This is a genomic window from Pedobacter sp. ISL-64, from assembly GCF_018613605.1.
GTDB lineage: Bacteria > Bacteroidota > Bacteroidia > Sphingobacteriales > Sphingobacteriaceae > Pedobacter.
In genome coordinates this window covers 403,701-454,459 of record NZ_JAGGPU010000002.1, presented here as the reverse complement: position 1 = coordinate 454,459, position 50,759 = coordinate 403,701, and the positions used below count along the sequence as shown (strand labels likewise).

Below are 50,759 nucleotides of genomic sequence, written 5' to 3'. Positions count from 1 at the left end.
TCGGGTTTTCCTGCCCCCCCAGCCGTTTAAAACTTCGGATGACCCTGCGAAATAAACCCGATAGCAGCGGGCATCCCGATTTTTCATCGGGATAAAGCGGATAGCGGGAACAAACCTACATAGTAGCAAGAACCTGCCTTTCCTAAAAACAAAAGCAATCTTATATAGTATAGCATAACCTGCGTGGCCTGAATAGACTTCCGACGTTTTCCAACGCCTATGCCTATTGAAACTTCAGAAGACTCGTGTGCAATTGGCAGGCATCGTATCGAATTTTTAAACAATAATTAATACTTTTATGGCTTTATTAAACCATCCAATAAATGAAGTTGATGCTCAAACTATACTTTTCTCTGCTATTTATCTGCATAGCAGAAATCGGTTATGCGCAAAATTATAAAAATGAGCTTGTTGTTATATCTGAGAACGATGCTTACATTGACATTACCAGCGACCGTTATTATACAAACGGCGCTTTTATTAAATATAGGCATGCCCTGAACGGGGAGAACTTAAAAGCAGGAAGAAGTAAAGAAATTATCGGTTTTGAATTTGGCCAAAAAATATACAATCCGTATTACAGCTTTGTACCAAACCCCGCCCTACACGACCGCCCTTTTACGGCATACCTTTATGGCGAAGCAAATTATAGTCGGTTTTACGTAAATAAACAGATGCTTAAGGTTTCTGCGCAGATTGGACTTACGGGAAAAGATGCTTTGGGTGAAGAGTTTCAAAAAGCATTTCATAAGCTGGTTGGTCAAAATCAGATTGAAGGATGGGAATACGGTTTAAATAGCGAACCAACATTAAACCTAGGTGTAGAATACAACGAGCTTTTAATGAGCACAAACAATAAAATATTCGATATTACAGGAACAACTTCGGCAGCAGTTGGTAATGTGATTACAAAAGCCAATCTCGGCGCAATGTTACGCCTGGGCAGATTTAACGATATGGATGGTTCATCGGCTTTTAACAGCTTGGTAAGCAATAACCATCCGAACAAAGCGCAACGCAAGTACGAACTTTTCCTTTCTGTTAGTCCTCAGTTACATGCCATTGCTTTCGATTCGAGTTTGCAGGGCGGATTATTTTTGAATGATAAAGGGCCGATCACCTTTAAACCCAAACCTGTTGTTTTTACCACACAGGTAGGCTTAACCTTCGCCATTGCACGCTGGACAGCCAATTATACTGCTACTTTTACTTCGAACGAAGTTAAAAATAGTGCCACTGGCTACCGTTATGCCTTTTATAGTCTTGCTTACCGTTTTAGTAAAAGCTAATGAAAAAACAACTACTCTCTTTTATTCTCGTTATTACAGGCAGCGCATTTGCTAAGGCTCAAATTGCTCCTGAAAATCATTCGATTATTATTAAGCCCATATTCGGTACACATATAAATAATGATCAGGCGCATCTGTTTCAGGATCAGATTACGGGATTTGACGCTGCATATTTTAAAGACATCAGTCAGAACAGCGATAAATGGATTGGATTTGGTGGCGCGCAATCTTACGGGATCGGATTTGTTTTTAGAGATCTGAGCAAGCTGAAAGGCACAAAAGATACTTCGGCCAATGCTTTTGGGCAGGTATATGGCTTAGTGGCACAAATGGATTTTCAGTTATTCAAAGTCGGAAAAGCTAAATTTAATTTTACGCCAGGCGTTGGCTTGGGTTATACAAACAAGTATTACTTTAACAATACCAAAAACCGTTTTTTGGGAAGCCCGATTAATGAAACCATTAAAGCAGATTTAGGAATGGAGCTGCCAATGAGTAAATATGCGGATCTCTTAGTAGGTTTCGGTTTTTTACACGTATCGAATGGTGGAGCTACTGTACCCAATGGGGGTTTGAACACCGGAAATGTTTACATCGGACTTAAATTAAACAATCCGAAAACATTAACTGCTGAACGAAAAAGTACCTACACCACTTTACAGCGTAATTCAATTGAGCTTAGTGCGGGTTTAGGCGCAAGGGGGGTATTTGGCGATAGAACAAAAAGTTTATACAAAAGCGGGTTATATGCAGGTTACAATTTTTACCTGAATGATGTGATGTCGCTTAAGGCCGGTGCGGATGCCGTTTATTATTATACCGTGTTTGACCCGGATAATTATGGAGCAACCTTTCAGAACTATGGCACTTCGTATGATAAATGGCGTACTGGGATTAGTGTTGGTGCTGACATCAACTTATGGCGCATAACCGTTGCGGCACAGATTGGAAAATACATCCACTACAATAGATTGATGGATAAAGCGACCTGGTATTGGACCTTCGGACCTACTTTTAATATTACGCCGCACATTGGCTTACAGGCCAAAACCTATATGCACTTTGCACAGGCTGATTACGTAAACTGGGGAGTGGTATATAGATTTTAATACTGCCCTGTGCTTAGCAATACCAAAGTACAGGCTTCAACTGGTTCGATATTGTGCTGATTCAATAATTTTTCCAGTTCATAATTTTCAGTTCCTGGATTGAAAATTACCCGCTTGGGCTTGGTTGCCAGAATGTAATCGTGATATTGCGCCTGTAGCGGTGGGCCAATATATAAAGTTATGGTATCTATATCGGTGTGGATCTGATCCGGTTTTTCAATTTCTACGCCTGCAACCTCTCCTTTCTTTATGCCCACGTTAACAATTTCGTGATTGAAGCGCTTGAGCATATTGGCTGCTTTATAAGCGTATCTGGATGGGTTTGGCGACGCGCCGATAATAAGTGTCTTCTTCATAAAGGTGATTCCAAAGATTTATTGATTACAGGTTAATTAAGCTATTAAAATTTAGAAAGCAAAGCGATCTGACCAGAATGGTAGGCATGGTGCTGTGCTAAACCACTTAAAAGCTCTGCATTGGTTACGCCTGTTCCCAACGCCGGGTTCCGCTCACGCTGCACTTCATCATTCCATTGGTTATTTTTTATGCTTTCGCACAAGCGGATGAGTTCTTCATTAGCAATTTTAAAATTAAAGATAATGCGCTCCCAGGCTTTAGGCGTTCTACTTTCGGGCACTGGCCAATCACCCATTGCGGGTTCTGCAGCAGGTTTCCCACTCAATCTTGAGGTAACTTCTTCTGTCCAAGCAGTTAAATGCAGGGCGATTTCGGCAATAGAATGCGCCCCCGGCACAAAATGGCTAAATGCACTTTCAGGATTAACGTTATTTAAGGTTTGCATTACATGGTTACCATGCCAGGCATCGCCATTAAATGCCTTTTTAATTTCGTTCGTGATATTAAACATACCTAAACAACAATTGGGGCAATATAAAGTTTGTTAAGATGCTTTTAATATTGCATTTGCACAGTTAATACCATCTATTGCTGCAGATACAATTCCACCGGCATAACCTGCGCCTTCTGCGCAAGGATATAAACCTTTTACCTGAGGGTGCTGGTAAGTCTCTTTATCTCTCGGAATTCTAACCGGTGATGATGTTCTGCTCTCTACCCCTACCAAAATAGCTTCATTTGTATAATATCCCTTAATCTTTTTCCCAAACAAGGGTAATGCTACACGTAAACTATCTGATACGAAATCGGGTAAAATATTGTCGAGCATAGAACTTTTGGTACCAGGAAGATAGGAGTTCTTTGGTAGATCGATCGATAATTTATTGTTCACAAAATCAACCATGCGCTGGGCCGGAGCAACCAGGTTTCCACCACCGGCCTCAAAAGCCATTTTCTCAATCTCCGATTGGAAGTGCAACATTCTAAGCGGATCGTAACCCTGAACATCGTTTAAGGTAACCTGTACCACCGTTCCTGAATTGGCATAAGGGTTATTCCGTTTAGATGGCGACCAGCCATTTACCACGATCTCATTTTCGCCTGTAGAACAAGGCGCAATAATGCCTCCAGGGCACATGCAAAAAGAAAATACCCCACGGGCACCAACCTGCTCCACCAAACTGTAGTACGCTGGAGGTAAAAACTCCGATCTAATATCGCAATGGTATTGGGCTGAATCAATAATTTCCTGAGGATGTTCAATCCGTACACCTAAAGCAAATGGTTTTGCCTCAATCAGGATATTTTTACTGTTCAACAATTCGTACACATCTCTTGCAGAATGACCTGTTGCCAGGATAATATCATCAGCGAACAACTTTTCTTCAAAATTGATCTCAATTCCTTTTACTTTTCCGAATTCGATCAAAATATCAGTCATACGGCTATCGAACATCACCTCGCCCCCAGCATTCAGGATCGTATCTTTTATGGAAGTAATAATATGCGGAAGTTTGTTGGTACCTATATGTGGACGGGCATCGATAGCAATATCAGCTTCTGCCCCATGGTTTACAAAAACCTGGAGCACTTTATTAATATCGCCCCGTTTATTGGAACGGGTATACAGTTTACCATCCGAATAGGTTCCGGCTCCACCTTCACCATAACAATAATTAGATTCGGTATTCACCAAACCCTGCTTGTTTATGGCAGCTAAATCTCTCCGGCGCTGTTTTACATCTTTACCACGTTCGATAATAATGGGTTTTAATCCATTCTCGATACACTGCAAAGCTGCAAATAACCCAGCCGGGCCAGCCCCGATAATAATCACAGGCTTCGCGTCGCTTACGTTTTTATAATTAATGGTGTATACTTCGGGAGCGGCTTCCTCATCGACAAAAACTTTTACCTGAAGTCTGAATATCACTTTTCTCGAGCGTGCATCTATCGATCTTTTCAGGATTTCATAGCCTTTAATTCTTGATCCAGGTAATTTTAGCGCTTCAGCCAGTTTCTGGTTAATCACTTCTGTTTGCGCTACCTCATGCGGGTGCAGTGTAATTTCGATGTCTTTTTGCATATCATGTCAGGTTTTTATCCCGAACGCTACAAAGATAAATATCTGATCGCATATTTGATGATTTCAGCATATGAATAAAAACTATTAGCAGACTAAAGTAATATTTTTATGTTTTTTGGAAAGCAATTGCAGTATTTCATTGGAAACTACAGTCCCGCTCTCCCTTCTGCCCCAATAAAAAATTGGGGGCATACGTTCGATCGGGTTTAATTAGGTTATTTTTCTGCTACTATTCCGGTTTTCTGTGCCACAGCCCAAAGTTTTTAGCCCCGATCGGAGCGGGCACGAAGTAGAGTGAGAGCGGGAACAAACGTTAAAAAAAGGCAAAAAAACCTGCGCTTCAACAAAAAATCTTGTGTTTTTCACTCAACTCTGTTCAATTAAAACGGCAATGAAGCTTGTCAACCTGTCAGGTAAATACCGAAACTGTAACAAAGGCATGCAATTTGATATCTAATTCGTAAATTGACCATAAATCAATTCTATTAAAAAGACAAAAACCATAAAAATGAAAAGATTAATATTTGGAATTTTAGCTGCAGTTATTGCAGTGAGCACTTTAAGTTCATGCGGATACAACAGCATGGTTAAACTTGATGAGAACGTTAAATCGAAATGGGGAACTGTGCAAACCCAATATCAAAGAAGAGCAGATTTAATTCCGAACCTGGTAGCCACTGTAAAAGGAGCGGCTAAATTTGAACAGGGTACTTTAACTGCTGTAATAGAAGCACGTGCAAAAGCAACACAGATGACGGTTAAAGCTGATGAACTGACACCAGAAAACATCCAAAAATACCAGGCTGCTCAAGGGCAATTGAGCCAGGCTTTGGGTAAATTATTATCGATTACCGAAAATTACCCTGAACTAAGGGCTACACAGCAATTCAGTGATTTATCGGCGCAGTTAGAAAGCACCGAAAATAGGATTACCGTTGCCCGTAAAGATTTTAACGATGCTGTGCAAGAGTATAATGGCAAAATCAGATCGTTCCCAACCAATTTAACAGCTGGCATGTTCGGCTTTAAACCTAAAGGGTATTTCGAGGCCGATGCTACCGCAAAAGATGCACCTAAAGTAGAATTTTAATATTCTCAACACAATATATAAGGGTAGTGAATGTTTATTAACTAAACATTTATTACCCTTTTTACTTCATACAAAATAAGCACATGTCGTTATTTTCAGATATTGAACAAGAAAAAATAGCAAACGCGATCTCCGATGCCGAAAGAGCAACTTCTGGAGAAATTAGGATTGCTATTGACAAACATTGCGCAGGCGATCCATACGAAAAAGCTATCGAGTATTTTACCAAGCTGGATATGGACAAAACAGCTAAAAGAAATGGGGTACTGATTTACCTTGCGCATGCCGATCATAAATTTGCCATTATTGGCGATGTAGGTATTAACCAGGTAGTACCAGAAAATTTTTGGGAAACAGCCAAAATAGCGATGACTGCACACTTTGCAAAAGGCAATTTAGCTGATGGCATTATTGCGGGCGTAGCATTAGCTGGAGAAAAACTAGGCTTGTTCTTCCCTCCTCAAAAAGGCGACATTAATGAATTACCAAATGATATCATTTTTATGGACAATCTAGAGCAGAAATAAGCGATGAAGAAAATATTCCTTTTCTCGTTACTGAGTTTATTATTCACTTTCGCCTTTGCACAGGATTTTCCAGAGAAACCCAATACTTTGGTTAATGATTACGCTAATGTGTTATCAGCCGATCAAAAGCAGCAACTGGAAACTAAATTAGTAGCTTTTAATGATTCATCATCAACACAGATTGCCATAGCAATATTAAAATCTGTAGGCGATTATGATATTAACGAATACGCCGTTGAGCTGGGCCGAAAATGGGGAGTTGGCCAAAGTGGCAAAAACAACGGTATTATGATCGTTGTGGCCGTTGGCGATCGAAAAATTTCTATCCAAACAGGTTATGGCCTGGAAGGCGCATTGCCCGATATTTATGCCAAGCGTATTATTGATAACGATATTAAACCCAATTTTAGAGCCGGAAATTATTATGCCGGCTTAGATGAAGGTACTACTTCGATTATAAAATATACCAAAGGCGAATATAAAAATGATAGTCCTAAAACTTCTTCAAAGAAAGGTGGCGGAGGTGGCAGTATTGTAATTATTATCATTATTGTAATCGTCATCATCATCATCATGAGAAAAGGTGGCGGTGGCGGTAGCGAAGTAATTGGCGGCCGGGGTGCATCTAACGCTTTGTTCTGGGCAATGCTTTTTGGAAGCGGTGGTGGTGGCGGCCGAAGCAGCGGTGGCTGGGGAGGCGGTTCTTCTGGTGGAGGCGGCGGTGGATTCGGTGGTTTTGGCGGAGGAAGTTTTGGCGGTGGTGGAAGCAGCGGAAGCTGGTAGTCCATAGTCCATAGTCCATAGTCCATAGTCCATAGTCCATAGTCCATAAGTTAGAATCTGTTCCTTTTTGAACGTTACAACTTTCCAACAGATTAAAACATTACAACAATAATGTACAGAAGAGATTTAATCACAGCAGAAATACAGAAACTTGCACAGGTTTTGGCCCGTATTATGGGCTTAAAGTTAGAAGGCAAGTTGGCTGAAGCCAATCAGCTTTTTGACGAAACCATGGAAGGCAGCTTCCAATTGCCAAAAGAAATTCTTGAAAATGAAGATCTTTCGGTTTTTGAAAATTGGTTAGCCGAAGGCGACCTCCCTCCCGAAAAACTCGACTCACTGAGCGAATTCTTATATTACGAATTAGGTACAAGTCTTGATAGAAACCAAATGATTGCGCCAAAGCTGAATTTAGTCTATCAATACCTGTCAGATCGGCACAAGATCGTACATTTGGTAAACTTGCACCGTCAGAAAACGATACAACAGTATTTGCGCTAAACGCCACGCGCATGGCACTAAACAAAACAATGTAAATAGATGATTATAGAAAAGTGGCAAAAAATTGCCTCTAAATATTTAGTAAGAGAAAAGTGGGCTACCTTAAGGGTAGACGAGGTTAAACTTCCTGATGGTATTATAAAAGACGACTACTATGTTTTAGAGTATCCAAACTGGGCAAATGCAATTGCATTAACAGAAGCAGGAAAAATAATCATGGTGCGCCAGTACCGTCATGCGGCTGATATTATTTCGCTTGAAGTTCCCGGCGGTGTAATTGATGGCGATGAAGCACCTGAGTTTGCAGTTAAACGTGAACTTTTAGAAGAAACAGGTTACAGTTTTAAAACCTGCAAACTTATTGCCGAGCTTTATCCTAATCCGGCAACGTCAAATAATAGAACCTTTACCTACTTCTTAACAGGTGGTATTAAAACACATGAACAGCATTTAGATGAACATGAAATATTAAATGTTGAAGAATATACTGTTGAGGAAGTAAAGCAACTGATAAAAGACAACAAAATAGCCCAGGCATTACATGTTGCGGCCTTATTATATGGCTTAGCTGAAGTGGAAAAACTTTAATTTTTTTCTTAAAAAACACATCAAAACAAAGGCCCGATAAAATATCGGGCCTTTGTTTTTTTGCATAAACTTTTGAACATGAACGAAAGATTTTATTTAAACCCTTCTACCTTTCAGTTCTGAACTTAGTTTAGCTCATTTTTAATTTCTTTTGGATATCGTGTACGTAAGCTTTAAACTTTTTATCAGTATCAATTAAATCTTCTACTGTTTGGCAAGCATAAATTACGGTACTGTGATCGCGGCCACCGAAGAAAGCACCAATTGTTTTCAACGATGATTTAGTATGACTTTTAGAAAGGTACATCGAAATCTGACGTGCCTGAACAATTTCTCGTTTACGTGTTTGCGATTTAACCATATCAACAGGAACCTCGAAATACTCGCAAACCAATTTCTGGATGTACTCCATTGAAATTTCTTTAGAAGTATTTTTAATGAAGTTCTTCAGCATTTGCTTAGCAAGGGCTAAATCGATTTCTTTTTTATTCAATGTAGCCTGTGCCAAAAGAGATACCATAGCCCCCTCTAACTCACGCACATTGTTATCAATGTTGTGTGCAACATATTCTACCACCTCGCCTGGTAACTCAATACCATCAGCATACATTTTCTTTCTTAAAATGGCAATACGTGTTTCCAGATCAGGAATCTGTAAATCTGCAGATAAACCCCATTTAAAACGGCTTAACAAACGCTCTTCCAAACCAGCTAAATCTTTCGGTGCTTTATCAGATGTTAAGATTACCTGTTTGCCCGATTGGTGAAGGTGATTGAAAATATGGAAGAAAATATCCTGTGTTTTTTCTTTACCAGCAAAGTTGTGTACATCATCCATAATGATCACATCCATTGCCTGATAAAAGTTAACGAAATCGTTAATGGTGTTGTTTTTTAATGAATCTACAAACTGCTGACAGAATTTCTCACAGCTTACATAAATCACCAATTTATCTGGCATGCTGCGTTTAATCTCGTTACCGATTGCCTGCGCCAGGTGTGTTTTACCCAAACCTACTCCTCCGTAAATCATTAGCGGGTTAAAAGATGTACCTCCTGGTTTAGCAGCTACAGCGTAACCTGCAGAACGCGCCAAGCGGTTGCAATCTCCCTCAATATAATTTTCGAAAGTATAGTTAGAGTTTAATTGTGGATCAACATTTAATTTTTTTAATCCAGGGATAATAAATGGGTTTTTAATATCCTTATTAATGGAAACCGGAATCGGCATCGATTGTACCTTTGCCTCCGCTCCATTTCCATTTGAGGGCATATTGGTAGTATAAGGATTACCGCTGTTTGATGATTTATCTACAACGATGTTATATTCCAACCTGCCATCCTCTCCAAGTTGTTTTTTTACAGTCTTGCGAAGCAAGCCTACATAATGTTCTTCAAGCCATTCGTAAAAGAACAAACTTGGCACCTGTATAGTTAAAACCTTACCTTCCAATTTAAGGGCTGTTATTGGCTCGAACCAAGTTTTGAAACTTTGGCTCGGAATGTTATCCTTAATAATTTGAAGACAGTTCTTCCATACTTCTGTACAAGTTTTTTCCATTGCGATTTCTATAATTTATTGGTTTACAGTGCCTATTCGAATTAAAGGGATGGTCCGTTTAGGGACTACGAATATTGAGAAAATTATCAACATTTTAAACAAAAATTTCAAATAAATCGTAACGTACTGATAAGGAATATAGTAGCCCGCTTAACCTCAATTTTTTATGTTGATAACTATTTATTAACACTGGTTATCCACATTAACCATAATTTAACATCAATACATCCCCATCACTTCGAATAGCTGTTGAAAAAGCAAAATCTAAGCCATTTTAGGCACTAGTTAAGCGTTTTAGTCTTTTTTAATCTCGAATAAACTGAGAATCAAAGCCATAAGATAAATAAATTAATATTAATTTAAGCAGATCGTTTAAATTAATATTAGATTATTTCATTTCGCCTTATTGTTGTATGAATTTTACGACAGCTTAACTCATTATTTTAGGATCAATGAACAAAATATTCGTTCATTTTATCAAGACATAATTAAAAGCAAAGTCCCTTTAATTTTATCCTGAAATAAAGCGCAAAAACCACGAAGGTTAAGTTAATTAATAAACGCCAAAAGTCCGTCTAAACACATCTGCAATTTCGCCGAGTGTAGCATATTTTTCAACGGCATCTATAATCAACGGCATCAAATTTTTCTCGCCTTTAGCAGCTTCTTCCAGCTTTTGCAATGCTTTTTCTACAGCATCTCCATCGCGGGTTGCTTTTAAATACTCTAATTTTTCAGATTGCAGTTTGCGGATTGAATCATCAATATTAAAAACCTCTGTCAGGCCTTCTTCTTCCTGGGTAAATTTATTTACACCTACGGAGATTCTTTGGCCATTTTCGATTTCTTTTTGATACTGATAAGATGCATCAGCAATTTCATTTTGCATATAGTTGCTTTCAATGGCATTAACCGAACCTCCCATTGCATCTATCCGATCGACATAAGCCCAGGCAGCAGCCTCAACTTCATCAGTTAAGCTTTCTACAAAGAACGATCCAGCCAATGGATCTACGGTATCGGTAACACCACTCTCGAAGGCAATAATCTGTTGGGTACGCAAAGCAATTTTTGCAGCCGATTCAGTTGGAAGCGAAAGTGCCTCATCATAACCATTGGTATGTAAGGATTGAGTTCCGCCAAGAATGGCAGCCATAGCCTGATTGCTTACCCTGATTACATTGTTTAGAGGTTGTTGCGCCGTTAAGGTTGAGCCTCCGGTTTGGGTATGAAATCTTAACATCTGTGCTTTTTCGTCTGCAGCACCCAAATCTTTGGTAATTTTCGCCCACATCCGCCTTGCGGCCCTAAATTTCGCTATTTCTTCAAAGAAATTATTATGGCAATTGAAGAAGAACGATAACCGCTTCGCAAATACATTAATGTCTAAACCTTTATCTATAGCGGCTTTTAGGTAGGTTTTGCCATTAGCCAATGTAAAAGCAAGTTCTTGTACAGCGGTTGATCCAGCTTCACGAATGTGGTAGCCAGATATAGAAATGGTATTCCACTTTGGCACTTCTTTGCTACAGAACTCAAAAATATCGGTAATTAAACGCATGGATTGCTTTGGCGGATAGATATATGTGCCTCTTGCAGCATATTCTTTTAAAATATCGTTCTGTATCGTCCCCGAAATCTGTTTTAAATCTGCACCCTGTTTTTTAGCCAGCGCAATATACATGGCCAGTAAAATTGAAGCCGTTGCATTGATCGTCATCGAAGTCGTGATGTTTTTCAGTTCGATGCCATCAAATAAAATTTCAATATCCTTTAACGAATCGATAGCCACACCCACTTTACCAACCTCTCCATCAGCCATTTCATGATCAGAGTCGTAACCGATTTGTGTTGGAAGATCAAAAGCAACAGATAAGCCCGTTGTTCCCTGAGCCAATAAATAATGATAACGTTTGTTTGATTCTTCAGCAGTTGAAAAACCGGCATACTGCCTCATCGTCCACAAGCGACCGCGGTACATATCCTTCTGGATTCCCCTGGTAAAAGGAAATTCTCCAGGCAGTTCTTCCATTGGCTTTGCTTCGGTATACAGCGCTTTTATTTCAATACCTGAAGTGGTGGTGTACTTTTTTTCGCTCATAATCGGTTAGTTTATTAGGTCAATGGTCATTGGTTCATTAGTGCAGCAAAGTTGCTTAACTGTTGAAACTGGTTAATTGGTTAACTGTGCATATTTCAGTTAACCAATTTAAACGATTAACCAATTAACCTCATCAAAAAAGTTGGTGAATATCCTTTTTGATCAGTTCAATGGTTAAATCATAAGGATTTTCATCAATACTGACCATGTGCTGTAAAATTGCTTTACTCAACTCAATTCCATTTGCATCAGCAGGTAAACCTTGTACTGCATTGTTAATCATGGCAATGGTATCGTCTTTTAATTTACGCACCACACCCCAGGTTACACTATCTACATACAACTGCTGGGTAATATTATGTTGGTACTCCGAACGGATTTCATTTAAAATACCTGCTTGCAGCGTAGCAATGGCAATTCCTTGCTGATGCAGGCGGACAAGCAAATTTGCAGGGTTAATCCGGTCGATAAAAATGATTAAACGTTCGTGAGCCTGTAATCTTAACGGTAAAAGATGTGCCCTGCTTTCTTTGTTCAGCTCAATGGTTTTTAGGTTAAAGAAACGCTGAATATCGCTCTTTAAAATATAATAAACAGCCATTAGTGCAACGAAAATGCCGGCAAATAAGATCACTACATCAATTAAAATCTGTTGGGTATTCATAAGTATTGTTTAAATACGGTAATATTAACGGACCGTTAAAAGCAAAAATGTGCATTATTATTTATATTTGTAACAGATAAAATTTAAATAACATGAGCACAACAGTTGATACAGCATTTGCACCCGTTACTTTTTCTGAAGGAGCAGCTAAAGAGTTATATAAATTAAAGGATCAGCAGGAGATTAGCGAAGATTACGGATTACGCGTTGGCGTAGAAGGTGGCGGTTGCGCTGGCATGAATTACATTTTAGGTTTCGATCAGAGAAAAGAAGGCGATCAGGAATATTTCATTGATGGCATTAAGGTTTTTATGAACAAAGCGCACCAAATGTACTTAATGGGCATGATGATCGATTGGCAAGATGGATTAAACTCGCGTGGTTTTACCTTTGTTAACCCAAATGCAACCAGCACTTGCGGCTGTGGTACGAGTTTCTCGGCATAAATAAAATATTATTGTAACATATAGTGCGGTCCCCTTGTCTAAACATCGGGACTTTTTTTATTTTTACAAATAAAGGTTTAAGGCAAAGGGTATAGGGTTTAAGGCGAAAGCCTATCTTGCTACTTAATTCCCGATACTTGATACTTACACTACATGAATTACAGAGAAAACATCAGACTGGCATTAGAATCTATTAAAGGTAACCGCTTGCGCACTATGCTTACCGCCTTAATTATTGCCATTGGTTTAATGGCTTTGGTTGGGATTTTAACCACTCTTGATGCTGTAAAGAAAAGTATGACCGATGCTTTTAGTAGCATGGGCGCCAACTCGTTTACCATCAGAAACCGTGGTACGGGAATCAGGATAGGAAATGGTAAACGGCCAAAACCTTTTAAGGCCATCCGCTACGAAGATGCCGTTAAATTTAAAGATAGCCTGAATACCCCTGCAACTGTTGCTGTAAGTGTTTTTGCCAGTGGTGGTTCTACCATAAAATACGGCAGTTTAAAAACCAATCCAAATATTAATGTTCAGGGTATAGACGAAAATGGCTTAGCCTCTCAAGGTCTAAATTTATCACAAGGAAGAAATTTTAGTGTTTCTGAAATACAGCTCGGAAGCAATGTTTGTATTGTTGGTGGCGAAGTGGTGGAAAAATTGTTCAAAGATGCCGATCCTTTAGACAAACTCATCAATGTAGGTAATAACCGTTTTAAAATTGTTGGCATATTGGAGAAAAAAGGATCGAGTATGGGCTTTAGCGGCGATAGGGCTGTTTATGTGCCTTTGCTAAAAGCCAAACAGATTAACGCCAATGCCAATCCATCTTACACCATAACAGTAATGGTACCCAGTAATGAGATGCAGGAAAACATTATTGGTGAATCTACTGCACTATTCAGAAATATCCGCAAGGTAAAGGTGAACGAAACCAATAATTTCGAGATTACCAAGAGTGATGCCATTGCTCAAACTTTATTCGAAAATCTGGCTTTTGTGGCTATTGGTGGTGTTGCCATCGGAGTTATTACCCTAATTGGAGCTTCAATCGGCTTAATGAACATCATGCTCGTTTCGGTTACTGAACGTACACGCGAAATTGGTATCCGTAAAGCCATCGGCGCAAACCCGAAGGTAATTCGCCGCCAGTTCTTGATCGAGGCCGTAGTAATCTGTTTAATGGGTGGTGCTTTAGGTATTTTCCTGGGAATAGTTTTAGGGAACCTGATCTCCCTGGCCATGGGCGGCGCATTCTTAATCCCTTGGCTGTTTATTATTGGTGGTTTTGTATTATGTGTATTTGTAGGAATCCTATCTGGATATTATCCTGCTAAAAAGGCATCAAAACTAGATCCTGTAGAGGCCTTGAGGTACGAATAGAGTTGGTTCACTGGTCATTAGTTCATTGATCAATGGTTTATTAGTTCATGATGGATGCTCTAAGGGCTTAATTGATAATTGTTTGAATCGGTTAACTAAAAAAGTTAGCGGTTAGTCTATACTGGATTTACTCCGCTATAGATCCTGAAACAAGTTCAGGATGACGAGACTTACAATTGGCTGCTTGCAAACCAATGAACGAATGACAAATGAGCTAATGAACTTTAAAGCAATGCGTTATTCAATTGAGACTGGGTAAGCAGCTGTTGCATTAAAGGCGTACTAAGACTATCTTCGAGCGCCGCAGCATGTTTTAAGTGATGCATATCGCTGCCTACGAAATCGACCATGTGGTTTTCGACCATTTCTCCTGCTACTTTTTTTGCACCAGCGCCATAGTAACCTGTTAAAGCAATGCCGTTCATTTGTAACAGGCAGCCGGTTTCTCTGATCTGATGATAGCTTTCGAAAGAATTGTAGTAGTAAGGATAACGCTCAGGATGAGCCAGCACCGGTTTGTATCCGGCATCTTGCATCATCTTTATAAAATCGATCAGGTTCTGAGGGGCATTTATATAAGATAATTCAAACAAAAGATAATTATTCCCAAAAGTCAACACCTCTTTTTGTTTGATCTTTTTTTCAAGAGTTTCATCCAGATAATATTCGGCAGCGGCATCAACCTCCAGATCGAGTTCGATTTCCTGCAGGCCTTTTCTCAATGTATCCAAGCCACGGTTAATGGTATCGGGCGTATTGCGAAAATAATCGGCCATGATGTGCGGAGTGGCGATTAGCTTCTTATAGCCCAGATCTTTAAATCTTTTGGCCAAAAGGAAAGAATCTTTAAGCGCTTGTGCGCCATCATCAATCCCCGGAATAATGTGCGAGTGCATATCTGTGCCGATACCAGAGAAATTAAATTCGGGTGCTATTTTTTTCTTTTTAAATAATCCGAACATAATGATAGATCATAGCTTTAACTTATCTCTTTTGGCAAATTGCTTGCCTCTGCTGCACCAGCTAATTTAGAGGAATAGATTTTATCGAGCAAATTATTTAAGTCTTCACTTAAATCAAACTGCAGGTCTTCGTGCAGTTTTTTGAATTTATTTATGGTTACCGCGACAGTTTTTAAGTAAAATATACTGAAAAGCATCATAAAATCGCGATAACCAAAAATTGATTTCTTATAATCAAAAGGGATGGCATTGAGGATAAACAGTTTCAATTCTACCTCACCAACCGGATCTTTAGTCACTTTATAAAAATGATTAACCGAGGTGATCATCTTCCTAACCTTTACCAATGCCTCTTTGGCATTTAGTTTTTTCAGTTCCAGAATCTGTTCTTCCACATCGGCTTTAATCCTCTCCTTCCGATCTTCCAAATCGGTTTCATCTTCTAATAATTTGTAATGAAGATGCTCTGTAAGCACTTTATCTTTGGCCACCAAACGCAGCAATAGCTTGTCTTTTTCTTTGACAGGCAATTCTGTTATAGCAGTTTTTAGATCCTTGTGCTCCGATAACTTCATTTAAAAAGGGTTAGCCTTGATGTATTTTTCCCACTCCCATGCAGAGCGCATCATCTCATTGATATCAAGATTGGCTTTCCAGCCCAGTTCTTTATTCGATTTTTGAACGTCGCCATAAATCTGAACAATATCACCTGCCCTTCTTGGACCGATTTTATACTCAAGTTTCTCTCCGTTCACTTTTTCGAAAGCTGCTATAATTTCTAAAACTGAAGAGCCTTTACCGGTACCGATATTGAAAACATCGTAATTACCGTTAGGATTTCCTTCTTCCAGTTTCTTAATCGCCGCAACATGTGCCTTTGCCAAATCAACCACATGGATATAATCGCGGATGGCAGAACCATCAGGAGTATTGTAATCGTCGCCATAAACCGTAATCGGACCACGTTTGCCAATAGCCGATTGGGTAATGAAAGGGACAAGATTGGCAGGAACACCATTAGGCAATTCGCCAATTAAAGCGGTTTCGTGTGCACCAACCGGGTTAAAATAACGCAAAGCGATTACATTTAAATCAGGTGTTACTGCAGCTGTTTCTGCTAATATTTCCTCGGCAATCTGTTTGGTATTTCCGTAAGGAGATTCGGCTTTCTGTACTGGTGCAGTTTCGGTTACTGGTAAAGTTTCTGGCTGACCATAAACGGTACAAGATGAAGAAAACACAAAATTTATCTTCCTGTTAAACGAAGTTAATAGGTTAATTAAACCATAAAAATTGTTTTTATAATATTTTAAGGGTTGTTCTACCGATTCGCCAACAGCTTTTGATGCTGCAAAATGGATAATTCCATCAATATCAGTATGGTTTTCTGCAAATTCCTGAACTGCTCTATCATCCTGTAGATCGATTTCATGAAAATCGAACCATTTGCCAGTGATGGCATGAAGCTGGGTTAAAATTTTGATGTTCGAGTTAGAAAGGTTATCTACAATTACGACTTCGTATCCTGCGTTGTGTAACTCTACTGCTGTGTGCGAACCTATGTATCCTGTTCCACCAGTAACTAATATTTTTGCCATTTTAACGGTTAAATGTTGTAAAATCTTTATGGTCTATCTTCTCCAAAGCCTCTGCAGGCAATGATTTAAAATATTCGTATGTAATCTTCAATCCTTCAGCACGGCCTACTTTTGGCTCCCATCCCAATATCTCTCTCGCTTTGGTAATATCTGGCCTGCGCTGTTTAGGATCATCCTGAGGAAGTTCTTTATAAACAATTTTCTGCGTGGTGCCGGTAAGTTTTATAATTTCTTCACAGAACTGCTTGATGGTGATTTCATCCGGATTACCAATGTTTACCGGCTGCGCATAATCACTCATCAATAAACGATAAATTCCTTCGATCAAGTCATCAACATAACAGAAAGAACGTGTCTGACTTCCGTCGCCAAAGATAGTTAAATCTTCACCTCTTAAAGCCTGTCCGATAAAAGCAGGTAAAACACGGCCATCATTCAGGCGCATTCTAGGGCCATAAGTGTTAAAGATCCTTACAATTCTGGTTTCTACACCATGAAAAGTATGGTAGGCCATGGTTATGGCTTCCTGAAAACGTTTGGCTTCATCGTAAACGCCACGTGGACCAACCGGATTTACGTTACCCCAATATTCCTCTGGCTGAGGATTCACATTTGGATCGCCATATACTTCTGAAGTTGAAGCAATCAGCATCCTTGCATTTTTATTTCTGGCAAGGCCTAAAAGATTATGGGTACCCAACGAACCTACTTTAAGTGTCTGGATCGGGATTTTAAGATAATCGATCGGACTTGCAGGTGAAGCAAAGTGTAAAATGTAGTGAAGTTTACCTGGAATATGTACAAATTTGGAAACATCGTGGTTATAAAACTCGAAATTCTCCAGCTTGAACAGGTGTTCGATATTTGCCATATCGCCTGTAATCAGGTTATCCATTCCGATAACGTGATAACCCTCTTTCACAAAACGATCACAAAGATGCGAACCTAAAAATCCGGCTGCACCTGTAATCAATATTCTCTTCTGACCCATTTTAATCTATTAGTTTTCTACCTATGCTGTTATAATAATAGCCAAGATCGATCATTTTTTGCAAATCGTACAAATTTCGACCGTCGAAAACCACTTTATTTTTTAAGATGTTGTCGATTTTCTCAAAATCAGGGTTACGGAAAACTGACCATTCTGTTGCAATCAACAGGGCGTCAGCACCTTCTAAAGCTTCGTATTGGTTTTTGGCATAATTTACCTGATCGCCGATAACATTTTTAACATTTGTCATCGCCTCTGGATCGAACACGGTAACGGTTGCGCCGTTCTTTACCAGCGCATCGATAATATATAAGGCCGGTGCCTCACGGATATCGTCGGTTTCTGGTTTAAAAGCAAGTCCCCAAAGTGCAAAATGTTTGCCCTTGATATCACCTTTATAATATTTAAGCACTTTGTCAACCAGGATTGTTTTTTGTCTTTCATTAACCTCCATTACCGATTTCAGGATCTGAAAATCGTAGGCATAATCATCAGATGATTTTACCAGTGCCTGAACATCTTTAGGGAAACATGAACCGCCGTAACCTACCCCTGGAAAAAGAAAACGTTTACCGATACGATCATCAGAACCAATGCCCCTTCTTACCGAATCAACATCAGCACCCACGAGTTCACAAAGGTTGGCAACCTCGTTCATGAAGGTAATTTTGGTGGCGAGGAAAGAGTTTGCCGCATATTTAGTCAATTCAGAAGAACGCTCATCCATAAAAAGAATTGGATTCCCCTGACGTACATAAGGACCGTATAATTCAGCCATCAGCTTTTTCGCTCTTTCGCTTTTAGTTCCTAAAACCACGCGGTCAGGTTTCATAAAATCATCAACTGCTACACCCTCTCTTAAAAACTCGGGATTGGATACCACATCTACTTCAATCGAAGTATTTTCGGCAAAAACAGCCTTTACCTTATCGGCCGTTCCAACCGGAACAGTTGATTTATTTACGATGACCTTATACTCGGTAATCAGTTTTGAAATATCCTTTGCAGCGCCTAAAATATAAGAAAGATCGGCAGCACCATCTCCACCTGGAGGCGTTGGCAAAGCCATAAAAATAATCTGCGCATCTTTTACAGCATCTGCAAGATTTGTTGTAAAAGTCAACCTTTCCTGTTCTATATTTCTATGGAACAAAAGATCTAAACCAGGCTCGTAAATCGGTACTTCACCAGCCTGCATCTGCTTTACTTTCGCTTCATTAATGTCAACACATATTACATCATTTCCTGTTTCTGCTAAACAGGTTCCGGTAACTAAACCTACGTATCCGGTACCAATAACGGCTATCTTCATCTGTTATAATTTATTAAACAATATTAAATTGTTTTTTATCGGTTTTAATGAGCTCGTAAGCTCGGTTACTTTTAGCTGCTTGGGAGCAATCACGACCTGTCTATTTATAGTATTGAATGATAGGCCAAATTGCGACGACTCCATATATTTTTAAGCTTTTTAAATATATTCGTTTTATCTTGGCACGAAGATATGAAATTACACTAATGCTTTTGCTTTACATAATCGGAATTCGGCTTTACACTTTGCTTATCAGGATATTTTCATTATTCGACCCTAAGGCTAAACTGTTTATAAATGGCCGTAAAAATAGCTATACACAAATTGCTCAGAAAATTAATCCGAGCGAAAAACACATATGGTTTCATTTTGCTTCTTTGGGAGAATTTGAACAAGGCCGACCGGTTTTAGAAAAGCTAAAATCACTTCATCCAGCTAAAAAAATCGTGGTTACTTTTTTCTCCCCTTCGGGATACGAAATCCGGAAAAATTATGCCCTGGCAGATGTATTTTATCTCCCCATTGATACCGCAGCCAATGCCAAACGTTTTATAGCAAGCATTAATCCCGAAATGGCCATTTTTACCAAATACGAATTTTGGCATTTTTATTTTAAAGAATTAAAAGACCGCGAAATTCCTTTATATGTGATTTCTGGTATTTTTAGAGAAAGTCAGGCCTTTTTTAAATGGTACGGTGGCTTTTACCGCAATATTTTAAAATCTGTTACTTACTTTTTTGTGCAAAATGAAGAAAGTAAAAATCTTTTAAAATCGATCGGATTAAATAATGTCACGATAAATGGCGATACTCGTTTCGACCGTGTTTACGAAAATGCGCAATCGCCTAAACAGCTTAGCCTAATAGAAAGTTTTATCGGCAACTCCCCAACATTAGTTTGTGGAAGTACCTGGCCTGAAGATGAAAAAATATTATCTGCTTTACCTGAAAAATATCCCAACTGGAAGTTTATTATCGCGCCACACGAGATCCACGAAAGCCATATCGAAAGTATCGAGAAACAGTTTTCAGCTGGCAGTGCGCGGTTTTCAATTTTCAATTCGTCTAATCAAACACCAAATGCCGAACATCAAACGCTCATTATAGACAACATCGGCATGCTTTCTTCTCTCTATCAATACGGAAATGTAGCCTATATTGGTGGCGGCTTTGGAACAGGAATACACAACACTTTAGAAGCTGCAGCATTTGGTTTGCCTGTAATTTTCGGACCGAAATATGATAAATTTCAGGAAGCCAAAGATCTAATTGCTATTGGTGTAGCCAAAAGCATTTCTACTGTTGAGGAATTAATCGGTGCTTTTGAGGGTTTTACCGAAAATGAAGGTGCTGCAGCGCAGGCCAAAAGATATGTTACAGATAAAAAAGGGGCAACTGATCAGATTATTTCGATGATTACGAAATCAGATCAGCCTTAGCAATTTCTTCCACAATCTGGGGAATACCCTGATCAATTGAAACCGTTATCACATCTTGTTCATCAGCCTGAGGCGCTTCCAATGTTTCGAACTGGCTTTTTAATAAACTAGAAGGCATGTACTGATGAGATCGTTTAGCAATCCGATCGTGAATTAAATCGAAATTTCCTTTTAAATAAACAAAGCGGATTGATGTATTATCTGTTCTCAGCAAATCGCGGTAAGATTTTTTCAATGCAGAACAGGCAATAATGCATGTTGTACCATCAGCAACATGTTCGCGGCCAACTTTCGCAATCAATTGTAGCCAATCTAAACGATCTGCATCCGTTAAAGGAATTCCTGCAGCCATTTTATCTACATTACGTTGCGAATGCAGGTTATCGCCATCTATAAATTCAGCATTTATTCTCGGGGCCAAAGCTTTACCAACTACTGTTTTACCACTTCCCGAAACGCCCATTAAAATAATAAAGCTCGCCATATTTAAACTATTTAACCATTCCGGCCAAAGCCTCGATAAACACCGGACTATCGTTTAAACTTTCTACCAACTGAACATGTTCACCACCCAAAGCCTTAAACTCTTCGTGATATTCTACCGTGATTTCGTAAAGCGTTTCTAGACAATCGGCCACAAAAGCAGGGCTAAAAACCAAAAGACGTTTTTTGCCTTCGCCAGCTAATTTCTTCAACACATCGGTAGTATAGGGTTGTACCCATGGTTCTTTCCCTAAGCGCGATTGGAAACAAACGGTATATTGATCTTTTGAGAGATTTAATTCTTTGGCAATTAATCTGGCCGTATCATGTCCTTGTGCAGAATAACAGAATTTATTGGTATCGTTTAATGTCTGACAGCAATCGGCGCTTTTCAAACAGTAACTTCCAGTATGATCGCATTTTAACAATTGACGTTCAGGTAAGCCATGGAAGCTGAACAACACATGATCGTAGCTTTCTACATGATGTTTTTTAGCATTTTCTGCAAAAACTTTAATCATCAATTCGTTATCATGGAATGAATTAACAAATGATATTGGCGGAACCGTTGGCCATTTGCTCACCAGCTCCATTACCAGTTGCATTACCGACCCTGTGCTCGCAGAGGCATATTGAGGAAACATCGGGATAACCTGAATACTCTCTACCAAACCTGCTTTTAAATTGGCTAACGCCGATGCAACAGATGGGCTTTGGTAGCGCATGGCCAACTCTACCTGATAGTCGTCTCCCAATCTTTCCTGCAGCATTTTAGCCTGTAACCGACTGTAATACAATAGCGGGGAACCATTTTCGTTCCAGATTTCTTTATACAATTTTGCTGTTTTAGGGCTACGGAAAGGAACAATAATACCTTTAACCAATAATGTCCTGTTTAATTTAGGGATATCGATTACCCGCTCGTCCATTAAAAATTGATCTAAGTATTTTTTAACATCTGCCGTTGCCGGACTATCAGGTGTTCCTAAATTTACCAGTAAAATCCCCTTTTTGCTCATTTATAAAGAATATGTTTCGTGGCGCAAATATCGCCTTTTTATTGTTTTTTCCCTATGCTTAAAATGTGATTGCAAACATTTTTTAGTCAAAAAGTGTTATTTCATACTTCCACAAGCTATCGAGCAATAGCCTGTAAATTCATCAGCAGGCTGTTTGATGTTACTATCTGGCAATTCGAACAAGTAAAATATTATTTGGAAATTAGTTAGTGTCGGATGGTAACATCCAACATCGCGGATATTCATTCGGAATCAGAAAAGATTTGATTTTGTGTCACATGGTAACATCTGACACAACGACCTCGACTATCGCTTCATTTTATGCAGTTGCCACCAAGGCATGCCTGGTTTTTGGTGATGTTCTAAATGATAGCCAAAAAAGTAACAGGTAATAAAGGCAACAAAATGATTTTTCTGTAAGGTAGAAGAATGATATTCATTATCGTGCTCCCCCTTATGCGGCAAATAGGTTCCGAAATAAAATAACTGAAAAGTGCTTAATAAGGATGGCAGTACCCAAAACAACAGCAGGTTCTTTTCATCAATCCAGATTTTCAACACATTATAAGCTATGGCCATAATTACCAATTGAATTATCGTGACATAATTTAGCATGAAACGGAAATACCATTTCCAAAAGCCATGCGGCGCAAAATCAGGATCTTCTTCAGTGTGTACATGACGGTGGTGCTGGTGATGTTTCGCATACAAACGGTTATAAAAAAAACCTGCGTAGAGAAAAACGGAAAGATAGCCAATAAAATTATTTGTTTTTTGGTTTGGCGATATCGTTCTGTGCATCGCATCGTGGGCGGTAATAAACAAACCTGTGTACAAATGCATCTGAACAACAATCATCAGATAAACCAAGGGATTGCTCCAGGCAAAATTCCATGTAAGCAAGAAATAAAGAGAAACAAACCAACAGACAATTACGGTTAACGCAACCAGAATTCCGGTATGTGGATTTATAGTTTTCAATTTATAGTTTGTTAAGCCAATAATCTTTGTTTTTAACTAAACAAAGTAAGCAGATCCTTAGTTTTTGCAACTTGAATTTTAAAGTTTGTTGGCGTCATTTCACTCCAGATCCAATTGTAATGTTCAATTACTTTTGGAGCATTTAAATGAGGCCTGTTTGCTGTGGTATGCGCATCTTCAACTACAGTTAGTTTATAATCTTTACTAACAGCCGATTTCACAGTTGCATCGATACAAAAATCGGTAGCACAGCCCGTTATAAACAACTCCGTAATGTTATTTTTGGTTAGGATATGATGTAAATCTGTGTTGTAAAATGCATCGTTAGCTGATTTTGAGACTATATAATCAGCAGGGCTGGTGATCAATTCTGGCAAGAGCTCCCAATCAGCAGCATTTGGCAAAAAGATGTTTTCTTTTGTACCATCATGTTGGATAAACATTACTTTATCATTATTGGCCCTGAAATAATCTGATAGTTTATTTATTCTCTCAATTACTCCTAAAGTATCGTAACGCAAAGTATAAGGCTTAAAACTGCCAACTTGCATATCTATAATTAATAATGCTTTCATTTAAATAACAAATATTAATTGATAGATTTTGCAGTTAATATTTTTCCAAAGCGGCTTTAACCTTTTCCATCAGCCACATTGGTGTAGACGTAGCACCGCAGATGCCAACTTTATCGTTTTGGTTAAACCAGGTTTGATCTAACTCTTCAACATTCGAAATGAAATAAGAATTATCGTTGTGTTTTTTACAAACATCGTACAGCACTTTTCCGTTAGAAGATTTCTTGCCTGATACGAAAACGATTTTATCATAATGACTTACAAAATCTTCCAGCTCTTCGTAACGGTTAGATACTTGCCTGCAAATGGTATCGTTAGCCTTAACTTCATAACCACGGCTCAATAACTCGTCTTTAATGTGATAGAATTTATCGGTGCTTTTGGTGGTTTGGCTATATAGGGTAAATTTAGCAGGCAATTCTACATTATCCAGTTCGGCCAGATCCTGAAAAACAATTGCCTTACCATCTGTTTGACCTTGTAATCCGATTACCTCGGCGTGCCCGTGCTTACCAAAAATAAGTACTTGCTCATCGTCATCATGTGAATTTTTAATCCTATTCTGTAATTTCAGCACAACAGGACATGAAGCATCTATTAAAGTCAGGTTATTTTCTAAAGCCAGTTGATAGGTTGATGGCGCCTCACCATGAGCCCTGATTAAAACCTTTTCGTCCCTTAAGTTTTTTAATACTTCATGATCGATGATTTTTAATCCGCGATTTGTTAAACGCTCTACTTCTTCATCATTATGCACAATGTCGCCAAGGCAATATAAATAACCTTCATTATCCAGAATATCTTCGGCCATTTCTATGGCATATACTACGCCAAAGCAAAAGCCTGATGATTTATCGATGTTGACCTGTAAGTTGTAACCCATTGCGATACAAAATTAAGCAAAAATATTTGTTCCGGCTGTCATGTATAAGACAACAAAAAAGATTAGCTGTGAAACGAACATTACAGTACCAATATATTTCTGTTGCTTTAAGCCCAAAGCATAGTAAAACTTTAACAATATAACCGAAACAATAAACCATGCTACATAATTCTGAACAGGGATTTCATGCCAGTCCCACTGCCAGTAGTTAAATTTCATAGCCACAGGTTCCAAAAAGAAATCGAAACCTACCAGTATAAAAGCGCCGAGAACAGAAGCCAGAATACTATGCCTGATTTTCATACTTTTCATCATTTGCCCAACACTGAAAATAAGGATTACCCAATTTACACCCATTAGTAATGGAACCGCAGCAACTTTGTAGCCCAATGTATCGCCGTAATAATAGCTGCCAAATATCTTTCCGGTATGCACGCCTAGTACCTCGACTAAAAAGCCACAGAGAAATACACCCGAAACCAGTAACAATAAACGTTTCACATCGGCATTGTACGAAAAAACAATTACGGCAAACATCAGCAACAAATGAAAGGGAACCAGTTTGATAAAATAAGGCTGGGCAACAGGAATTAAGAAGCCAAGCAAGCCAACCATATGAAAAACGACAATTATTGCAACTGCAATCCTTTTAACCTTTAAATCGTTTTGATCGTTCTGCCCTTCCATGTGCTCGTTTTAAAAATATGTTTTTTTATAGAAATGAATGAAATTATTAAGAAGAATAACATCTGTAAGGGATGTAAAATCAGATTTATCAAAACATTTTGTCCCGATAAATAAGAGATCATCATTCTAGTTAATACTATTAAAGTTAATGGTAATACAAGTAAAGCAATATTAAAGTTTAAGATTAAAATTACTGGCCCTACAGTTACCAAAAGCTGGTAAAATAATAATATTATGATGTTATTACCAAAACCCGCCAGTAAATTTTTACTAAAACCGTTTAAGCTTTCGCCTAAATTTTTGTACATCCTGCAATAGATCAGCCCGTTGGCTAAAAGGGCCTCTGCATTAAATTTTTCTTGTTTTACCAACTTCATAATCTCCACATCTTCCACAACCTGGTGTTTAACCCGCTCATGCCAATGGTTTTCTTTGTAATTATTGGCATTAAAAAACATGCACTGTCCGCTTGCTGCTGAAAATGCTGGATTTTTCGAAAGTTTAACCAATCGCAAAGGCAATAAATTTAGCAGTATAAAATGCATTAAGGGCACTGTTAACCACTCGCCTATCGATTTTATAGTTTGGTTGGTAAAAACACTTAACAAAGTCAGCTCTCCGATTTCCATCCGGTTGATCAGGCTATTGATCAATCCTCTTTTTACTGATTCGTCTGCGTCGATAAACAAAAGATATTTCCCCGTAGCCAGTTCGCTAAGCTGGTGGCAGGCATAATTTTTCCCAAGCCAGTTTTGAGGTAACGCTTTACCGCTTACCACTTTAAATTGCGGGTTCGTAAGGCAAAAATTTTCGACAACACCGAAAGTATTGTCATCGCTGTTATCATCCAAAACAATAACTTCATAATTGGTGTAATCCTGGTTTTTTATCGAAACGAGCAATTCTAAAATATCCGCTGCTTCATTTCGTGCAGGGATTAAGATCGAAACCTTATCATGATAATGTTTAACCACTCTCGGCAACTTAGGGTTAGAAAGGAAATTGAAAACAGTAACCGAAAACCGGATCACCAGGAAAATTAAAACGGCGTAAATAAAAATTGTCATTCAATTAGCTGAGTTTGTTTAACAACCGATTGATCGTAATGTTTATTATAGGCACTTTTCAGCAATTGCAAGCTCACATATTCTTCGTTCTCCCAATGCTGTAAGTAAGTATAAGCTGAAGGCTTTCTTTCCGCAAAATAATCAATTAAGGTGGCGGCAAAAATAATGTTGATTTTTTTCTGACTGGCATTGATTATCTGCATCACTCCTTTTTCGAAACTGATATTTTTGAGGTGGTTCGAATATAATTTGCCCTGGGGAAATACAAGTACCAAATTTGCGGGGTTATCTAACAGATTGCCTGCATAATTAAGCGTTTCTAAAACATCTTTACCTTTATTTTCGGCCGCAAAAGCACCGAGATACTTTAGAAAACCAACTTTAGTATAGTTTTCGGCATTCACTAAAACATGAAATTGTTTCTTAAATACTTTTTTGTTGATGTAAAAGAGGAAAAAACCATCCCACCAGCTAAAATGATTGGCCAAAACCAATATAGCCGCATCTTGTTTAATCTCCACCTCGCTATACTTAAAAGTTGAAAAATCTTTTTTGATGATAAACTGGATGTACCAGGAGAAAAAGCTGAAGATCAAATTATTTTTTCTAGGCTGATACATTTCGGGAAATTGCAAAAAATTGAGGTTAATTGCAAATGTATTGTACATAGACTCGTTATAGTCCTCGTTTGTATAAGGGATATAGATTTTTTGATGTCCTGTTCAAAGATTTCTCCACTTCGGTCGAAATGACGAATACACGAATGCTTGACTTCGATTAAAAGTATATCTTATTTCATCCCAAATCTTTCCATTTCATATCCAGCCTAGCTCAAATAAACCCGATCTTCTTCACCTTCCACATCCATTACCACATCTACATGTTCTTTTAAGATGGTAGCCAGTTCAAGACCAACAAAATCGGTGGCAATAGGGAAAATTTTATGACTTCGATCAACCAAAACTACTGTACGTATTTTTTTATGCGGCGTATTTAAGAAAACACCCAAGCCATAAGCAAGGGTTTTACCGCTGTTCAATACGTCATCAACAATAATGATCACCTTGTTTTTCCAATGGCTTTCATCCAGATCTGTCGAAGCTACCAATTTGCTGCTTTCTTTCTGCAGATCGATACGCAGTAAAGTTAGTTTAAAGCCCGAAATCTTTTTAAGCACTTTTTCTAATCGTAGCGCTAGTTTGTAACCACGGTCCCAAATACCGGCAAGCACCACTTCTTTCTCATTCAGGTTATCTTCTAAAATCTGATAAGCGATACGATCTATTTTCTGCTGAATTTGTTTCTTGTTGAGAATAAGTAATTGCGATGCCATTGTATAAAAAGAATTGAATACAAAAAGAACGATTTTAAGGATGAAATTCAAACTATTTGAAAAATAATTTGAATTGTTTGCAACGTTTTCATCAGAGATGCGTCTAATCTATAACCAAAACACAAAATCGAAGCCATCGTTGCCCAAATGCTGCGTAATGATCGCTTCAGAATCATTTAACGAAAAAACGACTATGAAAACCCTTATCAAATCATCCGCCATTTTGTTTATCATAATAACCAGCTACATGGCTAAGGCGCAGGATACTAAAAGCTTTACCGTTAAAAACTTCAATAGCATTGGAGTAAGCAGTGGGATAGATCTATACCTTACTCAGGGCGGTAGCGAAAGTGTGAGTATAAAATCTGATTCTGAAACATTAAAAGATATTGTTGTTGAGCAGAGCGGCAGCAATGTTACCATAAAATTTAAAGACGGCATCAAATGGAGCGGAATGTTTAAAAACCGCACCATTAAAGCTTATGTAAGTTTTAAAACCCTAAATGCAATTGCAGCATCGGGCGGATCGGATGTTTTTACACAAAACCAAATTAAAACAGATAAACTTGCTATTCGCTCTTCAGGAGGATCGGATTTAAAATTAACGGTTGTTTGCAACGATCTATCTATTCAATCAAGCGGTGGCAGTGATCTCGATTTAAAAGGCAAAGCAGAAAATATGACCATTCAATCTAGTGGAGGTAGCGATATCGACGCTTATGAATTAATTACAGATTATGCAAAGGTGCAGGCTTCTGGTGGTTCTGATGTAAATCTTTATGTAAATAAAGGCTTAGAGGCCAGTGCAAGTGGTGGTGGCGATGTAAGTTATAAGGGAAATGCTTCACTCAAGAAAACATCAAGCTCAAAAAGTGGAGATGTACACCACGTAAATTAAAAGTTTAGTTTAGTTAATAATAACGCGCTGCTTTGTGGATACAAAGCGGTGCTTTTCTTTTATAAAAGATTTAACAGACAGAATGATTACACCGATTCAGGTCATTAAAGGTTGTAGTGAGGAATTAAACCTTTCTATCCCCTACCTTTTTTTATACGGATAGTAAATAAAGTTGGCGCCTTCAGGAACAATTACGAATACACACATAAAATCTTCCGGTTTTTTATATACTTTTAAGAATGGCTCTTTTTTCTCCTTGCTGATGATTCCTTTTTCTACAAACTCTTCCAAAGTAGAGGCTTGTATCGTCCAATCGGTATTAAGTTCTTCTTTGTTTAAGATAAGTTCGCCAATGTTCACCTCATGTTGATGCGCAATAAAAATTGGGTGGGCAGAAATGCCTTCAACCATAATCTCGATTGCTACTTCTTTAATCGCATCAGCATAAAATTCTAAATCTTTTTCTAAACTTATCAGCGGACTTTCCTGCTTTTTTTGTGGTGTTCCGTTCTCTTCGGGCGTTGCGCCTAATAATTCTTCTCTATCCATACCTTAACCAATAATTGAATTTTGAATGAGTGAATAGTTGAATGAAGGCAAATTGCCCCATTCTGTCGCTCAATCTTTCTCTCACTCAATCATTTTATTACTTTAACCTTAACAATACTACATTTTCTACGTGTTGCGTGTGCGGAAACATATCTACAGGTTTAATTCGCACCACATCGTATTTTTCTTTCAATAATTCTAAATCTCTTGCCTGTGTGGCTGCATTACAGCTTACATAGACAATTTTTTCAGACTCCATTTCAAGCAATCTCTGTACTACATCTGCATGCATACCAGCGCGTGGCGGATCGGTAATCACCACATCTGGTTTACCATGCGCCAGGATAAATTCAGAAGTAAGAATATCTTTCATATCTCCGGCATAAAAAACCGTATTATCAATGCCATTTAATGCTGAATTAAACTTTGCATCTTCAATAGCGGTTGGCACATATTCTACCCCAACTACCTGCTTTACGTTTTTGGCAATAAAATTTGCAATCGTTCCAGCACCAGTGTATAAATCATAAACCAGTTCATCACCTTTAAATCTGGCAAAATCTCTGGTGATTTTATATAGTTCGAAGGCTTGTTCAGAATTGGTCTGATAAAAAGATTTCACTCCAATTTTAAAACGGATGCCATCCATTTCTTCGAAAATATGATCGCGACCTGAGAAAACCACCACATCCTGATCGAAAATAGTGTCATTCTTTTTTTGGTTAACGATATACAGCAAAGAGGTAATCTGTGGAAATTCATTTTTAAGAAAACCCATCAAGCCATCAACTTGTGTCTGTTCCGGATAAGCAAATACCACAGCAACCATCACCTCTCCTGTGCTAGAAGTACGGATAATCAGGTTACGCAAAACGCCTTCATGGTTACGCAGGTCGTAAAACGACAGGTCATTTTCTAAGGCATATTTACGTACTGCGTTTCTGATCGAATTAGAAGGCTCATCCTGTAGATAACAATGCTCGATATCTAAAATTTTATCAAAACGCAATGGTACGTGAAAACCCAGCGCATTCATGTCAAAATCTTCATCGCGTTCTACATCGGTTTTTTCCAACCAACGTTTGTTCGAAAAAGTAAATTCTAATTTATTTCGGTAATATCTGTTTTTTTCTGAGCCTAAAATCGGTTCAGTTCCTGAGGTATCTATTTTACCTAAACGCTGTAAAGCTGCCTCAACATTTTTCTGTTTAAACTTTAATTGAGCATCGTAACCCATATGCTGCCATTTGCAACCGCCACAGGTTCCGAAATGAGGGCAGAAAGGATCAGTACGCAATGCTGATTTTTCATGAAGCTGATCTATTATTGCTTCAGCAAAATTCTTTTTCTTTTTGGTCAACCGGACATCTACCACATCACCAGGAACGGCTTTGTCAACAAAAATGACCAATTCGTCAGCCTTGCCAACACCTTTTCCCTCTTCAGCAATATCGATTATATGTACGTTTGGAACAATAGTTACCGTACCAGGTTTTCTTCTACTCATTATTTTGCAAATATAGAAAAAAGAGGTTAAAGGTTAAGGACAGAAAGGTAGAGGGTTTAAAAACCAATTAATCAAAAGATTGGCCATAATCATCCTACTCGGACAAGAACTGTCCGGCAATGGAACCCTGATTTTAAAAATTATTTTCCAAAAAATTTAAATGCCGCGTCCCAAAAGCCATCTAACCAATTAAATTTTAGGTCAAATTTTTCATCCACCAGTACAGAAAACTCTAATATTTCTTTGCTCATGATAAAAAAACCTATCTATTTAAGCAATAATACTAAATTCATACCAAAAACCAAAACGGTATAAATTAATTTTATGTTAATTTTACATCAAAAGGTTAAATCACTCTGTTTACAATAACGACAATTGCGATCTATTGATTTTCAGTTCCTTATTTGATAACCAAATAAAAATCCGTAACTTAAAGTATCATTCACATAAAAATGGAGGTTCATTATGAACGTTATCCGTAAAATTGAACATTGGGGAGATGTTCATCACTCAAAATGGCTAGATTATCTTCGGATTGTACTTGGCCTGATCATTTTTGGAAAAGGTGTTTCTTTTGTTAGCGACACTTCGGTTCTTCAGAACATGATTACACAAAACAACGTATTTGGTTTTTCGGGCATGCTCATCAGTATCGCCATTCATGTTGTTGCATTTGCGCATTTGGTTGGGGGTGTTTTAATTACATTAGGTTTAGTTACCCGCTTTGCCGTTGTAATTCAGATCCCAATCTTATTGTTTGCAGTATTTTTTGTTAACCTTACGCCGGGTTTCTCCACACCGAATTCGGAATTGTGGTTTTCGGTATTGGTATTGTTTCTGCTCATCATGTTTTGGGTAGTAGGTTCAGGCCCATTATCGGTTGACGAAGGGTTGAAACGCAAAACTGGCAAGCGGTACGCCTAAACAACATTAAATATTCTTAGTATCTTTCGCTTTTACGAACGATCATGAAAACGAAGATACTTTTTGCGCTGCTTTTTGCGGGATTGGGATGTTACGCACAAAATTCGACAGATGAATATTTCACGCTAACGCGGGCTGGTTTCCTAGAAAAAAACGCTTATGAAACAACTGCTTTGGTAGAAAAATACTTCCGCGTACCCGGTAACACAGGCTTTAATGCCAGTATCCATTATGTAGAGAGTATCCTTAAAAAGGCTGGTTTTGTTGAACAGAAGCAGGATGAATTTGAGGCTCCTTTAACTTATCGCATCGAAAAAAGAGCGATGAAAAATAATACCTGGGAACCTGTTGATGCCAATATTGATATCGTTGGCGAAACAAAACCGCTCATCTCTTATAAAACTAACCGCAACATGATTCCAATCAATTGCGGATCAACAGCTGCAGGAGGTGTTACAGCTAATGTGGTTTACATTGCCAACGCATTACCTACCGAAATAGAAAAAATGGATCTGAAAGGGAAAATCCTATTTTCTGAGAACAGTCCATCACGTTTGCTTCAAATAGCCACAAAAGCTGGAGCCATTGGCGTGTTGGGCTATTCGATGCCAAAGTATACTCAACCAGAGGTACACCAAACTTCTATCCAGTTTGGAAGCATGAAAGCCAATAGTGAGGTATGGACATTGCTTTTATCTTATGCTGCCAAGGAAAAGTTAAAAGTGGCCTGTTTAAAAGGCGAGACTAAATTGAAAGTAAATATTCAGACTAAAATTTATCCCTCTGAAGAATTAACGATAGTAGCAAACGTTAGAGGCAGTTCAAATCCTAATGAACGTTTTGTATTCAGTGCGCATGTTCAGGAACCCGGTGCAAACGATAATGCAAGCGGCGTTGGTACATTAGCAGAAATGGCAAGGCTAACAGCAGCATTATATCAGGCAAAAAAGATAAGTCCGAAGCGTACCCTCACTTTTTTATGGGGCGACGAAATTGTATCAACAAGAAGATATATTACCGAAGATACCACCCGGGCCAAAGGTATTATGTGGGGAATGAGTTTGGATATGGTTGGCGAGGACACTAAAAAAACCGGCGGCTCATTCCTGATTGAAAAAATGCCTGATCCATCGGCCATTTGGACAAGGGGAACGGATAAACATACCGAATGGGGTGCTGGCGATGTTACTGAAAAAGATCTTTTCCCGCATTATTTTAATGATTTTATCTTCGATATCTGCAAAGCTCAGGGCAAATTTGCCAACTGGACGGTTAACTACAACCCATTCGAAGGTGGTAGTGACCACACACCATTCCTGCAAAATAAAATTCCGGGATTATTGATGTGGCACTTTACCGATGTCTTCTACCATACGGATAACGACAGGATTGATAAAGTTTCGCCAACCGAAATGAAAAATGTAGGGATAAGTGGTTTAACTGCTGCCTATACTTTAATTTCTGCAGATGAAAATACTGCGATAGCTACTGTTTCGCAAGTTAAAACCGATGCTTTAACCCGCTTAAAAACTGAATTTGAACTGAGCAAACAAGAAATTGCAAAAGGTAAAACCACAACGGACGAGAAACACATTATTGAAGTTTGGGCCAAATGGTATACTGATGCTTTGGTAACGGTAAACAAAATGCCTGTAAAATCCGAAACCACCAGAGTTGGTTCGGCCATTAAGTTTGCCACCAACGAGATCGAAAAACAAACGAAGGTATACTTAGAAAAATTGAAATAGATTAGTTTTTATAGTTAATCAATAACAACTTTAACCATCATTTTTTCGAACTGTCAAGGATTTCTTGACAGTTGATATTTTATCTAATTCATTCTCTTCAAATATATTCTTAATGTGAAGACTAATATTCTGCTTAGTTTTATTAAAAAGTTGTTGCATTTGTGCTGCGTTAGCCAAACAGTCTCATTTCCATACGCAACTTCTATCGCAGGCAAACCCTCTTCTGTTTTATAAATGATAATTTCATCCTTAATCATCACTTCAAGTTAGTAAAATATTTATCTTATTTTCGCATCATGCCTAAACCAAAAGCAATAGTTATCGGTGCCGGAATTGCGGGCATTGCATCGGCAATTCGTCTTTCCTTAAAGGGCTATGAGGTTGATGTTTTTGAAGTTAATTCAAAACCTGGAGGTAAGCTGACAGAAATAAAAATGAACGGTTTCAGGTTTGATGCCGGACCGAGCCTTTTTACCATGCCCCAGTACGTGGATGAACTCTTCAAACTGGCAGGTAAAAACCCTGAAGATTATTTTGAATATCTAAAACTAAAAGAAATTTGCCGTTATTTTTACGAAGATGGCTTAAGGTTAAACGCAAGTGCAGATCTCGATGAATTTGCCAAGGAAATAGAAGAGAAAACAGCTTCAACTGCAAAAGAGGTTGGGCACTATTTAAACAAAAGCAAAACCATTTACGATGTTACCCACCGTGTATTTTTGGAAAGAAGTTTGCATAAAATTAAAAGCTACCTGCACTGGGACACCTTAAAATCTATATTCCGTTTTGGCCAGATTGATGCTTTTAGAACACAGGCAAAAGCAAACCGATCGTTCTTTAATGACGATAGAATAGCACAGCTTTTTAACCGCTATGCCACCTACAATGGTTCCGATCCCTATCAGGCACCGGCCACATTGAATATAATTCCACATTTCGAGTATCACTATGGAGCCTTTCTTCCAAAAAATGGGATGTATAGTATTGTTACTGCCTTGGTAAAATTGGCAGAAGAGTTGGGAATAAGGTTTCATTACAATCAAAAGGTGGAAGAAATTATATATTCTAATAAACCTAAATCCGAAGTACAGGGCGTAAAAGTTAACGATAAAACCTATAAAGCTAAGGTTGTTGTTTCGAACCTCGACGTCTGGTTTACTTATAAAAACCTGCTTAAAAACATAGCTCAACCTAAAAAATTATTAAACCAGGAACGGAGTAGCTCTGCTTTGATTTTTTACTGGGGCATGGATGGGAATTACAGCGATATGGGCTTGCACAACATCTTTTTCGCTGAGGATTACCAAAAGGAGTTTAATGCCATATGGAAAGATAAAACCATCAGCAGCGATCCAACGGTATACATTAACATCAGCTGTAAATATATCAGGGGTGATGCACCTACAGACAGCGAAAACTGGTTTGTAATGATAAACGTTCCTGCCAATAATGGTCAAAACTGGGATGTATTGATTAAAGAAGCCAAGACAAATATTACCCAAAAGATCAGCCGTATTTTAAACCGAAATATTGAAAAAGACATTATATGTGAGCAGATTTTAGACCCCAGAAGCATTGAAAGCAAAACTGGTTCTTATCAAGGCGCGCTGTATGGCAACAGTTCCAACAATCAGTTTTCTGCCTTTTTAAGGCATTCCAATTTCAGTTCGAAAGTTAAAAATTTATATTTCTGTGGGGGTAGTGTGCATCCGGGCGGAGGAATTCCCCTTGCGTTGTTATCGGCTAAGATAATTGACGATGGGTTTAGGGTTTAGGGTTTAGGGTTTAGGGTTTAGGGTTTAGGGTTTAGGGTTTAGGGGAAATCTTATCTAAAGCAAATTGTTTTATTGGCAAAGAAAATCTACCGATTATTTTTAATCGCTTCTTCCAACTTTTCGCCATCCAGATCAAATGCATCCACAATCAACTTAGCTTTGGTATAAAAAGGATCGCGTTCTTCGAGTTTCTCTTTGATAAATTCTAAAAGCTGTTCATCATCCAGATCTTTAATTAAGGGACGTTTTTGACGGTTATGTAAACGTGATACCAAAGCCGCTGGCTCCATTTGCAGATAAACGGTTTCACCATTTGCATTCATCCATTCCATGTTATCGAAAAAGCATGGCAATCCGCCTCCAGTAGCTACCACACAGGTTTCTGGATAATCGAAGGTTTTAAGCATTTTGCTTTCGTAATCCCTAAAGCCACTTTCGCCATATTCAGCAAAATATTCGGCAATACTTTTACCTGTTTTTGAAACAATTTCAGCGTCAAGATCAATCACAGGGCATTCTAAACGATGTGCCAACTGTTTAGCTTTTGTACTTTTACCGCAGCCCATGTATCCGATAAGGAAAATTTTCATGTATCTCTCTTTTTGCTTCGACCTCATAATAGATGGTCGCGTTTTAACATAATATAATCGGTTACAGGTGGCGTAAAACCTTCTTTTTTCAATAAAGTTACAACCTGTCCGCGATGATAAGTAGAATGATTAAATAAATGAAATAAAATTTCATCCAATCGGTTTTCGTACTCAACACCTTGCGTGTTGCTGTACAAAATCTTCTTATCTAAAGAACTCTCTTTCAATACCGCCCTAATCAACTTAAAATTTTCAGCAGCAATACGCTCAAAGTTTTCCTTATGATGAATATCCCAAACACCATAAAGTGGTTTCTTGCCCGAAATCCGTTGCGCCCATACATGCTGCGCATTGAGTACGTGGCTGAACAAGCGCTCTGCATCGGGCATTTCGACTGTTGCAAGCTTAAATATTTCGATGATGCGTTGATCGGCAAGCTCAGTATAATTTACAATTTCCTCTTCGCGCATAACCTAACTTAATTTAACTCTTGGGTCAACATAAGCATATAAAATATCAACCAGAATATTGATGACTACAAATACGAAGGCAATAAAAAGAATAGAGCCCATCACTACCGGAAAATCAGACATTTCTAAAGCGGTTACAGTTGTTCTGCCTAATCCGTTATACCCGAAAATGTACTCTACAAAAAAAGAACCCGCCAGCAGTGAGGCAAACCATCCTGAAATGGCCGTAATTACCGGATTCATAGCGTTTTTTAAAGCGTGTTTATAAATTATGGCATTTCTACTTAAGCCTTTGGCTCTTGCAGTCCTGATATAATCCTGTGCCAAAACATCCAGCATGGCACTTCTGGTTAACTGTACAATAATCGCCAAAGGCCTCAAACCAAGGGTAATCATCGGCAGCCATAGGTTTCTTAGGGTTAATACCTCACCATTAAATGGATCGTAAGAGTATAAGCTACCGCTCATTTTTAAGCCTGTATAATTGCTCAGCACAAAGCCGAAAAGCCAGGCAATAATAATCCCCGCAAAAAAAGAGGGCGCTGATATACCCAGAATGGCAAATGCATTGGCCGATTTATCGATCCACGAATCTTTATAAACTGCTGAAAGCACTCCCAAAAACACACCGATTATGGTGGCGAAAATCATCGCCGTTAAAGCCAGGATAAAAGTATTCGGTACCGTTTCCGAAAGTATAGCTGTTACATCACGTTTGGTCTGGTAGGAACTGCGGAGATAGGGCCATTTTATCACCAGCGCCTTTTTATCAAAGGCCATCAGTTTTGCGTAATGATATTTCTGTTGACTGGTGCTATCGTTATCAAGAATGCTAATTGGCAATAAATCGTTAATGTATAAAACAAACTGAACAGGTTTAGACCGGTCTAAACCAAATTCTTTACGAACGGCTTCGAGCGATTGTACATCAGCCCTTTGCCCCATCGTCATCCGTGCAGGGTCGCCAGGTAAAATATTAAACAGCACAAAAACAACCAATATTACACCGCCCATTACCAGCAGTCCATACATCAGTTTTTTTAGTGCGTATCCGATCATGTCTATTTATCGAAATATTTTCGACTGAGTTGGTCGAAAGTGGGTACGTTGTGAAAATGCCATTTATTGATTACCACTCCGTTCTTCATCAATAAAACGCCAGGATTTGCCCTAATCATACTTTTTAAAGGTACGGCATCGGCATAAAAAACCTCTGAAAATAAGTTGTTCTTTTTGATAAAGGCCTGCGCATCCTGAGCTGAATTGGAAGTAAGCAATACTGTGCGGATATTAAACTGCTGTGTAGCGTTTAAAGCCAGGGCATTTAGTTTACCAATAGCCGCCTCGTTTGTAGCATGAAGATCGTAAGCTACGAAGATCAAATTATAATAAGGGTTTTCGATCAGTTCCTTGGTATAATCGGTACCCGAAGCATCAGTAATGTTCAGGTCCTTAATTTTGGGTTCAAAACCTTTTTTAACCAGTCTTTTTGTGGGTTCTCCGATAATTTCCCAGTTATTGTCCTTCCAGATCTCAGTTTTAAGATAGGCTTTATCGCTCATATCTTTCTCTTCATTGGTTTTCTTGTTTTTTAAGTGATACATGATCTCAAATTCATCTGGTTTTTCTCCCGGAGGAATCACCATTAATGATGGAAGATGCGCACCAACTTTATAAGGCAGGAAATCGATAATCGGCAAAACATTGTAAGTGTACAAGCCAAAACCTAAAGATATAATCGTTACTGCAATAGCAATATTTCTTTGAGTGGTTTCTTTTTTAAATAAAGGCTGGATCAGGTTCTTGTTTAAGAAAATAACAATGATCAGCGCTAAAAGGATCAGATCTTTACTGAACGACTGCCATGGGGTAAGCGGAATGGCATCGCCAAAACAGCCACAACTGGTGACTACTTTGAACGCTGCAGATATAAATGTGAGCAGGGTAAAAAAGATGATGAGAAGCAATAAACCCCAGGCTACCTTTTTACTCCAGAAGCCCAATAGCAATAAGGCACCGAGAACAATTTCTAAAGTACAAAGTAAAATAGCAATACCAGTGGCCATTCCACTCAGGAAATTCATGTGAAAAACTTCAAAATATTCCTGTAGTTTATAGCCAAAGCCAAGTGGATCGTTTGCTTTGATCAATCCTGAAAATATGAATAAAGCACCGACAAAAATCCTGGAAAATCTTAAAAGTATGTTTCGCATCTGTATGTATCTATTTTTTTAAAGGCTATTACGCTATTATTTAACGCCGAGTTTGATCAGTGCAAAAACCGAATAGTTTAACATATCCTGATAATTTGCATTAACACCCTCCGAAGCCAGGGTTTGCCCTTCGTTGTCTTCTATCTGTTTTACCCTAAAAATTTTCATCAAAATCAGATCGGTTAACGAGCTAATGCGCATATCGCGCCAAGCCTCACCATAATCGTGGTTTTTGGCAAACATTAAATCTTTGGTTTCCGTTACTTTTTCCTCAAATTGTTTTTCAACTTCGGCATAAGGCAGTTCATTAGGATCGCTCTCCGTCAATTCGAGCTGCATCATGGCAATTACACAATAGTTGATAATACCAATGTATTCAGATATCACACCCTCTCCCACTTTGTTTACTTTTTTTTCTTCGAGGGTCCGGATGCGTTGTGCTTTGATAAAAATCTGATCGGTTATCGAACTTGGCCTTAAAATCCGCCATGCAGTGCCATAATCTTTAGTCTTTTTTAAAAATAATGATCTGCAAACTGCAATCACTTCATCAAATTCGGTGGAGGTATTTGTTTGTGCCAAAGCCAATAATTATTTAGTTTTTAGTGTATTTTTGTCCTGAAAAAACAAAAGCTAAAGATACATTTTTAAAGCGAAACCCAAATCCCGAAAGGGTTTATTATGGCAGAAAAAAACTTTTTTGAGCCCAAACAAAGCTTAAACATTAAAGGTAAGCTGATCGATTTAAGCCGCCCGAAAGTAATGGGTATTTTAAATATAACCCCCGATTCTTTTTACAGCAATAGCCGCACAAAATCAATAGATGAAGCTTTAACAAAAGCAGCCCAGTTTCTTAATGAAGGTGCTACATTTATCGATATCGGCGGATACTCATCAAGACCAGGTGCTAAAGATATTTCTACCAGTGAAGAGGTTGACCGTTTGGTGCCCGTGGTAGAAAGTTTAGTAAAAGCCTTTCCCGAAGCGGTTATTTCTATTGATACTTTCAGGGCGAAAGTAGCAGCGGAAACAATTTCTGCCGGTGCGCATATCATTAATGATATTGCCGCTGGAGATATGGACGAACAGATGTTCGAAACAGTTGCTAAACTACAGGTACCTTATATGATGATGCACATGAAGGGTACTCCTCAAAATATGCAGCAAAACCCTGTTTACGGCAATGTGTTATTGGAAGTAATTGATTACCTGGCGAAAAAAGTTGCGGCGCTTAAGGCACTTCATGTTCACGACGTAATTATTGATCCTGGTTTTGGCTTTGGAAAAACAATCGAACATAATTATGAGCTGCTTAACCAAATGGAAGCTTTTAAAATTTTCAAACTCCCCATTTTAGTGGGTTTCTCGCGTAAAGGAATGATCTATAAAACCCTTGGCACTTCGGCAGCAGAGGCCCTGAACGGAACTTCGGTACTCAATACCATTGCGCTACAAAAAGGAGCGGGCATTTTAAGGGTACATGATGTTAGGGAAGCAGTAGAATGCGTGAAGTTAGTTGGGATGCTGAGTTAAGCTGCTGCTATAAGAAAATCACCATTGGATAATTATTTGTTATTAGATCCTGAAATGAATTCAGGATGACGCCTCCACTTAGATTCGTCCTGCTGAACTTGTTTCAGCATCTATTTTTGGGTAAAGACCCTGAAACAAGTTCAGGGTGACGATCATTAATAACCAATTTAAACAGTTAACCTATCTTGCTTGTAAACTGAAAACCGTTTTGCTATCTTGCCACTAATGAAAGGATTAGATTTTGATTTCGTAAAATTCACCATTACCGACGTGGTAGACATCGTGCTCGTAGCACTTTTAATCTATTACGTATATACGCTAATCCGCAATACCTTAGCTGTTAATCTACTGGTTGGGATGCTCATCATCGCAATATTCTATCATATTGTTGATGCTTTGCATATGAAATTACTCACAGCCATCATAGAGAAATTTATGAGTGTGGGGATTATTGCATTGATTGTAATTTTCCACCCGGAGATTAGGCGTTTTCTCTTATTGATCGGAAAAAATGCCTTTTTACAGAAAAATAAGGCCTGGTGGGGTTATTTATTTGGCCGAAAAGAAATTGAAAGAAATAATTTAACCCGTATAAAACCAATTATCGACGCCTGTAAAAGCATGAAAAAAACGCGTACAGGTGCATTAATGGTATTTGTTAAATTTTACGATGAGCAGTTTTTTGCCAATAGCTGTGAACTTGTTGACGCCAAAATATCGAAACGTTTGCTGGAAAGTATCTTTCAGAAAAACAGTCCGCTGCATGATGGGGCCGTGGTTATCTCTGAAAACAAAATTAAAAGTGCGAGCTGTATTTTGCCTTTAACGGATAACGACCAGTTACCTTCACAGTTTGGGTTAAGGCACCGTGCGGGTATTGGCGTTTCTGAAACGACCGATGCCGTTGCAGTAATTATATCAGAAGAAACCGGAGAAATATCATATGCCAAACAAGGCAGGGTAAGGATGAATGTTTCGTTTGGGGAGCTGGAGAAATTGCTGAATAAGGATTTTTAGATTTTAGGTGATTACACAGATTCGGACTTCTCTGTCATTCTGAACGCAGTAAAGACCTGCGTAGCAAGCATGAATGCCTTTTAAATCTTAAACACATCATGAATAATCCCTCACCTATGAAAACGATCCTTCGACTACGCTCAGGATGACGAACCGAAGGGGAATATTCTGTGCTTTCTGTGTTTCCGTGGCAAAAAATTACAATAAACGCAAAATGGTGAATGTTCCCATTCACCATCTCGTTATCATTTAAATCACCTTCTTATCGGTGTAATCTCTCAATCTGTGTAATCAATTTTTAACAGTATTGTTCAAAAGCACCGATCAGGTTATCAGCGATCATTTGTGCCGGACGGCCTTCAATCTGGTGACGTTCGATCATGTGAACCAATTTACCATCTTTAAATAACGCCATTGCCGGAGAAGATGGAGGGAAGGGCATCATGTAATTTCTAGCCTGATCTACCGCTTCTTTTTCCATTCCTGCAAAAACAGTAACCAATTTATCAGGGTGTTTTTCGTGTGCTGCTGCTGCTCTGGCGGCCGGACGTGCATTTGCTGCTGCGCAACCGCAAACCGAATTTACAACTACCAACACAGTTCCTTCGCCTTTAATCGCTTGATCTACGTCTTCTGCGTTTTTTAATTCTTGAAAACCTACGTTAGTTAATTCCTTACGCATTGGCTCTACTAAATATTCTGGATACATTATCTTAGTTTTTTATTTACAATTTCAATGCTACAAAAATAAGAAAATCGAATGGTATGCACCATTCGATTTATATTTTTAAGGTAAAATTAAAATGGCCCTTATTCTAAACCTTTTAAGATTTCTTGCATTTTATGTGGATCACTTAACATCCCCATGCCAAATATTACAATAATGGCAACATAATAAAGCAATGATAAAATATTAAGAACCAAACCTATAATTGCGCAAATTCTTCCCGCATTTAAATTTTTAAAAGAACTTAAGCTATAAATAGCTGGGTTAACTGTGTACAAAGCCTTGTCTTTTTTACTTAAAACCAATGCAATGATTGCCGGAATCAGTCCCAAAATACCATAACAACAGCAAAATGCAATGGAAAGAATTCCTAATACAAGTACAATTGTTGAGTTTGGTAAACTTTGTTGACCAAAACCTCCTCCAAACTGTCCAAATGGCGGCGGTTGCTGAAATGGAGGTGGGGTTACCGGACCATTACCTAACGGTTCAAATGGTGCAGGTTCTGGGTTTTTATCTTTTGAAAGATCAATCGGTTTATTTTCTTGAGGGGTTTCCTGTTCTTCTGACATAGCTATATTTAGATCAATTGGTGAGTGTATATTTTGTAAATGTAATTGATTAAAATAATTACTGCAACACTTGCAAAAACGATTTTGATCAGCTGTGCCCCAAACTTAAAATCGACCTTAAGGTGAACAATGGTAAATACTACGACAAAAATGAGTGGAATTGTTGCGGGATAAAACTTAAATGATGCGATTAAATCGCCCCTAAATAAAGCCAAAACCGAACGCTGAAAGCCACAGCCTGGGCAATCGAATCCAAAATGGGCTCTAAACGGACAAGTAAAAAGATGCTTGCCTATCCAATCAAGAAAACTATGTTGCGGTTGAGCCATTTATATCGTCAATGAATTTGATCTGTGCATCTTTCCATATTTTGTACTTCTCCAGATCTTTAAGCACTTGCCTATACACCAGATTTAAGATATAGATATCATCAACAAAACCTAAAACCGGCACAAAATCAGGGATCACATCTACAGGAGACAAAAAGTAAACCAAGCCTCCCAAAATAGCAATAATCGACCTTTTCGGAATTTCGGTATAATCGCCGTTCACATAATCTTTAGATACGGCAAACAACAACACAAGTTTCGACCAAACACCTTCCAGATCACCTTTATTGCTTACTGCCTTTCCCAATGCATCTTTAATCGTATTGCTGGCTTTGGCCTTATCACTTAAGATCACCGAAGCTTTACTTTGCGATTTTTTAAAGAAACCCAGAATTTTTTCCCTGTTCAATTTCATAGTTAACGATATTACAAATTAACGGCCAAAAGCATCATAATTGTCTTCGGCATATTTGGTAAAGCGATCTAATAGTTTAATGTTTTTGTTCTCGATAGCCGTTAAATCGTTATCAACATTGTTTTTAACAGGCACATACCATTCTACAGGATCGAAAAAGTTTCTGAAAGTTTGTTTTTTAAACGCATAACCATGTCTGGCGAAAATCGTGTTTTTGATAATCTGCAGATCAAGCTTCCTTAAATTCTTTACATCTTCTTCTTTAAGCGTAGTAGTTGAAGCATTTAATTTAAAAATCTGTTCGGATGCGCTTCTGTAAAAAGTATTGGCTCCTAACGAATCTATACTTCCATCTTCAAGGGTATCTAACCTCTCTACCATTTTGTGATCGCTCCAATCTACATATTCCATTTCGGTTGGCAACATACGGCTGGCATTGTATTCAAATGCTTTTTTTAACAACTTAAATTCTTTTCCTGGCCATTTCAGGTCCTTTTTATAAGCGTTCCATTTACCAATTAAGGTGTCGCCAACAAGGGTAATTTCGAATTTCCCATCGTATTTATCAGTACCAGGTTCATCCAGAACGAAGGTAATTGTACCACCATCTTCTGATATTTTACCCAATAGTGGGCGGCTGTTGCCAGAAACCACGCTTTGTGCAATCACCGTATCTTTAGTTATTTTTTTTATGTTGATATTCAGTTTTTTGACAGCATCAGACATATCTCCTTCATATTCCAACTCATCTGTTGTATAAAAATCGCCAACCCAAAAACCATAAAGTTCCTTATGAATTTCTTGCTGCGCAATGCCTGTTGCTTTTTCCTTTGGTATTTTTTTGGTATTTCTGCATGATAGCATCAAAAAGGGAATCAGAGCGAATAATAAGATTTTTTTCATCGGTATATATGTTAAGGTCAAATAAATTTCTTTTTGATCAGCCATTCAGCGATTAATAAATTGGGTATCCAGCCTAACCAGGCGATAATCTGATAAACATCCATTGGTGCCGGGTGAAATAAATATACCAAAATAACTTTCCATAGTCTTAAAGTTATCGCAGAGGTTGCCAAAGCAAAACTACGGTACATAAACTTTTTATGGGCTATTATTTCTCTTTTTAAAATAAGCAGAATCGCCTTTAGGGTAAACCAAAACCACAAAACGCCTAAAATAATAAATGAGGTTTTAGCCGTTAATCCCCCATTTGCAAACCAACCAATAAAAATACCAGACGGCGCCGCGAGTAACAATACGAAGCCTGCATACAAGTAGCCCAACCATTTATGTATTTTAGGATATTTAGCTAAAATTTTAGGATTAAACTGTGTAAAACCAGCCAGTAGTACAAATATGGCACTATAGACGTGGATGTAAAATATGGGAAGATACACTTTGATCCCTGAAACTTCAGTCTGTTTAATCTGCAGAAAAGACACTTCACTATTCAGTGGGATATACCGTAAGGTAATCTGTGCCATTAACATGAAGAAATAGGCAAAAAACAATAGCCAGGCCACACGTTTATAGCTAAAGCTTTTCATCTATTTTGTTAAACAGTAATAACTCATGATCCTAAGCGTAAAAAAGATGAGGATGTTTTTCATTATTGAGCAGCGCTATTCTTCGATTGTTGATAGAAATTCATCGATTGTTAGAATATAACTTTAGGAAATTCTATTTGTTTTAATATCTTAAAATGATGGTCATTTGTTATAATGTAATCAGCATTACTACAGACATAGGCATCTACATACTTATTATCATCTAAATCAGATAAAATCAGTTTCCACTCAAAATATATGTCAACTTTTTCTACATTTTTAAGATTTAGCAACAACTCAGCGATATTACTTGCTACAAGAAAATTTGTTTTTTGTTCTAAAATTTCAACGTATTCTGAAAGAATGTCGTTACTAATTACCGTGTGAAAATATCCATTAATTAGAGCATCAAAAATCGTCCTATATTTTGATTTTTTAGGAATTGAAACAAGAAGTACATTAATATCTAGTACAACTTTCATTAATGTTATTTTTTTCTTAGATGTTCATTCTTCCAAGATTCAATTGTATTTTCATCCCAATTTTTCTCATCCCAGAGTTTATCCATTTCATCAGATGCCGATTTTGCGAAATATTTGGTTAACATTTCTTTAATATCATTCAATTGATTATCGGGTAAATTATATTGAAATAATTTTAATAGCTCTAGCTGAACATTTGTCAATTTCCATGTCGCTTCCATATTTTTCATTGTGAACTAAAACAAATATAATCAATAATATGTTAAGACGATTTCATCATCTCCAAAATATCATCAACATATTTTCGTTCATTGGCTAAACGCGGTACTTTATGTTGCCCACCGAGTTTATCTTTTGCTTTTAACCAATTATAGAAAGTATTTTCGGGGGCATTATGCACTTTCGGGCGGGCTAAAGCCATATCCTTAAAACGTTTGGCATCATAGTCGGAATTCACCGCACGTAATGTGCTGTCCATAATATCTACAAACTTTTCAAAATCGTTAGGCTGTTTGTCGAATTCTATAATCCACTCGTGTCCGCCTGCTTTTTCATCTTTAAAATAAATTGGTCCGGCGGTATAATCTTTAATTTCGGCACCGGTTTCCTGGCAAGCTTTGGTTAAGGCCTGTTCTGCATTGTCGATAATCACTTCTTCGCCAAAGGCATTGATGAAATGTTTGGTACGTCCGGTAATTTTAATGCGGTAAGGGGAAAGTGAGGTAAATTGAACGGTATCGCCGATCATATAACGCCATAGGCCACCATTTGTAGAAATTACGATGGCGTAATTTTTATGCAGCTCTACTTCACCCAGCATCAATGCCTTTGGATTTTCTTCACAGATATTCTCCATCGCCACAAACTCATAAAAGATACCATAATCCAGCATCAGCAACATTTCTTCTGAGTTATCCTGGTCCTGAATCCCGAAAAATCCTTCGGAGGCATTATAAGTTTCCAGATAATACATTTCATTGGATGGAATAAGCTGTTTAAACTGTTCGCGATACGGGGCAAAGTTTACCGCACCATGGATATACAACTCGAGGTTTGGCCAAACTTCCAGCAAATTCTGCTTCCCCGTAAGTTCGAGCACCTTTTTGGCCAATACGATGGTCCATGTTGGCACACCCGAAATACTGGTTACATTTTCGTTGATGGTGGCTTCGGCCATTCTATCCATCTTAATTTCGTAATTATCCATCAATGCGATAGACATATCAGGCGTACGGTAATATTCGGCCCAGATTGGCAGGTTTTTGATCAGCACGGCAGATAAATCGCCATAAAAACAATCTTCGTTTAACTGATTAACCTGATGGCTTCCACCTAAAACCAAACCTTTCCCGGTAAACATCTGGTTATCGGGACGGTTATTGCAATAGATAGAGAGCATATCCTTTCCTCCTTTAAAGTGGCATTCTTCCAGTGATTCTGGAGAAACAGGAATAAACTTACTCCTATCACTTGTGGTACCCGATGATTTTGCAAACCACTTGATATCTGATGGCCAGAGAATATTTTGTTCTCCATTAAGCATGCGCTCAATATAAGGTTTTAAGGTATCATAGTTTTGGATCGGAACACGTTCCTGATATTGTTGTGGAGTTAAGATTGATTTATAATCGTAAAGTTTGCCCCATTCGGTATTTTCGGCACTATCAATCAAGTTATGAAACCACTCTTCCTGAACATCGTACGGATATTTCATAAAAAGCTCGATCTGGTGGATCCGCTTTTTCATTAACCAGGTAAAAATTGAATTTACAAATGCCATATTAAAAAATAAACAGCTGATTTTTACCACAGATGTTGACAGATAAACACAGATACTGTTGTTTTTGTTGCAACAATAATCCGATCTTTTTACCTGAAATAATTTTAGCTGTGTTTATCATTTTCATTCCCGAAATCCGGAATAAGAATTGGTTAATATTAAACATCAAATTTCTTACGTTTCAGCACAAAGTTCGATCCAAGATAAACTTTTCTTACCATCTCGTTCTCAGCCAACACCTCTGGAACACCCTGTTCTAAAATTTTACCTTCAAAAAGCAGATATGCCCTATCGGTAATAGACAGTGTTTCCTGCACGTTGTGATCGGTAATTAAAATGCCGATGTTTTTATGTTTCAGTTTAGCAACAATACTTTGGATTTCTTCTACCGCAATTGGGTCTACCCCTGCAAAGGGTTCATCCAATAAGATAAAATTAGGGTTAGCGGCTAAAGCACGTGCAATTTCGGTACGCCGGCGTTCACCTCCTGATAATAAATCGCCACGGTTTTTACGCACTTTATGTAAACTAAACTCGTTGATTAGTTCTTCGAGTTTATCACGCTGTTCTTCCTTGGTCAATTTGCTCATCTCCAAAATGGCCAGGATATTATCTTCTACGGTAAGTTTTCTAAAAACAGATGCTTCCTGGGCTAAATAACCGATTCCTTTTTGCGCCCTTCGGTACATCGGATCTTCGGTAATATCTTCTTCTTCTAAGAAGATACGGCCCTCATTTGGTTTGATCAAACCTACGATCATGTAAAAGGAAGTTGTTTTCCCGGCACCGTTCGGGCCTAAAAGACCAACAATTTCCCCTTGACTTACATTAAAAGAAACATTGTTTACAACAGTACGCTGTTTATATTTTTTAACCAGATTTTCGGCTCTTAATATCATATATTGATCGATATTCTTAGGCTGTCACATTGAGCTCGTCGAAATGTCCTTCGACAGGCTCAGGATGACACCTTAGAAATATTTAATTAACTTTTATTCCTTTAATATTTAATTGCAGACGTTTCTTATCACGCCACACGTTTTCCTCTAACGTATAACAAACCGAAAACGGTACCTTTGGTTGTAAAAGATTTTGAAATTCTGCCAACCCAAATGCAATGCCTTCAAAAATAGGCGAATTTTGTTGTTTTATGTTAATTTTTAAATGATTTACGCCAACAGCCATGGCTTGCTGTGCAAGATATACATTATGGGTAACAAATATAGGCGCCATATTTTCTGGCCCGAAGGGGCCCATCTGCGATAAAACACGATAGAATTTACCATCTATCTGCGCCAGCTCGATTTCAGCGTCAATCCTGATCATCGGCGTAAGCAACTCATCTGTAATACTGGCCGATACAATTTCTTCGAATTTATCTGCAAAGGCATCTACATTATGCTGTTGCATGGTTAAGCCTGCGGCAAATTTATGGCCGCCATATTGATCCAGTAAATCGGCACAACCGCTTAAAGCTTCGTACAGATCGAAACCAATTACCGATCGGCAAGAACCTGCTACATGTCCGTTGGATTTTGTTAATACGATTGTTGGGCGATAATATTTTTCAGTTAAACGTGAAGCTACGATTCCGATTACCCCTTTATGCCAGTTTTCGTTAAATACAACGGTTGTTTTTTTGTTGATCAGGATATCGCTTTCGCCAATTAAAGCCAGAGCCTCGCGGGTAATGTCCTGATCGTAGGTTTTACGCTCAGTATTTTTAAGATTAATCAGTTCACTCTGCTCTAATGCGTTTCCATCTACCTGGCAAAGCAACATGGCAACTGCATGTTTAGCATGGTCTATCCTTCCAGCGGCATTAATCCGCGGACCTAAGGTAAAAACCACATCGGTAATGCTATAGTTTTCGGTTTTGCCCGAAACTTCCATCAGGGCACGTAAACCTTCACATGGATTGGAATTCAATTTTTTTAAGCCGTAATAGGCTAAAATTCTATTTTCGCCAACTACAGGAACAATATCGGCGGCAATGCTTACCATTACCAGATCTAAATATTGCAGATAAGTTTCTTTAGGGAGCTGATGCTTTTGCGCATATGCCTGTGCAAGTTTAAAGCCTATACCGCAACCGGCAAGTTCTTTAAAAGGGTATGCGCAATCAGCACGTTTAGGATCTAAAACGGCAATAGCCTGAGGTAGTTCATCTCCAGGTAAATGGTGATCGCAGATAATGAAATCGACACCTAAATTGTTGGCATAATCAATTTTATCGAGAGATTTTATTCCACAATCTAAGGCGATAATTAAAGAGAACCCATTTTCATTGGCATAATCAATCCCTGTGGTAGAAATGCCGTACCCTTCCAGATAGCGATCGGGAATATAATATTCGATGTTTTTAGTGAGCTGCGAAAAGAAACTGAAGGCCAGTGCAACCGAAGTTGTACCGTCTACATCATAATCGCCATAGATCATTATTTTTTCGTGATTGGACAATGCAGTTTCGATGCGGGCGATAGCTACATCCATATCCTTCATTAAAAAAGGATCATGAAGATGCTCCAGATCTGGCCTGAAGAAATCTTTGGCCTGATCGAAATCACAAATATTCCGTTGTACGAGTATCTGTGCAAGTGAGCGATCTATATTAAGTTGTTCTGCTATTTTTGTTATCGCAGCATCATTGCAATCTGATGCCAGTACCCATCTTTTTTCCATTTATTCTGTCTCCGAACAGTAAATATACATTTTTAATTAATTACCCACTATCTTGTATATTATTATGAAACTTAACAGTCTTTAAAATGGATGATTATATTTTTGAAATTAATTATAATGATCAGTTACTAACGGTCAAAGCTGAGCCACATAAAAATTCTGTCTCATATAGTATTTCAATTAATGGCAGTTATTATGGCATTATCACTCAGGAAGGCACGGAGTATGGCGATTGGATAACAAATGATGAAATCCTTATGCCTTTTTTTGAAATTATTGTCCAAGAAATTGTAGAAATGGAATTAATCTCTGTTTTCCCTATGAGATTCTATTCCTACTGGGATGAAATAATTAAAGAAATGGAACAAATTGATCTCTATACATTTTATATAATGCTTAAGGATGACGTCATTTTAAAGGACTTTTATGAATTGTTAAATGAGAAAATTAATAAAGACCTTGAATTCCCATTCGTACAATTTAAATCAAAAGTCACTTTATATATTACTCACGAACAAAAATCAAAAGTAGAAACCTTCGAGATTAATAAATAACTAATGATTCATTAAGCTTATCTCCATTACTTTGAATTTCCGGGATAGGCCTCGTAGAGCTTCATCAAATGGGCTTTCTGATCGGCATACTTAGCATCATCAATTAAATTCACACGTTCTGCCGGATCCCAAGATAAATTGTACAGCTCGGCAAGTTCTTTATTGTCTTTTTTGGTAATCCTCAGTTTCCAGTCACCATCTTTTACGCCTTCTAAAACGTAATTGTGGTAATAGATTGGGCGATGAGGCTTATTGTAATTTTTGGTGGTAAGCAAAGCTGAAACTGATTCTCCATCGTAAACTTTTTGAGGTAATTTGCTTTTGGTCCATTCTGCCAGTGTAGGAAGAACATCCAGATTTGAAATGGGCTTGGTTAACTGGATATTGTTAAGCGTATGACCTTTCCAGTACACAATAAAAGGAACGCGGTGGCCGCCTTCATAAGAAATACCTTTCGATCCCCTAAAAACTCCAGCTGAGCCCACATGGTAAAATTTGGTATAATCATCCTCGTACATGCGCTGTGGCGCATTAATCCACGGACCGTTATCGCTTGTGAAGATAAAAATGGTATTATCTGCCTGTCCTGAAGCGACAAGCTGCTTCCAGATAGCAGCTAAACCGGCGTCCAT

The 50,759-nt window shown here is 38.2% G+C and carries 57 protein-coding genes (1 of these 57 only partly in view); 17 read left to right on the top strand and 40 right to left on the bottom strand.

Annotated elements, in window-relative coordinates; translation table 11 throughout:
- Positions 1-332: 332 nt before the first annotated feature.
- Entirely contained in the window at positions 333-1,289 is a 957-nt protein-coding gene (locus tag J7E57_RS04580; protein WP_215125407.1) for a lipid A deacylase LpxR family protein, read from the top strand.
- Entirely contained in the window at positions 1,289-2,398 is a 1,110-nt protein-coding gene (locus J7E57_RS04575; protein WP_215125406.1) for an acyloxyacyl hydrolase, read from the top strand. The genes J7E57_RS04580 and J7E57_RS04575 overlap by 1 nt, the downstream gene beginning before the upstream one ends.
- On the opposite strand, the gene J7E57_RS04570 is transcribed toward J7E57_RS04575, so the two are convergent.
- From J7E57_RS04570 to J7E57_RS04560, 3 genes are read right to left on the bottom strand one after another with little or no spacing between them, the layout of a single operon-like run.
- Complete coding sequence (locus tag J7E57_RS04570) at positions 2,395-2,754, bottom strand: CoA-binding protein (RefSeq protein ID WP_215125405.1); 360 nt, start codon at positions 2,752-2,754, stop codon at positions 2,395-2,397. The two genes, J7E57_RS04575 and J7E57_RS04570, sit on opposite strands and share 4 nt — an antisense overlap.
- Positions 2,755-2,798: 44 nt before the next feature.
- Positions 2,799-3,266, bottom strand: coding sequence for a DinB family protein (locus J7E57_RS04565; protein WP_215125404.1), 468 nt, complete (start codon positions 3,264-3,266; stop codon positions 2,799-2,801).
- A 33-nt stretch (positions 3,267-3,299) separates the two neighbouring features.
- Positions 3,300-4,841 (bottom strand): NAD(P)/FAD-dependent oxidoreductase, encoded by a 1,542-nt coding sequence (locus J7E57_RS04560; protein ID WP_215125403.1) that lies wholly within the window; start codon positions 4,839-4,841, stop codon positions 3,300-3,302.
- Positions 4,842-5,349: 508 nt separating this feature from the next.
- Here J7E57_RS04560 and J7E57_RS04555 point away from each other — a divergent pair.
- From J7E57_RS04555 to J7E57_RS04535, 5 genes are all read left to right on the top strand, one after another.
- A complete protein-coding gene (locus J7E57_RS04555; RefSeq protein WP_215125402.1) occupies positions 5,350-5,931 on the top strand; it encodes a LemA family protein in 582 nt (193 codons plus the stop codon).
- Between the two features lie 83 nt (positions 5,932-6,014).
- A complete protein-coding gene (locus tag J7E57_RS04550; RefSeq protein ID WP_215125401.1) occupies positions 6,015-6,458 on the top strand; it encodes a TPM domain-containing protein in 444 nt (147 codons plus the stop codon).
- A gap of 3 nt (positions 6,459-6,461) precedes the next feature.
- Entirely contained in the window at positions 6,462-7,241 is a 780-nt protein-coding gene (locus J7E57_RS04545) for a TPM domain-containing protein (RefSeq protein ID WP_215125400.1), read from the top strand.
- 111 nt (positions 7,242-7,352) lie between these two features.
- Positions 7,353-7,742 (top strand): hypothetical protein, encoded by a 390-nt coding sequence (locus J7E57_RS04540; protein ID WP_215125399.1) that lies wholly within the window; start codon positions 7,353-7,355, stop codon positions 7,740-7,742.
- A gap of 39 nt (positions 7,743-7,781) precedes the next feature.
- A complete protein-coding gene (locus J7E57_RS04535; protein ID WP_215125398.1) occupies positions 7,782-8,330 on the top strand; it encodes an NUDIX hydrolase in 549 nt (182 codons plus the stop codon).
- Between the two features lie 130 nt (positions 8,331-8,460).
- Here J7E57_RS04535 and dnaA read toward each other — a convergent pair whose 3' ends face one another.
- From dnaA to J7E57_RS04520, 3 genes are all read right to left on the bottom strand, one after another.
- The gene (dnaA, locus tag J7E57_RS04530) at positions 8,461-9,891 is read right to left on the bottom strand and encodes a chromosomal replication initiator protein DnaA (RefSeq protein ID WP_029275646.1); all 1,431 of its coding nucleotides are present in this window, start codon (positions 9,889-9,891) and stop codon (positions 8,461-8,463) included.
- A gap of 553 nt (positions 9,892-10,444) precedes the next feature.
- A complete protein-coding gene (locus J7E57_RS04525; RefSeq protein ID WP_215125397.1) occupies positions 10,445-11,992 on the bottom strand; it encodes a methylmalonyl-CoA mutase in 1,548 nt (515 codons plus the stop codon).
- A 133-nt stretch (positions 11,993-12,125) separates the two neighbouring features.
- Complete coding sequence (locus tag J7E57_RS04520; RefSeq protein WP_215125395.1) at positions 12,126-12,656, bottom strand: hypothetical protein; 531 nt, start codon at positions 12,654-12,656, stop codon at positions 12,126-12,128.
- A gap of 92 nt (positions 12,657-12,748) precedes the next feature.
- Here J7E57_RS04520 and J7E57_RS04515 point away from each other — a divergent pair, with 92 nt between their 5' ends.
- Together J7E57_RS04515 and J7E57_RS04510 are read left to right on the top strand one after the other, a co-directional pair.
- Positions 12,749-13,102, top strand: a complete 354-nt coding sequence (locus J7E57_RS04515; RefSeq protein WP_116252749.1) for a HesB/IscA family protein — start codon at positions 12,749-12,751, stop codon at positions 13,100-13,102.
- Positions 13,103-13,255: 153 nt separating this feature from the next.
- Complete coding sequence (locus tag J7E57_RS04510; protein WP_215125393.1) at positions 13,256-14,485, top strand: ABC transporter permease; 1,230 nt, start codon at positions 13,256-13,258, stop codon at positions 14,483-14,485.
- Positions 14,486-14,709: 224 nt separating this feature from the next.
- Here the strand turns inward: J7E57_RS04510 and J7E57_RS04505 are convergent, their stop codons facing one another.
- From J7E57_RS04505 to J7E57_RS04485, 5 genes are read right to left on the bottom strand one after another with little or no spacing between them, the layout of a single operon-like run.
- Positions 14,710-15,447: a tyrosine-protein phosphatase gene (locus J7E57_RS04505; protein WP_215125391.1), complete on the bottom strand. Its 738-nt coding sequence runs from the start codon at positions 15,445-15,447 to the stop codon at positions 14,710-14,712.
- A gap of 17 nt (positions 15,448-15,464) precedes the next feature.
- Positions 15,465-16,022: a hypothetical protein gene (locus J7E57_RS04500; protein ID WP_131032079.1), complete on the bottom strand. Its 558-nt coding sequence runs from the start codon at positions 16,020-16,022 to the stop codon at positions 15,465-15,467.
- Positions 16,023-17,045, bottom strand: a complete 1,023-nt coding sequence (gene galE, locus J7E57_RS04495) for a UDP-glucose 4-epimerase GalE (RefSeq protein ID WP_215125390.1) — start codon at positions 17,043-17,045, stop codon at positions 16,023-16,025. It lies immediately after the preceding gene.
- 1 nt (position 17,046) lies between these two features.
- Positions 17,047-18,036: a UDP-glucuronic acid decarboxylase family protein gene (locus J7E57_RS04490; protein ID WP_108197729.1), complete on the bottom strand. Its 990-nt coding sequence runs from the start codon at positions 18,034-18,036 to the stop codon at positions 17,047-17,049.
- Position 18,037: 1 nt separating this feature from the next.
- Positions 18,038-19,348, bottom strand: a complete 1,311-nt coding sequence (locus J7E57_RS04485) for a UDP-glucose dehydrogenase family protein (RefSeq protein WP_215125389.1) — start codon at positions 19,346-19,348, stop codon at positions 18,038-18,040.
- 179 nt (positions 19,349-19,527) lie between these two features.
- Between J7E57_RS04485 and J7E57_RS04480 the strand changes: the two genes are divergently transcribed.
- The gene (locus J7E57_RS04480) at positions 19,528-20,787 is read left to right on the top strand and encodes a 3-deoxy-D-manno-octulosonic acid transferase (RefSeq protein WP_317196515.1); all 1,260 of its coding nucleotides are present in this window, start codon (positions 19,528-19,530) and stop codon (positions 20,785-20,787) included.
- Here J7E57_RS04480 and J7E57_RS04475 read toward each other — a convergent pair.
- The 9 genes from J7E57_RS04475 to J7E57_RS04435 form a co-directional block, all read right to left on the bottom strand.
- Positions 20,765-21,271, bottom strand: coding sequence for a gluconokinase (locus tag J7E57_RS04475; RefSeq protein WP_215125388.1), 507 nt, complete (start codon positions 21,269-21,271; stop codon positions 20,765-20,767). The two genes, J7E57_RS04480 and J7E57_RS04475, sit on opposite strands and share 23 nt — an antisense overlap.
- Positions 21,272-21,278: 7 nt before the next feature.
- On the bottom strand, positions 21,279-22,289 hold the full coding sequence (hemH, locus tag J7E57_RS04470; protein ID WP_215125387.1) for a ferrochelatase: 1,011 nt from the start codon (positions 22,287-22,289) through the stop codon (positions 21,279-21,281).
- Between the two features lie 306 nt (positions 22,290-22,595).
- On the bottom strand, positions 22,596-23,270 hold the full coding sequence (locus J7E57_RS04465) for a fatty acid desaturase (protein WP_215125386.1): 675 nt from the start codon (positions 23,268-23,270) through the stop codon (positions 22,596-22,598).
- Between the two features lie 32 nt (positions 23,271-23,302).
- Positions 23,303-23,845, bottom strand: a complete 543-nt coding sequence (locus J7E57_RS04460) for a cysteine hydrolase family protein (RefSeq protein WP_215125385.1) — start codon at positions 23,843-23,845, stop codon at positions 23,303-23,305.
- A 34-nt stretch (positions 23,846-23,879) separates the two neighbouring features.
- Positions 23,880-24,728, bottom strand: a complete 849-nt coding sequence (locus J7E57_RS04455) for a 4-hydroxy-3-methylbut-2-enyl diphosphate reductase (RefSeq protein ID WP_215125384.1) — start codon at positions 24,726-24,728, stop codon at positions 23,880-23,882.
- Positions 24,729-24,740: 12 nt separating this feature from the next.
- Entirely contained in the window at positions 24,741-25,415 is a 675-nt protein-coding gene (locus J7E57_RS04450; protein WP_215125383.1) for a carotenoid biosynthesis protein, read from the bottom strand.
- A complete protein-coding gene (locus J7E57_RS04445; protein ID WP_215125382.1) occupies positions 25,385-26,482 on the bottom strand; it encodes a glycosyltransferase in 1,098 nt (365 codons plus the stop codon). Before J7E57_RS04445 ends, J7E57_RS04450 begins: the two co-directional genes overlap by 31 nt.
- Complete coding sequence (locus J7E57_RS04440; RefSeq protein WP_251029795.1) at positions 26,479-27,150, bottom strand: 1-acyl-sn-glycerol-3-phosphate acyltransferase; 672 nt, start codon at positions 27,148-27,150, stop codon at positions 26,479-26,481. The genes J7E57_RS04445 and J7E57_RS04440 overlap by 4 nt, the downstream gene beginning before the upstream one ends.
- Positions 27,151-27,308: 158 nt before the next feature.
- Positions 27,309-27,815 carry a phosphoribosyltransferase family protein gene (locus J7E57_RS04435; RefSeq protein ID WP_029275623.1) on the bottom strand — a complete coding sequence of 169 codons (507 nt, stop codon included), beginning with the start codon at positions 27,813-27,815 and terminating at the stop codon, positions 27,309-27,311.
- Positions 27,816-28,008: 193 nt separating this feature from the next.
- On the opposite strand from J7E57_RS04435, the gene J7E57_RS04430 reads away from it, so the two are divergent.
- Complete coding sequence (locus J7E57_RS04430) at positions 28,009-28,713, top strand: head GIN domain-containing protein (RefSeq protein ID WP_215125381.1); 705 nt, start codon at positions 28,009-28,011, stop codon at positions 28,711-28,713.
- Positions 28,714-28,854: 141 nt separating this feature from the next.
- On the opposite strand, the gene J7E57_RS04425 is transcribed toward J7E57_RS04430, so the two are convergent.
- The 3 genes from J7E57_RS04425 to J7E57_RS04415 all read right to left on the bottom strand — a co-directional run bounded on the left by J7E57_RS04425 (position 28,855) and on the right by J7E57_RS04415 (position 31,020).
- Positions 28,855-29,262, bottom strand: a complete 408-nt coding sequence (locus J7E57_RS04425) for a hypothetical protein (protein ID WP_215125380.1) — start codon at positions 29,260-29,262, stop codon at positions 28,855-28,857.
- 97 nt (positions 29,263-29,359) lie between these two features.
- The gene (gene rlmD / locus J7E57_RS04420; RefSeq protein WP_215125379.1) at positions 29,360-30,769 is read right to left on the bottom strand and encodes a 23S rRNA (uracil(1939)-C(5))-methyltransferase RlmD; all 1,410 of its coding nucleotides are present in this window, start codon (positions 30,767-30,769) and stop codon (positions 29,360-29,362) included.
- A gap of 140 nt (positions 30,770-30,909) precedes the next feature.
- Complete coding sequence (locus J7E57_RS04415) at positions 30,910-31,020, bottom strand: phenylalanyl-tRNA synthetase subunit alpha (protein WP_215125378.1); 111 nt, start codon at positions 31,018-31,020, stop codon at positions 30,910-30,912.
- A gap of 214 nt (positions 31,021-31,234) precedes the next feature.
- Between J7E57_RS04415 and J7E57_RS04410 the strand changes: the two genes are divergently transcribed.
- From J7E57_RS04410 to crtD, 3 genes are all read left to right on the top strand, one after another.
- Positions 31,235-31,693, top strand: a complete 459-nt coding sequence (locus tag J7E57_RS04410) for a DoxX family protein (RefSeq protein WP_215125377.1) — start codon at positions 31,235-31,237, stop codon at positions 31,691-31,693.
- A 44-nt stretch (positions 31,694-31,737) separates the two neighbouring features.
- A complete protein-coding gene (locus tag J7E57_RS04405) occupies positions 31,738-33,441 on the top strand; it encodes a M28 family peptidase (protein WP_215125376.1) in 1,704 nt (567 codons plus the stop codon).
- 296 nt (positions 33,442-33,737) lie between these two features.
- Complete coding sequence (gene crtD, locus J7E57_RS04400; protein ID WP_215125375.1) at positions 33,738-35,216, top strand: 1-hydroxycarotenoid 3,4-desaturase CrtD; 1,479 nt, start codon at positions 33,738-33,740, stop codon at positions 35,214-35,216.
- A gap of 86 nt (positions 35,217-35,302) precedes the next feature.
- Here crtD and J7E57_RS04395 read toward each other — a convergent pair whose 3' ends face one another.
- The 5 genes from J7E57_RS04395 to J7E57_RS04375 are packed head-to-tail and all read right to left on the bottom strand — an operon-like array spanning position 35,303 to position 39,071.
- Positions 35,303-35,806, bottom strand: coding sequence for a shikimate kinase (locus tag J7E57_RS04395; protein WP_215125374.1), 504 nt, complete (start codon positions 35,804-35,806; stop codon positions 35,303-35,305).
- Positions 35,807-35,829: 23 nt separating this feature from the next.
- The gene (locus J7E57_RS04390; RefSeq protein ID WP_215125373.1) at positions 35,830-36,276 is read right to left on the bottom strand and encodes a DinB family protein; all 447 of its coding nucleotides are present in this window, start codon (positions 36,274-36,276) and stop codon (positions 35,830-35,832) included.
- A 3-nt stretch (positions 36,277-36,279) separates the two neighbouring features.
- The gene (locus tag J7E57_RS04385) at positions 36,280-37,335 is read right to left on the bottom strand and encodes an ABC transporter permease (RefSeq protein ID WP_215125372.1); all 1,056 of its coding nucleotides are present in this window, start codon (positions 37,333-37,335) and stop codon (positions 36,280-36,282) included.
- A 2-nt stretch (positions 37,336-37,337) separates the two neighbouring features.
- Positions 37,338-38,489, bottom strand: a complete 1,152-nt coding sequence (locus tag J7E57_RS04380; RefSeq protein ID WP_215125371.1) for a BT_3928 family protein — start codon at positions 38,487-38,489, stop codon at positions 37,338-37,340.
- Positions 38,490-38,525: 36 nt separating this feature from the next.
- Positions 38,526-39,071 carry a DUF1599 domain-containing protein gene (locus J7E57_RS04375; protein WP_215125370.1) on the bottom strand — a complete coding sequence of 182 codons (546 nt, stop codon included), beginning with the start codon at positions 39,069-39,071 and terminating at the stop codon, positions 38,526-38,528.
- A 99-nt stretch (positions 39,072-39,170) separates the two neighbouring features.
- Here J7E57_RS04375 and folP point away from each other — a divergent pair, with 99 nt between their 5' ends.
- Together folP and cdaA are read left to right on the top strand one after the other, a co-directional pair.
- Positions 39,171-40,022: a dihydropteroate synthase gene (gene folP, locus J7E57_RS04370; RefSeq protein ID WP_215125369.1), complete on the top strand. Its 852-nt coding sequence runs from the start codon at positions 39,171-39,173 to the stop codon at positions 40,020-40,022.
- A gap of 225 nt (positions 40,023-40,247) precedes the next feature.
- Entirely contained in the window at positions 40,248-41,039 is a 792-nt protein-coding gene (gene cdaA, locus J7E57_RS04365; protein WP_029275607.1) for a diadenylate cyclase CdaA, read from the top strand.
- Between the two features lie 298 nt (positions 41,040-41,337).
- On the opposite strand, the gene J7E57_RS04360 is transcribed toward cdaA, so the two are convergent.
- From J7E57_RS04360 to recJ, 11 genes are all read right to left on the bottom strand, one after another.
- On the bottom strand, positions 41,338-41,748 hold the full coding sequence (locus tag J7E57_RS04360) for a BrxA/BrxB family bacilliredoxin (protein ID WP_029275606.1): 411 nt from the start codon (positions 41,746-41,748) through the stop codon (positions 41,338-41,340).
- A 101-nt stretch (positions 41,749-41,849) separates the two neighbouring features.
- Positions 41,850-42,338, bottom strand: coding sequence for a CCC motif membrane protein (locus J7E57_RS04355; protein ID WP_215125368.1), 489 nt, complete (start codon positions 42,336-42,338; stop codon positions 41,850-41,852).
- An 8-nt stretch (positions 42,339-42,346) separates the two neighbouring features.
- A complete protein-coding gene (locus J7E57_RS04350; protein WP_215125367.1) occupies positions 42,347-42,667 on the bottom strand; it encodes a DUF2752 domain-containing protein in 321 nt (106 codons plus the stop codon).
- Positions 42,648-43,082 carry a YkvA family protein gene (locus J7E57_RS04345; protein ID WP_215125366.1) on the bottom strand — a complete coding sequence of 145 codons (435 nt, stop codon included), beginning with the start codon at positions 43,080-43,082 and terminating at the stop codon, positions 42,648-42,650. The genes J7E57_RS04350 and J7E57_RS04345 overlap by 20 nt, the downstream gene beginning before the upstream one ends.
- Positions 43,083-43,100: 18 nt before the next feature.
- Positions 43,101-43,985: a YARHG domain-containing protein gene (locus tag J7E57_RS04340; RefSeq protein WP_215125365.1), complete on the bottom strand. Its 885-nt coding sequence runs from the start codon at positions 43,983-43,985 to the stop codon at positions 43,101-43,103.
- A 17-nt stretch (positions 43,986-44,002) separates the two neighbouring features.
- A complete protein-coding gene (locus J7E57_RS04335; protein ID WP_251029794.1) occupies positions 44,003-44,629 on the bottom strand; it encodes a DUF2306 domain-containing protein in 627 nt (208 codons plus the stop codon).
- Between the two features lie 110 nt (positions 44,630-44,739).
- Positions 44,740-45,111, bottom strand: coding sequence for a putative toxin-antitoxin system toxin component, PIN family (locus J7E57_RS04330; RefSeq protein ID WP_215125364.1), 372 nt, complete (start codon positions 45,109-45,111; stop codon positions 44,740-44,742).
- A gap of 5 nt (positions 45,112-45,116) precedes the next feature.
- A complete protein-coding gene (locus J7E57_RS04325) occupies positions 45,117-45,341 on the bottom strand; it encodes a hypothetical protein (RefSeq protein WP_215125363.1) in 225 nt (74 codons plus the stop codon).
- A gap of 32 nt (positions 45,342-45,373) precedes the next feature.
- On the bottom strand, positions 45,374-46,891 hold the full coding sequence (locus J7E57_RS04320; RefSeq protein WP_215125362.1) for a GH3 auxin-responsive promoter family protein: 1,518 nt from the start codon (positions 46,889-46,891) through the stop codon (positions 45,374-45,376).
- A 158-nt stretch (positions 46,892-47,049) separates the two neighbouring features.
- A complete protein-coding gene (lptB, locus tag J7E57_RS04315) occupies positions 47,050-47,790 on the bottom strand; it encodes an LPS export ABC transporter ATP-binding protein (RefSeq protein ID WP_057931148.1) in 741 nt (246 codons plus the stop codon).
- An 82-nt stretch (positions 47,791-47,872) separates the two neighbouring features.
- Positions 47,873-49,573, bottom strand: a complete 1,701-nt coding sequence (gene recJ, locus J7E57_RS04310; protein ID WP_215125361.1) for a single-stranded-DNA-specific exonuclease RecJ — start codon at positions 49,571-49,573, stop codon at positions 47,873-47,875.
- A gap of 86 nt (positions 49,574-49,659) precedes the next feature.
- Here recJ and J7E57_RS04305 point away from each other — a divergent pair, with 86 nt between their 5' ends.
- A complete protein-coding gene (locus tag J7E57_RS04305; protein ID WP_215125360.1) occupies positions 49,660-50,127 on the top strand; it encodes a hypothetical protein in 468 nt (155 codons plus the stop codon).
- Positions 50,128-50,153: 26 nt separating this feature from the next.
- Here the strand turns inward: J7E57_RS04305 and J7E57_RS04300 are convergent, their stop codons facing one another.
- Positions 50,154-50,759, bottom strand: partial view of a sulfatase-like hydrolase/transferase gene (locus J7E57_RS04300; RefSeq protein ID WP_215125359.1) — the 3' portion only. The gene runs 720 nt beyond the window's last position; 606 of the gene's 1,326 nt are visible here — the last part of the coding sequence; the start codon falls outside the window, past its right edge; it ends in the stop codon at positions 50,154-50,156.

What these genes read in the sequence shown, in the direction of transcription:
- J7E57_RS04485 (WP_215125389.1), bottom strand. Translation starts at nt 19,348, where the DNA reads ATGAAGATAGCCGTTATTGGTACCGGATACGTAGGTTTAGTTACCGGA.
- J7E57_RS04340 (WP_215125365.1), bottom strand. Translation starts at nt 43,985, where the DNA reads ATGAAAAAAATCTTATTATTCGCTCTGATTCCCTTTTTGATGCTATCA.
- rlmD (WP_215125379.1), bottom strand. Translation starts at nt 30,769, where the DNA reads ATGAGTAGAAGAAAACCTGGTACGGTAACTATTGTTCCAAACGTACAT.
- J7E57_RS04520 (WP_215125395.1), bottom strand. Translation starts at nt 12,656, where the DNA reads ATGAATACCCAACAGATTTTAATTGATGTAGTGATCTTATTTGCCGGC.
- cdaA (WP_029275607.1), top strand. Translation starts at nt 40,248, where the DNA reads ATGAAAGGATTAGATTTTGATTTCGTAAAATTCACCATTACCGACGTG.
- J7E57_RS04550 (WP_215125401.1), top strand. Translation starts at nt 6,015, where the DNA reads ATGTCGTTATTTTCAGATATTGAACAAGAAAAAATAGCAAACGCGATC.
- J7E57_RS04545 (WP_215125400.1), top strand. Translation starts at nt 6,462, where the DNA reads ATGAAGAAAATATTCCTTTTCTCGTTACTGAGTTTATTATTCACTTTC.
- J7E57_RS04435 (WP_029275623.1), bottom strand. Translation starts at nt 27,815, where the DNA reads ATGGCATCGCAATTACTTATTCTCAACAAGAAACAAATTCAGCAGAAA.
- lptB (WP_057931148.1), bottom strand. Translation starts at nt 47,790, where the DNA reads ATGATATTAAGAGCCGAAAATCTGGTTAAAAAATATAAACAGCGTACT.
- J7E57_RS04425 (WP_215125380.1), bottom strand. Translation starts at nt 29,262, where the DNA reads ATGGATAGAGAAGAATTATTAGGCGCAACGCCCGAAGAGAACGGAACA.
- J7E57_RS04355 (WP_215125368.1), bottom strand. Translation starts at nt 42,338, where the DNA reads ATGTCAGAAGAACAGGAAACCCCTCAAGAAAATAAACCGATTGATCTT.
- J7E57_RS04360 (WP_029275606.1), bottom strand. Translation starts at nt 41,748, where the DNA reads ATGTATCCAGAATATTTAGTAGAGCCAATGCGTAAGGAATTAACTAAC.
- J7E57_RS04440 (WP_251029795.1), bottom strand. Translation starts at nt 27,150, where the DNA reads ATGTACAATACATTTGCAATTAACCTCAATTTTTTGCAATTTCCCGAA.
- J7E57_RS04575 (WP_215125406.1), top strand. Translation starts at nt 1,289, where the DNA reads ATGAAAAAACAACTACTCTCTTTTATTCTCGTTATTACAGGCAGCGCA.
- J7E57_RS04570 (WP_215125405.1), bottom strand. Translation starts at nt 2,754, where the DNA reads ATGAAGAAGACACTTATTATCGGCGCGTCGCCAAACCCATCCAGATAC.
- J7E57_RS04490 (WP_108197729.1), bottom strand. Translation starts at nt 18,036, where the DNA reads ATGGGTCAGAAGAGAATATTGATTACAGGTGCAGCCGGATTTTTAGGT.
- J7E57_RS04500 (WP_131032079.1), bottom strand. Translation starts at nt 16,022, where the DNA reads ATGAAGTTATCGGAGCACAAGGATCTAAAAACTGCTATAACAGAATTG.
- J7E57_RS04405 (WP_215125376.1), top strand. Translation starts at nt 31,738, where the DNA reads ATGAAAACGAAGATACTTTTTGCGCTGCTTTTTGCGGGATTGGGATGT.
- galE (WP_215125390.1), bottom strand. Translation starts at nt 17,045, where the DNA reads ATGGCAAAAATATTAGTTACTGGTGGAACAGGATACATAGGTTCGCAC.
- J7E57_RS04525 (WP_215125397.1), bottom strand. Translation starts at nt 11,992, where the DNA reads ATGAGCGAAAAAAAGTACACCACCACTTCAGGTATTGAAATAAAAGCG.
- J7E57_RS04540 (WP_215125399.1), top strand. Translation starts at nt 7,353, where the DNA reads ATGTACAGAAGAGATTTAATCACAGCAGAAATACAGAAACTTGCACAG.
- J7E57_RS04430 (WP_215125381.1), top strand. Translation starts at nt 28,009, where the DNA reads ATGAAAACCCTTATCAAATCATCCGCCATTTTGTTTATCATAATAACC.
- J7E57_RS04335 (WP_251029794.1), bottom strand. Translation starts at nt 44,629, where the DNA reads ATGAAAAGCTTTAGCTATAAACGTGTGGCCTGGCTATTGTTTTTTGCC.
- J7E57_RS04305 (WP_215125360.1), top strand. Translation starts at nt 49,660, where the DNA reads ATGGATGATTATATTTTTGAAATTAATTATAATGATCAGTTACTAACG.
- J7E57_RS04475 (WP_215125388.1), bottom strand. Translation starts at nt 21,271, where the DNA reads ATGGCGAGCTTTATTATTTTAATGGGCGTTTCGGGAAGTGGTAAAACA.
- J7E57_RS04535 (WP_215125398.1), top strand. Translation starts at nt 7,782, where the DNA reads ATGATTATAGAAAAGTGGCAAAAAATTGCCTCTAAATATTTAGTAAGA.
- J7E57_RS04445 (WP_215125382.1), bottom strand. Translation starts at nt 26,482, where the DNA reads ATGACAATTTTTATTTACGCCGTTTTAATTTTCCTGGTGATCCGGTTT.
- J7E57_RS04505 (WP_215125391.1), bottom strand. Translation starts at nt 15,447, where the DNA reads ATGTTCGGATTATTTAAAAAGAAAAAAATAGCACCCGAATTTAATTTC.
- J7E57_RS04560 (WP_215125403.1), bottom strand. Translation starts at nt 4,841, where the DNA reads ATGCAAAAAGACATCGAAATTACACTGCACCCGCATGAGGTAGCGCAA.
- J7E57_RS04330 (WP_215125364.1), bottom strand. Translation starts at nt 45,111, where the DNA reads ATGAAAGTTGTACTAGATATTAATGTACTTCTTGTTTCAATTCCTAAA.
- J7E57_RS04320 (WP_215125362.1), bottom strand. Translation starts at nt 46,891, where the DNA reads ATGGCATTTGTAAATTCAATTTTTACCTGGTTAATGAAAAAGCGGATC.
- J7E57_RS04450 (WP_215125383.1), bottom strand. Translation starts at nt 25,415, where the DNA reads ATGGAAGGGCAGAACGATCAAAACGATTTAAAGGTTAAAAGGATTGCA.
- crtD (WP_215125375.1), top strand. Translation starts at nt 33,738, where the DNA reads ATGCCTAAACCAAAAGCAATAGTTATCGGTGCCGGAATTGCGGGCATT.
- J7E57_RS04455 (WP_215125384.1), bottom strand. Translation starts at nt 24,728, where the DNA reads ATGGGTTACAACTTACAGGTCAACATCGATAAATCATCAGGCTTTTGC.
- J7E57_RS04380 (WP_215125371.1), bottom strand. Translation starts at nt 38,489, where the DNA reads ATGCGAAACATACTTTTAAGATTTTCCAGGATTTTTGTCGGTGCTTTA.
- J7E57_RS04460 (WP_215125385.1), bottom strand. Translation starts at nt 23,845, where the DNA reads ATGAAAGCATTATTAATTATAGATATGCAAGTTGGCAGTTTTAAGCCT.
- J7E57_RS04515 (WP_116252749.1), top strand. Translation starts at nt 12,749, where the DNA reads ATGAGCACAACAGTTGATACAGCATTTGCACCCGTTACTTTTTCTGAA.
- recJ (WP_215125361.1), bottom strand. Translation starts at nt 49,573, where the DNA reads ATGGAAAAAAGATGGGTACTGGCATCAGATTGCAATGATGCTGCGATA.
- J7E57_RS04395 (WP_215125374.1), bottom strand. Translation starts at nt 35,806, where the DNA reads ATGAAAATTTTCCTTATCGGATACATGGGCTGCGGTAAAAGTACAAAA.
- J7E57_RS04385 (WP_215125372.1), bottom strand. Translation starts at nt 37,335, where the DNA reads ATGATCGGATACGCACTAAAAAAACTGATGTATGGACTGCTGGTAATG.
- J7E57_RS04580 (WP_215125407.1), top strand. Translation starts at nt 333, where the DNA reads ATGCTCAAACTATACTTTTCTCTGCTATTTATCTGCATAGCAGAAATC.
- folP (WP_215125369.1), top strand. Translation starts at nt 39,171, where the DNA reads ATGGCAGAAAAAAACTTTTTTGAGCCCAAACAAAGCTTAAACATTAAA.
- dnaA (WP_029275646.1), bottom strand. Translation starts at nt 9,891, where the DNA reads ATGGAAAAAACTTGTACAGAAGTATGGAAGAACTGTCTTCAAATTATT.
- J7E57_RS04415 (WP_215125378.1), bottom strand. Translation starts at nt 31,020, where the DNA reads ATGAGCAAAGAAATATTAGAGTTTTCTGTACTGGTGGATGAAAAATTT.
- J7E57_RS04390 (WP_215125373.1), bottom strand. Translation starts at nt 36,276, where the DNA reads ATGCGCGAAGAGGAAATTGTAAATTATACTGAGCTTGCCGATCAACGC.
- hemH (WP_215125387.1), bottom strand. Translation starts at nt 22,289, where the DNA reads ATGAGCAAAAAGGGGATTTTACTGGTAAATTTAGGAACACCTGATAGT.
- J7E57_RS04325 (WP_215125363.1), bottom strand. Translation starts at nt 45,341, where the DNA reads ATGAAAAATATGGAAGCGACATGGAAATTGACAAATGTTCAGCTAGAG.
- J7E57_RS04350 (WP_215125367.1), bottom strand. Translation starts at nt 42,667, where the DNA reads ATGGCTCAACCGCAACATAGTTTTCTTGATTGGATAGGCAAGCATCTT.
- J7E57_RS04555 (WP_215125402.1), top strand. Translation starts at nt 5,350, where the DNA reads ATGAAAAGATTAATATTTGGAATTTTAGCTGCAGTTATTGCAGTGAGC.
- J7E57_RS04565 (WP_215125404.1), bottom strand. Translation starts at nt 3,266, where the DNA reads ATGTTTAATATCACGAACGAAATTAAAAAGGCATTTAATGGCGATGCC.
- J7E57_RS04510 (WP_215125393.1), top strand. Translation starts at nt 13,256, where the DNA reads ATGAATTACAGAGAAAACATCAGACTGGCATTAGAATCTATTAAAGGT.
- J7E57_RS04345 (WP_215125366.1), bottom strand. Translation starts at nt 43,082, where the DNA reads ATGAAATTGAACAGGGAAAAAATTCTGGGTTTCTTTAAAAAATCGCAA.
- J7E57_RS04410 (WP_215125377.1), top strand. Translation starts at nt 31,235, where the DNA reads ATGAACGTTATCCGTAAAATTGAACATTGGGGAGATGTTCATCACTCA.